General features: G+C 58.8%; 45 protein-coding genes and 1 other RNA gene. 34 read left to right on the top strand and 12 right to left on the bottom strand.

The annotated features are described in order from the left end of the window. Window positions 1-376: 376 nt before the first annotated feature. Both ACFQZG_RS24825 and ACFQZG_RS24820 read right to left on the bottom strand, forming a co-directional pair. A complete protein-coding gene (locus tag ACFQZG_RS24825; protein ID WP_378157449.1) occupies window positions 377-1,996 on the bottom strand; it encodes a response regulator transcription factor in 1,620 nt (539 codons plus the stop codon). Then, window positions 1,983-3,785 carry a sensor histidine kinase gene (locus ACFQZG_RS24820; RefSeq protein WP_378157448.1) on the bottom strand — a complete coding sequence of 601 codons (1,803 nt, stop codon included), beginning with the start codon at window positions 3,783-3,785 and terminating at the stop codon, window positions 1,983-1,985. Before ACFQZG_RS24820 ends, ACFQZG_RS24825 begins: the two co-directional genes overlap by 14 nt. A 183-nt stretch (window positions 3,786-3,968) precedes the next feature. Between ACFQZG_RS24820 and ACFQZG_RS24815 the strand changes: the two genes are divergently transcribed. The 6 genes from ACFQZG_RS24815 (at window position 3,969) to ACFQZG_RS24790 (ending at window position 11,585) form a co-directional block, all read left to right on the top strand. After that, window positions 3,969-5,327 carry an ABC transporter substrate-binding protein gene (locus ACFQZG_RS24815; RefSeq protein WP_378157447.1) on the top strand — a complete coding sequence of 453 codons (1,359 nt, stop codon included), beginning with the start codon at window positions 3,969-3,971 and terminating at the stop codon, window positions 5,325-5,327. Between the two features lie 27 nt (window positions 5,328-5,354). Then, the gene (locus tag ACFQZG_RS24810) at window positions 5,355-6,236 is read left to right on the top strand and encodes a carbohydrate ABC transporter permease (RefSeq protein WP_378157446.1); all 882 of its coding nucleotides are present in this window, start codon (window positions 5,355-5,357) and stop codon (window positions 6,234-6,236) included. A gap of 13 nt (window positions 6,237-6,249) precedes the next feature. Further along, on the top strand, window positions 6,250-7,071 hold the full coding sequence (locus ACFQZG_RS24805; RefSeq protein ID WP_378157445.1) for a carbohydrate ABC transporter permease: 822 nt from the start codon (window positions 6,250-6,252) through the stop codon (window positions 7,069-7,071). Continuing rightward, the gene (locus ACFQZG_RS24800; RefSeq protein ID WP_378157444.1) at window positions 7,068-8,789 is read left to right on the top strand and encodes a glycoside hydrolase family 66 protein; all 1,722 of its coding nucleotides are present in this window, start codon (window positions 7,068-7,070) and stop codon (window positions 8,787-8,789) included. Before ACFQZG_RS24805 ends, ACFQZG_RS24800 begins: the two co-directional genes overlap by 4 nt. Before the next feature lie 200 nt (window positions 8,790-8,989). Further along, window positions 8,990-9,691, top strand: coding sequence for a response regulator transcription factor (locus ACFQZG_RS24795; protein ID WP_378157443.1), 702 nt, complete (start codon window positions 8,990-8,992; stop codon window positions 9,689-9,691). Continuing rightward, a complete protein-coding gene (locus ACFQZG_RS24790; protein ID WP_378157442.1) occupies window positions 9,669-11,585 on the top strand; it encodes a sensor histidine kinase in 1,917 nt (638 codons plus the stop codon). The genes ACFQZG_RS24795 and ACFQZG_RS24790 overlap by 23 nt, the downstream gene beginning before the upstream one ends. Before the next feature lie 64 nt (window positions 11,586-11,649). On the opposite strand, the gene ACFQZG_RS24785 is transcribed toward ACFQZG_RS24790, so the two are convergent. Then, window positions 11,650-12,702, bottom strand: coding sequence for an LCP family protein (locus ACFQZG_RS24785; protein ID WP_378157441.1), 1,053 nt, complete (start codon window positions 12,700-12,702; stop codon window positions 11,650-11,652). 217 nt (window positions 12,703-12,919) lie between these two features. On the opposite strand from ACFQZG_RS24785, the gene ACFQZG_RS24780 reads away from it, so the two are divergent. The 9 genes from ACFQZG_RS24780 (at window position 12,920) to ACFQZG_RS24740 (ending at window position 24,704) form a co-directional block, all read left to right on the top strand. Continuing rightward, entirely contained in the window at window positions 12,920-13,684 is a 765-nt protein-coding gene (locus tag ACFQZG_RS24780; protein ID WP_378157440.1) for a sugar phosphate isomerase/epimerase family protein, read from the top strand. Between the two features lie 140 nt (window positions 13,685-13,824). Then, window positions 13,825-15,003 carry a GNAT family N-acetyltransferase gene (locus ACFQZG_RS24775; RefSeq protein WP_378157439.1) on the top strand — a complete coding sequence of 393 codons (1,179 nt, stop codon included), beginning with the start codon at window positions 13,825-13,827 and terminating at the stop codon, window positions 15,001-15,003. A gap of 128 nt (window positions 15,004-15,131) precedes the next feature. Further along, on the top strand, window positions 15,132-15,368 hold the full coding sequence (gene secG / locus ACFQZG_RS24770) for a preprotein translocase subunit SecG (RefSeq protein ID WP_378157438.1): 237 nt from the start codon (window positions 15,132-15,134) through the stop codon (window positions 15,366-15,368). Between the two features lie 235 nt (window positions 15,369-15,603). Then, window positions 15,604-18,630: a ribonuclease R gene (gene rnr / locus ACFQZG_RS24765; RefSeq protein ID WP_378157484.1), complete on the top strand. Its 3,027-nt coding sequence runs from the start codon at window positions 15,604-15,606 to the stop codon at window positions 18,628-18,630. A gap of 134 nt (window positions 18,631-18,764) precedes the next feature. Then, the gene (gene pyrB / locus ACFQZG_RS24760) at window positions 18,765-19,700 is read left to right on the top strand and encodes an aspartate carbamoyltransferase (RefSeq protein WP_378157437.1); all 936 of its coding nucleotides are present in this window, start codon (window positions 18,765-18,767) and stop codon (window positions 19,698-19,700) included. A gap of 97 nt (window positions 19,701-19,797) precedes the next feature. Then, complete coding sequence (smpB, locus tag ACFQZG_RS24755) at window positions 19,798-20,289, top strand: SsrA-binding protein SmpB (protein WP_378157436.1); 492 nt, start codon at window positions 19,798-19,800, stop codon at window positions 20,287-20,289. A gap of 182 nt (window positions 20,290-20,471) precedes the next feature. Next, window positions 20,472-20,836, top strand: a transfer-messenger RNA (tmRNA) gene (gene ssrA, locus ACFQZG_RS24750). Between the two features lie 1,698 nt (window positions 20,837-22,534). Next, window positions 22,535-23,320 carry a hypothetical protein gene (locus tag ACFQZG_RS24745; protein ID WP_378157435.1) on the top strand — a complete coding sequence of 262 codons (786 nt, stop codon included), beginning with the start codon at window positions 22,535-22,537 and terminating at the stop codon, window positions 23,318-23,320. 97 nt (window positions 23,321-23,417) lie between these two features. Beyond that, window positions 23,418-24,704: a LysM peptidoglycan-binding domain-containing protein gene (locus tag ACFQZG_RS24740; protein ID WP_378157434.1), complete on the top strand. Its 1,287-nt coding sequence runs from the start codon at window positions 23,418-23,420 to the stop codon at window positions 24,702-24,704. Window positions 24,705-24,777: 73 nt separating this feature from the next. Here the strand turns inward: ACFQZG_RS24740 and ACFQZG_RS24735 are convergent, their stop codons facing one another. Continuing rightward, window positions 24,778-25,407: a YfbR-like 5'-deoxynucleotidase gene (locus ACFQZG_RS24735; RefSeq protein ID WP_378157433.1), complete on the bottom strand. Its 630-nt coding sequence runs from the start codon at window positions 25,405-25,407 to the stop codon at window positions 24,778-24,780. Window positions 25,408-25,643: 236 nt separating this feature from the next. On the opposite strand from ACFQZG_RS24735, the gene ACFQZG_RS24730 reads away from it, so the two are divergent. The 8 genes from ACFQZG_RS24730 (at window position 25,644) to splB (ending at window position 35,333) form a co-directional block, all read left to right on the top strand. After that, window positions 25,644-27,395: a sensor histidine kinase gene (locus ACFQZG_RS24730; RefSeq protein WP_378157432.1), complete on the top strand. Its 1,752-nt coding sequence runs from the start codon at window positions 25,644-25,646 to the stop codon at window positions 27,393-27,395. Next, on the top strand, window positions 27,370-28,407 hold the full coding sequence (locus ACFQZG_RS24725; RefSeq protein WP_378157431.1) for a response regulator transcription factor: 1,038 nt from the start codon (window positions 27,370-27,372) through the stop codon (window positions 28,405-28,407). Before ACFQZG_RS24730 ends, ACFQZG_RS24725 begins: the two co-directional genes overlap by 26 nt. 239 nt (window positions 28,408-28,646) lie before the next feature. After that, window positions 28,647-30,326: an extracellular solute-binding protein gene (locus tag ACFQZG_RS24720; protein WP_378157430.1), complete on the top strand. Its 1,680-nt coding sequence runs from the start codon at window positions 28,647-28,649 to the stop codon at window positions 30,324-30,326. A 39-nt stretch (window positions 30,327-30,365) separates the two neighbouring features. Then, window positions 30,366-31,262, top strand: coding sequence for an ABC transporter permease (locus tag ACFQZG_RS24715; RefSeq protein WP_378157429.1), 897 nt, complete (start codon window positions 30,366-30,368; stop codon window positions 31,260-31,262). Between the two features lie 20 nt (window positions 31,263-31,282). Then, entirely contained in the window at window positions 31,283-32,164 is an 882-nt protein-coding gene (locus ACFQZG_RS24710) for a carbohydrate ABC transporter permease (protein WP_378157428.1), read from the top strand. 93 nt (window positions 32,165-32,257) lie between these two features. Continuing rightward, window positions 32,258-33,556, top strand: coding sequence for an alpha-glucosidase/alpha-galactosidase (melA, locus tag ACFQZG_RS24705; RefSeq protein WP_378157427.1), 1,299 nt, complete (start codon window positions 32,258-32,260; stop codon window positions 33,554-33,556). 420 nt (window positions 33,557-33,976) lie between these two features. Then, window positions 33,977-34,189, top strand: a complete 213-nt coding sequence (locus tag ACFQZG_RS24700) for a cold-shock protein (protein WP_378157426.1) — start codon at window positions 33,977-33,979, stop codon at window positions 34,187-34,189. A 79-nt stretch (window positions 34,190-34,268) separates the two neighbouring features. Next, window positions 34,269-35,333, top strand: coding sequence for a spore photoproduct lyase (gene splB, locus ACFQZG_RS24695; protein ID WP_378157425.1), 1,065 nt, complete (start codon window positions 34,269-34,271; stop codon window positions 35,331-35,333). Between the two features lie 40 nt (window positions 35,334-35,373). Here the strand turns inward: splB and ACFQZG_RS24690 are convergent, their stop codons facing one another. After that, window positions 35,374-35,778, bottom strand: a complete 405-nt coding sequence (locus tag ACFQZG_RS24690; RefSeq protein WP_378157424.1) for a type II toxin-antitoxin system death-on-curing family toxin — start codon at window positions 35,776-35,778, stop codon at window positions 35,374-35,376. Window position 35,779: 1 nt separating this feature from the next. Beyond that, window positions 35,780-36,043, bottom strand: a complete 264-nt coding sequence (locus ACFQZG_RS24685; protein ID WP_378157423.1) for an AbrB/MazE/SpoVT family DNA-binding domain-containing protein — start codon at window positions 36,041-36,043, stop codon at window positions 35,780-35,782. Window positions 36,044-36,157: 114 nt separating this feature from the next. Here ACFQZG_RS24685 and ACFQZG_RS24680 point away from each other — a divergent pair, with 114 nt between their 5' ends. The 4 genes from ACFQZG_RS24680 to ACFQZG_RS24665 all read left to right on the top strand — a co-directional run bounded on the left by ACFQZG_RS24680 (window position 36,158) and on the right by ACFQZG_RS24665 (window position 39,136). Then, complete coding sequence (locus tag ACFQZG_RS24680; protein WP_378157422.1) at window positions 36,158-36,748, top strand: Crp/Fnr family transcriptional regulator; 591 nt, start codon at window positions 36,158-36,160, stop codon at window positions 36,746-36,748. Window positions 36,749-36,805: 57 nt separating this feature from the next. Next, on the top strand, window positions 36,806-37,549 hold the full coding sequence (locus ACFQZG_RS24675) for an SDR family oxidoreductase (RefSeq protein ID WP_378157421.1): 744 nt from the start codon (window positions 36,806-36,808) through the stop codon (window positions 37,547-37,549). Between the two features lie 176 nt (window positions 37,550-37,725). After that, window positions 37,726-38,838 carry a fatty acid desaturase family protein gene (locus ACFQZG_RS24670; protein ID WP_378157420.1) on the top strand — a complete coding sequence of 371 codons (1,113 nt, stop codon included), beginning with the start codon at window positions 37,726-37,728 and terminating at the stop codon, window positions 38,836-38,838. Further along, complete coding sequence (locus ACFQZG_RS24665) at window positions 38,819-39,136, top strand: MocE family 2Fe-2S type ferredoxin (protein WP_378157419.1); 318 nt, start codon at window positions 38,819-38,821, stop codon at window positions 39,134-39,136. Before ACFQZG_RS24670 ends, ACFQZG_RS24665 begins: the two co-directional genes overlap by 20 nt. A gap of 5 nt (window positions 39,137-39,141) precedes the next feature. On the opposite strand, the gene ACFQZG_RS24660 is transcribed toward ACFQZG_RS24665, so the two are convergent. The 4 genes from ACFQZG_RS24660 to ACFQZG_RS24645 form a co-directional block, all read right to left on the bottom strand. Next, on the bottom strand, window positions 39,142-39,567 hold the full coding sequence (locus ACFQZG_RS24660; RefSeq protein ID WP_378157418.1) for a DUF1801 domain-containing protein: 426 nt from the start codon (window positions 39,565-39,567) through the stop codon (window positions 39,142-39,144). A 27-nt stretch (window positions 39,568-39,594) separates the two neighbouring features. After that, window positions 39,595-40,095: a GyrI-like domain-containing protein gene (locus ACFQZG_RS24655; protein ID WP_378157417.1), complete on the bottom strand. Its 501-nt coding sequence runs from the start codon at window positions 40,093-40,095 to the stop codon at window positions 39,595-39,597. A gap of 64 nt (window positions 40,096-40,159) precedes the next feature. Further along, window positions 40,160-41,116: a helix-turn-helix transcriptional regulator gene (locus tag ACFQZG_RS24650; protein WP_378157416.1), complete on the bottom strand. Its 957-nt coding sequence runs from the start codon at window positions 41,114-41,116 to the stop codon at window positions 40,160-40,162. A 63-nt stretch (window positions 41,117-41,179) separates the two neighbouring features. Next, a complete protein-coding gene (locus tag ACFQZG_RS24645; RefSeq protein ID WP_378157415.1) occupies window positions 41,180-42,049 on the bottom strand; it encodes a helix-turn-helix domain-containing protein in 870 nt (289 codons plus the stop codon). A gap of 132 nt (window positions 42,050-42,181) precedes the next feature. On the opposite strand from ACFQZG_RS24645, the gene ACFQZG_RS24640 reads away from it, so the two are divergent. From ACFQZG_RS24640 to ACFQZG_RS24630, 3 genes are all read left to right on the top strand, one after another. Next, window positions 42,182-43,162 (top strand): Gfo/Idh/MocA family protein, encoded by a 981-nt coding sequence (locus tag ACFQZG_RS24640; protein WP_378157414.1) that lies wholly within the window; start codon window positions 42,182-42,184, stop codon window positions 43,160-43,162. A 30-nt stretch (window positions 43,163-43,192) separates the two neighbouring features. Beyond that, window positions 43,193-44,179, top strand: coding sequence for a Gfo/Idh/MocA family protein (locus ACFQZG_RS24635; RefSeq protein WP_378157413.1), 987 nt, complete (start codon window positions 43,193-43,195; stop codon window positions 44,177-44,179). Window positions 44,180-44,322: 143 nt separating this feature from the next. Next, the gene (locus ACFQZG_RS24630; RefSeq protein WP_378157412.1) at window positions 44,323-46,134 is read left to right on the top strand and encodes a methyl-accepting chemotaxis protein; all 1,812 of its coding nucleotides are present in this window, start codon (window positions 44,323-44,325) and stop codon (window positions 46,132-46,134) included. A gap of 83 nt (window positions 46,135-46,217) precedes the next feature. Here the strand turns inward: ACFQZG_RS24630 and ACFQZG_RS24625 are convergent, their stop codons facing one another. After that, window positions 46,218-47,312 (bottom strand): M24 family metallopeptidase, encoded by a 1,095-nt coding sequence (locus tag ACFQZG_RS24625; RefSeq protein ID WP_378157411.1) that lies wholly within the window; start codon window positions 47,310-47,312, stop codon window positions 46,218-46,220. A 155-nt stretch (window positions 47,313-47,467) separates the two neighbouring features. Here ACFQZG_RS24625 and ACFQZG_RS24620 point away from each other — a divergent pair, with 155 nt between their 5' ends. Beyond that, window positions 47,468-48,445: a DUF4003 family protein gene (locus ACFQZG_RS24620; RefSeq protein ID WP_378157410.1), complete on the top strand. Its 978-nt coding sequence runs from the start codon at window positions 47,468-47,470 to the stop codon at window positions 48,443-48,445. A 74-nt stretch (window positions 48,446-48,519) separates the two neighbouring features. Here ACFQZG_RS24620 and ACFQZG_RS24615 read toward each other — a convergent pair whose 3' ends face one another. Further along, a complete protein-coding gene (locus tag ACFQZG_RS24615; RefSeq protein ID WP_378157409.1) occupies window positions 48,520-49,233 on the bottom strand; it encodes a response regulator transcription factor in 714 nt (237 codons plus the stop codon). A 142-nt stretch (window positions 49,234-49,375) separates the two neighbouring features. On the opposite strand from ACFQZG_RS24615, the gene ACFQZG_RS24610 reads away from it, so the two are divergent. The 3 genes from ACFQZG_RS24610 to ACFQZG_RS24600 all read left to right on the top strand — a co-directional run bounded on the left by ACFQZG_RS24610 (window position 49,376) and on the right by ACFQZG_RS24600 (window position 57,503). After that, window positions 49,376-51,445 (top strand): sensor histidine kinase, encoded by a 2,070-nt coding sequence (locus ACFQZG_RS24610; RefSeq protein ID WP_378157408.1) that lies wholly within the window; start codon window positions 49,376-49,378, stop codon window positions 51,443-51,445. A gap of 137 nt (window positions 51,446-51,582) precedes the next feature. After that, entirely contained in the window at window positions 51,583-54,060 is a 2,478-nt protein-coding gene (locus ACFQZG_RS24605; RefSeq protein WP_378157407.1) for an S-layer homology domain-containing protein, read from the top strand. Beyond that, a complete protein-coding gene (locus tag ACFQZG_RS24600; protein WP_378157406.1) occupies window positions 53,970-57,503 on the top strand; it encodes a hypothetical protein in 3,534 nt (1,177 codons plus the stop codon). Before ACFQZG_RS24605 ends, ACFQZG_RS24600 begins: the two co-directional genes overlap by 91 nt. The last annotated feature ends 168 nt before the right edge of the window (window positions 57,504-57,671 follow it).

The following is a 57,671-nucleotide window of genomic DNA, read 5'->3' as shown; positions in this document are numbered from 1 at the left end:
GAAGGACGGACCCTTGCGCTGTGCGCGGTCCGTCCTTTTTTACGTTGCGGTTGCCTAGGGGATGTATTCGAAATTTCATATTCGTAGTGTGGCCTAAAGGTGTTTTGGTCCGTTGTATATGATATTTCGAATAGATTTTGCGCTTGAGTTCGATAAACGGAAATTATATATGATAAATCAAATACATCGGTCTATAGCCGGCCAAAGAGCAAATATGAACATGAAAAACCGAATACATCGGCGAGAGCGAGAGGGTTAGCGGTGGCGCCTGCTCCCGAATTCCGAACCCCGATCCAGCACCCCGATCCAGCCCTAAACACACCGATCCAGCACACCGATCCAGCCCTAAACACACCGATCCCCCCGGCACCCTCGCCTACTCCGATGCCTTCTCCTGATACTCTCCCGGCGGAATGCCGTAATGCTGCTTGAACACGTAGGAGAAGTGCTTCACGCTGACGTAGCCGACCTTCTCGGCGACGTCGTACACCTTCTCCGGCGGCTTGATCCGCAGCAGCGCGGCGGCGTTCTCCATCCGGATTCTCGTAACGTACTTGATATAAGACTCTCCGGCGCTCTTGTGGAACAGGCTGCTCAAGTACCCCGGCGACATGCCGGTCGCCTCGGCGACGAGCGCCAGGCTGAGAGGTTCGCCGTAATGTTCGCCGATATATCGCTTCGCGCGAGCGACGATGTCGTGCTCTTCGTCCGGCGCGACGGCCGGCGAAGAGGCGGCCTGAACCCGCTGCAGCATGCGCCGCAAGGCGATGACGACGTCTTCCGGGGAGCGGATATCAGGGGCGTTGGCGGCGTCCCTAAGCGCGATCCACGCGCCACCGGCCCATGCTTCCGCCGATTCCTTGGAGAACGCGGCCAGCCGGTTCATCAAATAGGCGCCGAAGCGCGCGATCGTCCGATTATCGCCGATGCCGTTCCGCAGCGCGAACGTCTTCAATGCGGCGTACAGCTCGTCGTCTTGGCCGTTCGCGAATGCGGCATGAATGTCCAGCGCGTCCTTGTCGAGCCATCGGATCTTCTCCTTGTCCGCATCCGTCTGATCCTCGCCGAGCAGGCAAGCTTCTCCCCGGAACAGACGAAGCTGCAAGGACTGCCGCGCCTTGCGGTAGGAGGCGACCACTTGCAGGACGTCCATCTCGCTGGAACCCGCCGCGCCCCACAGGCCCATGCCGGTCATGCCGAAGATCGCCGAGGCCAGCTCGCGGTACAGCCTCTCGCACTTCGCCCGGACGTCCGCCGCGTCGTCGCCCGGGACGAGCACCGCCGTCCGCTGTTCCCGGTCGAAGAAGACGGTGCCGCCGATATCGCCGCCCGCGAGCTCCGTCGCCGTCTGGTGCAGGATGTACCGGAACAGCGTCGCCTCGCTCGGCGAAGCGGATCGCCCCAGCAGCTCGCCTTCGTCCAGCGCCAGCAGCAGAATCGCGCCCTCGGCTTCGATCAGGCTGAGCTTCAGCCGGAACAGAATCGGGTACAGCGCCTTCGTCTCCGCGTCGTTGTCCGCCGCCAGCGCGCTCAGGAACTGCCGCGCCACTTGCTCCCGCGACGTTTCGGAGAGGGCCAACAAGCTTGACCGGTATTGCCGGTCCGCCTTATCGGCGTCCAGCCGAAGCTTCGTCTTCTCGAGCGCGGCGATCAGCTCTTCCTTGACGACCGGCTTCAGCAAGTAGTCTTCGACCCCGTAGCGGATCGCTTCCTTGGCAAGCGCGAATTCGTCGTAACCGGAGAGGATGATCATCCTCGTGCGAATGCCTCTCTCCGAGACGCGCCGTACGAGCTCCAGGCCGTCCATGACCGGCATCTTGATGTCGGTAACGATCAAGTCGAACGTCTCCCCGCGATCGAGCGCGTCCAGAGCGTCCTGCCCGTCCTCCGCTTCCCCGGCGCATTCCCACTCCGGATGAAGCGATGTTACGTTGTTGCGGATATACGCGCGCACGAACGGTTCGTCGTCCACGATCAACAGTCTATACATGGTCATCCCTCGTCTCCTGCGCCGCGGGCATCGTTACGGTTACCGTCGTTCCGCTCCCCGGGGCGCTCTCGATGCTCAGCCCGAACGCCTCGCCGTATCTGGCCTTCAGCCGCTTGTTGACGTTCGCGAGCCCGATGCCGGTATGCGCCGGATTCGCTCCGTCCTCGCCCGGCAATCCGTCGACCTTATCGCGCAGGGCGACCAGCGTCTTCTCGTCCATGCCCGGGCCGTCGTCGCTTACCGAGATCGCGATCCGGTCCGCTTCAGCGCGGCCGATTATCGCAATCGTCGTCTTGCCCTTGCGCCGTTCGCAGCCGTGCACGACCGCGTTCTCGACGAGAGGCTGCAAGAGCAACGCGGGAACGTCGATACCGAGCAGCGACGAAGGGATGTCGATCTCGTAGCAGAGCCGCCCTTCGTAGCGGCTGCTCTGGATGCCCAAGTACGCGTGCAGCAGCTCGAGTTCCTTGCCGAGCGCGATCTCCTTGTCCCATTGGGACATGCTCCGGAGAATGCTGCTCAACCGGTTGATATGAGAGATCGCCTTCTCTTGCTCGCCGGACTGCATCGTCAGGCTGATCAGGTTCAGCGTGTTGAACAGGAAGTGAGGCCGAATCTGGCTGAACAGCGCGTGGATCTGCGCCTCCTGCTGCAGCAGCTTCGATTCGTACACTTCCTTGACCAGCTTCGTGTTCTCGCTCAGCATGCCGGCGATTTTGCCGACAAGCCGGTTGAACGCCGAGCCGAGATAGCCCATCTCGTCCTGCCGATCGCCGCGGAAGACGACGTCCAGGCGTCCGTGCTCGACTTCCTTCATCAGTTTCACCACGGACAGGAGCGGCGCTAGGAACTTGCGGATCAGGTATACGAGCACCGCGATTCCGAACAGGGCGCAGCCGACGGCGAACAGGAACGCGGTGTTGCGGGTCTGGATCGCGCCTTGCTTCATCTCCGCGACCGAGTTGACGGAGACGATGCTCCAGCCGATCCGGGAGATCGTCGCCCGGTTCAGCAAGTAGTCGCCGTGCGTATCTTCGCCGGCGGCTATCGCCGACAGCACCGTCTCTTGGAAATCGTCGTCGGAAGAGTAGATGAAGTGGTTCTTGTCGTCAAGGATGAACAGGCCTCCGTCTTGCCCCATCTGCACGCGGCCGGCGATGTCCGCGATGCCGTTGTAATTGGCGTCGGCCTTGATGACGCCGATGATCGTCTGCGTATTGCTAATGCTGCGGAGTTGCTTGACAATCGAGAAGACGGGCACGTTGCCTTCTCCGGAAGGTTGCGCGCTCGACGGCACGAAGATATATTCCTGGGAAGACAACGCCTTCTTGTACCAGTCGTACGATTCGACGTCCTCATCGGGCACGAGGCTGGTCGGCAAGCGGGCGCTCGAGTAGATCCGGTCGGTCATGATCGAGACGCGCAGAATGTCCTTGCGGGGATAGATAAGCGACTCGTCGAGGAAGCCTTCGATGAGCCTTCTTTTCTCCAACTGCCCAAGCTCCGAGCGGTCGCCCTCTTCCTCGAGCGCCTTCATGATCGCGGCGTTGCGATAAGGGAACAGCGTCAGCCTGTACAAGTCGTCGAGGTAGGTGTCGATGTTCAGCGCCACTTGCTCGATGATCTGCTGGACCTTGTCCGACGATTGCCGCTCGAGGTCTCTCGTGTACTGGGTATAGGACAAGTACGATTCAAGGAACACCGAGCCGAGCAGCAGCAAGCCGGTCATCGTCAACAGCTTCCGTTTGATGCTCCATTCGCGATAGCTTTTGACCCGCAACGAGCGGACGTTCATCGGACAACCCCTCTTTCGGCAACGCGTTCGTCCCTCTATTTTATATATAGGTCACCTGCGAGCGTATGTAAATCGGATTCGAAAAAACCGCACCTTCATCGTCGTTTTCAGGTATTTAATCCGGCTCGGCCGGTCCCGTATGCTGAAGATGCAAAGCCACTATACCTAAGGGGAGATCAGGCAATGGTACGCAAAAGCGGGTTCACGTTATTGATCCTGGCATTGACGGCGGCGCTGATAAGCGCATGCGGTTCGAACGACAACGGCAACGGAAACGCAGAGCCTTCGGCAAGCGCCCCGGCTTCCGTCAAGCCGAGCGAGTCAGCCGAACCGAGCAAAGAGACGCAGGAGAAAGTTACGCTGAAATTTTTCACCGGTAAAGTAGAGACGGTCGAGCTCATCAACGACATGATCGCGAAGTTCGAGGACGAGAACCCGAACATCAAGGTCGAGCAAGAGTACCAGAAGGACGCGAGCAGCGTCATCAAGGTGAAGTTCGCGTCCGGCGACGTGCCGGACATCACGACGGTCGTCTCGCAGGACTACGTCGACCAAGGCAAGTACCTGGACCTGTCCGGCGAAGCGTTCTGGTCCCGGGTGCTTCCGGCGATCAAGGACCTCAGCACGGACATCAAGACCGGCAAGCAGTTCAAGGTCGCCACGAACGTCACGATGGCCGGTATTTTCTACAATAAGACGCTGTTCGAAGAGCTCGGCTTGAAGGAAGCCCATACGTGGGCGGAGTTCCAAAGCAATCTGCAGGCGATCAAGGACAAGAAGCCGGACGTTACGCCGATGTTCGTCGCGGGCAAGGAATCGTGGACGCTCGGCCACCTGATCGAATTCATGGCGCACGGCGTCATCAAGCAGCAGTACGGCGTCAACGACGCGCGCAAGGCATTCATCGGCAACGAGTCCGACAAGCTGCGATTCGACGCCGCGGGCGGCGCGATCGACGCGTTCGCGGGCCGGCTGCTGGCGCTGAAGGAAGCGGGCCTCATCAACAAGGACGCCCTGACGGCGACGTACGACAACCAGAAGGAAGCGTTCGCGGGCGGTCAAGCCGGGCTCATCAGCCAAGGCATGTGGGTGCTCGGCGACTTGCTGAAGCTCAATCCGGACGTCGCGGCCAGCATCGGCTTCTCCCCGTTCCCGCCAGTCGTCGACGGCACGAAACCGGTTACGCTGTCCGCGGAAGACTCCGTGTACGCGATCACGTCCGAATCGAAGCATCCGGAGGAAGCGAAGAAGTTCCTCGAGTTCCTCTTCAAGCCGGAGAACCTGAAGGCGTACAGCGAGTTCCTGAAGTCGCCTCCGGCGTTCACCGACGTCTCCGCGGACTGGGGTCCTCTCAAGGACCAAGCGGCAGCGGCGCTCCAATCCGGCGTCAACATCTCGTTCACCGACACGCCGTCCGGCTTCTCCGGCGACGATGCCGGCCGCATGGTGCAAGAGCTGCTCGCGGGCAAGTACGATTCCCTGCAGTTCGCGAAGGCGTACAACGAAGCTTGGAACAAGGCATGGAGCGCGACGAACAAGTAAGTTCCGTGCGAGAGGAGGGAATCGTCCATGGCCATCCTTCGTAAAATCAACGCCAACCTGCACCTGTACATGGCGCTTCCCGCCATCGCGCTGTTCGGCCTGTTCTTCATCTATCCGCTCGCGCAAGGGATCGGCATCAGCCTGACCGATTCGAACGGCGTGACGGCGCCGAACTTCGTCGGCTTGCGGAACTTCGCGGACTTCTTCCAAGACGACCGCGCCCGTACCGACGTGACGAACACCGTGCTGTTCGCGCTCGGAAGCGCCCCGCTGCTCAATCTGTTCGGTCTTCTGTACGCGCTGCTGCTCGATCGGAAAATGGCCGGCAGAGGGTTCGCGAGAGCGGCCGTCTATCTGCCGGCCGTCATCAGCCCGCTCATCATGGGCTATATCTGGTACTTCATCCTGCAGCCCGGCCGGGGGTACTTGTCCCACGCCCTCGGCGAGCTCGGGCTCGGCTTCCTGGACGGCAATTGGTTAGGGGAGAGCTCTTCCGCGCTCGTCGTCCTCATCGTCGTCAACGTGTGGCAATACGTCGGCATGACGATGATCGTCTATCTGGCGGGTCTGCAGAACATTCCGGCCGATCTGTACGAGGCGGGCGCCATCGACGGCGCGGGACGGCTCGCTTCCCTGCGGTATATCACGCTGCCGCTGCTGTACCCGGCGATCAAGATCAACGTCGTCACGAACATCATCGGCTCGCTGTCGGTGTTCGAGATCATCGTGGCGCTGACGGACGGCGGTCCGGGATACGCGACCGAATCGCTCAGCATCTATATCATGCGCATGCTGTACGGCAGCTTCACCGGCTATTCGACCGCGGTCGCGCTCATCTTGTTCGCGATCATCATCGTACCGGTGCTCGTCTTCCTGCGGCTGACGAGAAAATCCGAGTACGAGCTGTGAGGGGGCGAGCGACATGACAAGCATCCGATCCGTCCCTAAGTACGCGGCAGCGGCGTTCATCGTTCTGCTCGCCATCGTCCCGTTCTACGTGCTCGTCTACTTGGCGCTGAGCAAGCCGTCCGTCAACGTGTTCGGAGGCGTGCTGCTCATACCGGACTTCGACTTCGGCAACTTCGCCGAGGCGTGGCGGGTTTCCCGCATGGGCAAGGCGATGGTCAACTCCTTGATCATCACGGCCGGCGGCATCGCGCTCGTCGTCTTGGCCGCGAGCGCCGCTGGCTACTCGATCGCAAGGTTCAGGCATAAGGTGAACGCGGCGATCTTCAATGCGTTGCTCGTCTGCCTGATGATCCCGGGGATCATCATTACCGTACCGCTGTACACGCTCATGAAGGAGATCGGGGGCATCAACACGCAATGGGCGATGGTGCTGCTGACCGCTTCGAACGCGCTGCCATTGGCGGTGTTCCTGTACGCGAGCTTCATCCGCGCGCTTCCGAAGGAAGTCGAGGAGTCGGCGGTCATCGACGGCTGCACGTACTTCACGGCGTTCTGGCGGGTGACGTTCCACTTCCTGCGGCCGGTCACGTCGGCGGTCGTCATTCTGATCGGCCTCGGCATCTGGAACAATTACGGACAGGCGGTGTTCTTCCTGCAGAGCCAGGATGCGCGAACCGTTCCGCTCGCCGTGTCGATGTTCTTCCAGACGTACGGCGCGAAGTGGAACCTGATGGCCGCGGCCGCGCTCATCGGCATGGCGCCGGCGGTGACGGCGTTCCTGCTGTTCCAGCGTTACTTCATCAAGGGCATTATGACGGGAGCCATGAAAGGATGATCGCACAGATGATAGAGAGCGGAATCCGCATCGTCGATTGTTATCCGCTGAAAGCCCAGTACGCGAGCGGGGAGATCGTCGAGCTGGCGATCGAAATCGCGAACGGTTCGGACTTCGCGAGAACGGTCGGCGTACGCTGCGCGATCCGCGAGCTGGACCGCGTGACCGAAAGCCGCGAGCACGCGGCGGTCGTGGCGCCGGGAGGGACGGAGACGATCCGGCTGCGCTTCGGCCCTTACGAGACGGCGTTCTCCGGATACGGCGCGGACGTGGAATTGCTGAGGGGAGAGGAGACGGTCGATCGGCTGTCCACCGCCTTCGACGTCGTCGACGATTGGCGGCGCGCGACGCGTTACGGCTTCCTGAGCGACTTCGGCGCCGCGGAGGCGGGAGACGAGGAAGACGTGAAGTGGATGGCGAAGCTGCACCTCAACCTCGTCCAGTTCTACGATTGGATGTACCGGCATGACGAACTCGTCGGCGAAGAGGCTGAATATACCGATCTGATGGGGCGAGTCGTCAACCGCGGCGTCGTAGAGGAGAAGATCCGCGCCTGTCATGCGCTCGGCATGAAGGCGATCGCGTACGGCGCCGTCTACGCGGCGAGCCGCGCGTTCGCGGACGCTCGTCCGGACTGGCGGCTATACACGAGCGCGGGGACGCCGTATGACTTCATCGGCATCTTCGCGATCATGAACACGGCGCCGGACAGTCCGTGGCACGCGCATATCATCGACCAGTATCGGCAGGCGGTCGAGCGCATGGACTTCGACGGCATTCACCTGGATACGTACGGGTTCCCGAAAACCGGCTGGTCGCGCTTGAACGGCGAACGTCGGCTGGAGAGGTTGGAGGAGCATTTTCCGGTGCTGATCGACGGGACGCGCAAGGTGCTCTCGGAAGCGAAGGAAGACGCATGCCTCATCTTCAACAACGTCGGCAACTGGCCGGTCGATACGGTCGCGAGGGCGGAGCAGGACGCGATCTACGTCGAGGTGTGGAAGCCGTACGAGCGGTATTCGCAATTGCGCGATATCATCGGATGGGCGAAGCATCTGAGCGACGGGAAGAACATCATTCTCGCCGCGTACCTGAAGCCGTTCCGGATTCCCGGGCCGCATGGGGCCGACGGCGCGATGAACGCGTTCCGGCTGCTGAACGCCGTCGTCGCGGCGCACGGAGCCTACCACTTGCTGCATGGCGAAAACGGGGGCGTGCTGACCCAAGGGTATTACGTGGACCATTCGCTCTTGGCGCCTGATCAGCTGAGGGTCGTGAGAGACTACTGCGACTTCGGCGTACGCTACGGTCACGTCACGCACGACCGCGGGCTGCGGGACGTCTCGATGACGCATGCGGACGGGGACAATCTTGAATACGAGTTCACGAGATTCGATTACAGCACATACGGCGAAGCGGGCAAAGTATGGACGGTCATCATGGAAGGCGGCGGCCGCAAGCTCGTTCACTTCATTAACTTCTCGGGCTTGGCAGACGATTATTGGAACGAGGACAAGGCGGCGCCGACTACGGTGGCGGGTCGGACCGTATACGTCGCGATCGACCGGGAGGTCGAATTCGTACTGCTGGCGAGCCCAGACCGAGACGGCGGGCGTCCGACGCGGCTGGATTGCCGGGTCGAGCGGCATGAGCGCGGGCTTCGGGCGGTCGTGGAGCTGCCGGAGCTGGCGTATTGGGATTTGTTGATTATCGAATAGAGGGATGCGAGAGAGCCCGAACCATTGCCGCGGCAACGGTTCGGGCTCTTTGCGTTCGGCGGACAAGTTGCCCATTGCGAGGCGGACTGCATCCTATTCGATCGCATCTTCATAAATTCGAAAGAAATCGGATTGTTGTTTTGTCAAAAATAAGCTTTATCCTAGGTATAGGCAAGATCGAACGGGAAGAAGGCGATTCAGTGACCAAGTTCCATGTACTCGTCGTTGACGATGATGCGGACATACGAGATGCGATCGAAATTTACTTATGCAGCGAAGGGATGGACGTCACCAAGGCCGCGGACGGAAGTGAAGCGCTCCGGCAGTTGGAGGAGAACGAGATTCACCTGGTTATCCTCGACGTCATGATGCCGCAGATGGACGGTATTCAAGCGACGTTCAAGATCAGACAAGCCCGCAACGTTCCGATTCTCATGTTATCCGCCAAGTCGGAAGATCAGGACAAGATCCTAGGTCTGAACGTCGGCGCGGACGATTACCTCACGAAGCCGTTCAATCCGCTGGAGCTGATCGCGCGGGTGAAATCGCAGCTGCGCCGATACACGAATCTCGGTCGGTTCGAATCCGAGGAGAACGGCGGAGAAGTGCTGCAAGTTCGGGGCCTCGCCATGGATCGGTCGACGAAGACGGTCACGGTCGACGGGGAAGAAGTGCGGACGACGCCGACGGAGTTCAAGATCCTCGAGCTGCTGATGTCGAACAAGGGGCGCGTGTTCTCCATCGACGAGATCTACGAGAAGGTGTGGAAGGACCCCGCGCATAACGCGGACAACATCGTAGCGGTGCACGTGCGGCGAATTCGCGAGAAGATCGAGATTAACCCGAAGGATCCGAAATATTTGAAGGTGGTGTGGGGCGTTGGCTATAAAATGGACAAGTAAAGGAATCTCCTTGCTGCTGCTCGCCTGCGCTCATGTGCTGTGGGCGTTGACGCTCGTATCCGCGGCGGATATCTTGAATAATCGCAAAGATCTCGGCGAACGCGACTATTTCAAGAGCCATGTCTTTCAATCGGAGATGCAAGAGCTGCTCACGATGATCATCTATCGGCACAATGGAGGACCTCCTCCCGGAGCGGAGCGTTATTGGGATATCCGAGAGCCGAACACGGTTCAATACGCGATCAAGGATGAGCGCAGCGGCAAGTCTTATACCAATATGGATCCGATTCCGAACAATTGGCCGAAGACGGGGGCGAAGGTGCTGCGGCAGGTCGAGATCGTGCCTAGAGATATGGTCGACAGCGACGCATCGGCATTGCATTACATCGTGAACGACTGGAACGGTACGGTGCTATTCTTGAGCACGACGCCGAGCAATAATGTCATTCAAGCGCAATCCGAGCAATTCGCGACCGAGCATGAGCTCGTCAAGGAACGACTGCGGAAGCAGATCATATTCTTGGCCGTTTACTTAATTGCCGCAAGTTTGCTGACGTACTACTTGGCGCGCCACCGCTTCGGACACCTCTCGCTGAGCGGTCTGCGAGCTTGGTACGCGCGGAAGTTCCCGCTCGACGTTCGCGCGGGAGCGGTGATCGTCGTGAGTATCGCATGGCTGATATCGGTCCAAATGATCGACCGCGTCTATGTCCCGTTCGCGGTGTTCGACGATTCCCTGGCCATTTTGATGATGACGCTGATGAACGGATTCCTATTTTACAACGCATTAGGCGCGCTTACCTTGATCAACAACGGAGAAGAGCTCGGGCGGCAATGGCAGGACAGCGTACTCATGCAGCTTAAGGAATGCATGGAGAGACGCGGGCTCCTATTCAAGTTCCTCGTCTTCGTCGGAATCGCGGTCGCGCTCGGATGCATTCCGCTTACGGCGCTCGCCGCGGAAGGCGATGACGAAGGGTTCGTAGGAGGAGCGGTATTCCTCTATTACCTGTTCCTCTTCTTGATCGTGATTCCTTACCTGGTCCGCAAGCTCGTATACCTGAGCAAGATCGTCCGGGGCGTCTCGGCGCAAGCGTCCGGAGATGTCGCGAGCATTCCGGTCAAGGGAAATGGCCAGCTGGCGCAGCTCGCCGCGAGCATTAACAATCTGAAGCATGGGCTGCAGAAGTCGCTCGAGAAGCAGGCGGTGAACGATCGGCTGAAGACGGAGCTCATTACGAACGTCTCGCACGATTTGAAGACTCCGCTGACGTCCATTATTAATTACGTTGATCTGCTGAAAAAAGAAGGTTTGACGCCCGAGCAGACGACGCAATACGTCGAGGTGCTCGATCGCAAGGCGCAGCGCTTGAAAGCGTTGATCGACGATCTGTTCGAAGCATCCAAGATGGCTAGCGGGTCGGTGGAGCTGCAGCTGGAGCGAGTAGATCTGGTGTCGTTATGGAATCAGGCAATGGCGGAATTCAGCGACAGAATCGAGCAAGCGAATCTCTCGTTCCGGGTCAACGTTCAACAGCCGCATTTGTATGCGCGGCTGGACGGCAGGAAGACGTGGCGAGTCTTCGAGAATCTGATCTCGAACGCGGTGAAATACGCGTTGCCCGGGACGCGAGTATTCGTGAACTTGACGGAGACGGAAGCCGGAGCGGTCATGACGATGCAGAATATGTCCGCCTATGAGCTGAACTTCGACGCGGATGAACTGTTCGAGCGGTTCAAGCGGGGCGACCAGTCACGGCATACCGAAGGCTCGGGGCTCGGACTCGCGATCGCGAAGAGCATCGTCGAGCTTCAAGGCGGCCGGCTAACGATCGCGATCGACGGCGATCAGTTCAAGGTTACGATCGTATTCGCTCGCGCCGCAGCAGAATGAATGAACAATCGCCGGCGAACCGTCGCCTATAGAGGCGCGGGTTCGCGGGCGATGTTCGTTGCTTTTATAACGCCAACTGCTCCTGTACGTAGCTCTTGATCTTCTCTTGGTCGATCGTAAGCACCGCCATGCCGTCGATGTTCGCGTCCTGGAACGCGCCGGTCTGCGGCAGTTGGATGCTGGCGATGTCGGACGTGTCGAGCTTCATGCCGAGACGGGCCAGCTTAAGCAGATCGCCCGGAGGAATGTCGGTCTCGATATACGGCGCGATGCTGCTGAGCACCTGAGGCAGACGGATAAGCGAAGTCGTCTTCTTCATCTCGTCGGCGATCGCGGACAGGAACTTGCGTTGGCGGTCGGAGCGGCCGTAGTCGGACTGGATGTCGCTGCGGAACCGGACGTATTGGAGCGCCGTCAAGCCGTCCATATGCTGCATGCCGGCTTCAAGGTCGATGTTGTATCGCGGGTCGTCTCGCTTATCCACGCGGTGCATCGCCTTGTCGACTTCGAAGTCGATGCCGCCGAGCGCGTCGATGAGCGAGATGAACCCTTCGAAGTCGGTGTAGACGTAATAGTGGATCGGCAAGCCGACGAGGTCGCCTACCGTGCTCATCGCGAGGCGCGGTCCGCCGAACGTGATCGCCGAGTTCACGCGATTCGAGCCGTGGTGGGCGATCGGCACGTAAGAGTCGCGCAGCAGGGAGAACAGGTGGACGTCCTTGGCGACCGGATCGATGGACGCGATCATCATCGTGTCGGAGCGCGGATGCGCGTCGCTCTTCACGCCTCTCGAGTCGCCGCCGAGCAGCAGCACGTTGACGCGTTCGGTGCCTTCCCACTCGGGAGGCGCCGGAATCGGGACGGGCTCCCCGCCGCCGATCGGAGCGGTGTCCATCGTCGGGATGTCCTTGGAATTAGCGTAGATGTCGCCGGCGAAAGAGTAGAACGAATGAATATAATAAGCGACGGTCAGCCCGATGGCGAGCACGACGCTCAGGCTCGTATACAGGATGATTCTACGCGACTTCGGCGACATGCGCTTGCGGGCGCGCGAGGGCGCGCGAGGGGGAATCGGCGTCGATAGTTCGCCGGTAGACGTCGGTTGCTCCGGGTTCACGAGACCCATCCTTTCCGATTTGGAGTGTTCAGCTAAATATACGACGCAAAGCGGCAGAAAGTTTTTCCTCTTGGGAATAAATGTCGTCAAGCTCGTCCGTCATCTTCCAAAATGCCATATAAAAAAAGCAAAAATGCTCGTTCGTGGCGGCGCATGCATTCGCCTATAATGAAGAAGAGTAAGGACGCGATCACATTCCATTAGGATGGTGTACACAATGAGTAAACCGCAAGTAGGCATTCAGCTGTATTCTTTGCGCGACCGCAGCGAGAAGGACTTCCTCGGCACGATTCGGGAAGTCGCAGACATCGGATATAAGAACGTAGAACTCGCTGGCTACTACGGCCACTCCGCGGCTGAAGTACGCAAGACGCTGGCGGACGCGGGCCTGAACGCGCCATCGGCTCACATCGGCTTGTCCGTAGGCGACGCGGCGATCTGGGACAACCTGAAGAAGCAGATCGAATTCGCGCAAGAGCTCGGTCTGAAGAAGTTCGTCGTGCCGTACTATCCGCTCGGCGACAACCCGACGATCGACGACGTGGCGAAGTTCGCGGACACGATCGGACAAGCGGCGAGCATCGTGACGGAAGCGGGCCTCGGGTTCGGCTACCATAACCATGCGTTCGAGTTCAAGCCGGTCGACGGCAAGCTCGTCATCGACCACCTGTTCGAGCGCGTTCCGGCGAACTTGCTGTTCGCGGAATTCGACCTCGGCTGGGTGAAGGTCGCGGGCCAAGATCCTGCGGAATACGTGAAGAAGTACGCGGGCAGACTGCCGCTCGTACACGCGAAGGACTTCAAAGCGGACGGAACGGATACGGAAATCGGCAAAGGCTCCGTCGATTGGGATTCGGCTCTGGCCGCGTGCGAAGAAGTCGGCGTAGAGTACGTCATCATCGAGCAAGAGCGGTACGACGTATCCTCGCTCGAGAGCGCGAAGCTGAACTTCCAATGGTTCAAAGCTCGCGGCTGGGTGTAATAGACGGAAGAGATACGGAGAGAAGCTCTTCAAGGAAGCCCGGCGCTGCCGGGCTTCTTCGCGTTCTCCGGACGCGTTAGCGCAAACCGGGACGTTAATGTTACGATAGCGTTAACGATGTACATAAGGAGAGATGCGGCATGACGATCAGACGGTTAAACGGAGAGGACTTCGAGGAACGGATGGCGTTGTCCGAATTCGCGTTCCAGTTCCGATTCGGCGAGAATGACTTAGAGTCGATAAGGAAGAAGTGGAAGCCGGAGCACGATTGGGGTTACTTCGACGATGACGGAAGACTGCTGTCGGCGGCGACCGTCATTCCGTTCGAGACGTGGGCGCAAGGCCGGAAGCTCGCGATGGGCGGCGTAGCCGGTGTTGCGACGTGGCCGGACGCGAGACGGCAAGGGTGCGTACGCCAGCTTCTTCTCCACTCGCTGGAGCAGATGAGGAAAGACGGCCAATCGGTTAGCTTGCTGCATCCGTTCGCGTTCGCCTTCTACCGCAAATTCGGGTGGGAGATGACGGTCGAGCGCAAGCAGTACACGCTGTCGGCCGCCCAACTGCCGAAGCGGGAAGACGCGCCGGGGTCGGTGAAGCGGGTAGCGAAGCCGGACGTCGCGATGCTGAACCGCGTCTACGAAGCGTTCGCTTCGCGGTATAGCGGCACGCTCGTCCGGACGGACGAATGGTGGGCGGACAAGTGGCTGTCCAAGAAGGGCACCTGGGCGGTGTACGAGAACGATAGCGGAGAGCCCGAAGGCTACTTGCTGTACGAGGTCATGAACCGCAAGCTGACGGTGCTCGATTGGGCGAGCACGACCGAAGCGGCACGGGTCTCGTTGTGGACGTACGTCTCCAACCACGACTCGATGGTCGACGAGGTGACGCTGACCGTCCCGGTCGACGATCCGCAGACGTTCCTGCTGGCCGATCCGAGAATCAAGCAGGAGGTCATCCCTTACTTCATGTCCCGGATCGTCGACGCGGAGGCTTTCGTGCGGCATTACGCGTGGGCGCCGGGCGGCGCCGAAGGCGAGACGCTGACGCTGAGGCTGTCCGACGCGCACGCGCAGTGGAACGAAGGGGCGTTCCAATTGTCTTGGAGCGCGGATGGGCAAGGGAAACTGGAACGGGGCGAAGCGACAGGAGCGGGGCCGACGCTGACGACCGATATCCAAGGACTGACGGCATTGTTGCTCGGCAACCGGCGTCCTGCGTTCTTGGCTCAGGTCGGGCGAGTCGGCGCGGATGCGGAGGCGATCGCGCTGCTCGAGCGCCGGATCCCGGCAAGGACGACGCATTTGGCGGATTTCTTCTGACGGCGCCGATGGGTCGGCAGCCAACATTGTCCATAATGGATACTGGTTGTCAATAAGACTGGCAGTATGTTAAAATGAGAATACTGTTTTTGTATAGGTACCCGTAGAGGTGCCAAGGGGGTGTAAGCGTGGACGTATTTTTCAAAATTCTCCTGATCGTGTTTTCCTTGGGTCTGATCGCCGTCGTTCTGCTGCAACGCGGTAAGAGCGCAGGTCTCTCCGGCGCCATCTCCGGCGGTGCGGAGCACTTGTTCGGCAAGCAGAAAGCCCGCGGCCTCGATCTGTTCCTGCAACGCGTAACGGTCGGTCTGGCTGTCGGATTCTTCGTTCTTTCCTTGGTAGTTGCTTACGTGGTCAACAATTAATATCGAATACGCGGTCGCGCGAACGAGTGGGGAGCCTAGGCTTCCCGCTTTTTTTGCGCTCGCCGATAGTGGTATCTTTGCAGGATTTTCGAGCGAATCCGCCATAAATTTCCTTGCCATCTTGTGGAATCCGATTCAAAACGTTTATTCTTAATGAAAGGACAGGGGCGTTCATCCGATTGCCGACGTCGCTAGCTGTGTATACTATATGAAGGACGAGGTGATACGGATGCCAATGTGTACGGAGCAGGAACTGCTGGACTTCATGCGCGAGACCGCGTATAAGCCGATGACGTACCAAGAGCTGGAGAAACATTATGGCATATCGGACGCAGTGGAATTCAAGAGTTTCCTGCGAATGCTGACCGATATGGAGCAAGAAGGCAAAGTGATTATGACGCGGACGGACCGCTACGGCGTGCCGGAACGCATGAATTTATTGCGAGGACGGATTCAGGCGCATCCGAAAGGATTCGCGTTCCTCATTCCCGACGAGAAGGACCACCCGGATCTGTACATTCACGCGAACGACATGAAGGGGACGATGAACGGCGATATCGTACTGGCGCGAGTCGGCGGCACGAACGCGGCCGGCAAGCTGGAAGGCGAGATCGTTCGCATCGTGAAGCGCGCGGTGACGCAGGTCGTCGGCGTGTTCAACCATCATGAGAGCTTCGGGTTCGTCGTGCCCGACGACAAGCGGATCCAGAAGGATATTTTCGTGAAGGCGGAGAACTTCAAGGGCGCGGTAACGGGACAGAAGGTCGTCGCGAACATTATCCGCTATCCGGAGGGACGCTCGCAGGCCGAAGGCGAGATCATCGAGATTCTCGGCCATAAGGACGATCCGGGCGTCGACATTCTAAGCATTATCCGCAAGCATGGCTTGCCGGAGAGCTTCCCCGAGGAGACGATGGCCGAAGCGGAAGCCGCTCCGGACGCGATCACGGATGAAGAGATCGCCCGGCAGGGGCGTCGCGACTTGCGCGGCAAGACGATCGTTACGATCGACGGCGAAGACGCGAAGGATCTGGACGACGCGGTGAACGTGGAACTGTTGGATAACGGCAACTACCTGCTCGGCGTGCATATCGCGGACGTGAGCTATTACGTGCGCGAGAAGTCGAAGCTAGACGAGGAAGCCTACAACCGCGGGTGCAGCGTGTACTTGGTCGACCGCGTCATTCCAATGCTGCCGCACAGGCTGTCCAACGGCATCTGCTCGCTCAATCCGCAAGTGGACCGGTTGACGATGTCGTGCGAGATGGAATTCGATCCGAAGACGATGCGCCGGGTGCGCCACGACGTGTTCACGAGCGTCATCAAGACGAAGGAACGAATGACGTATACGAACGTGCGGAAAATCTTGAACGAAGAGGATCCGGAAGTTACGGAGCGTTATGCGGACTTGGTCGATACGTTCAAGCTCATGCAAGAACTTGCGATGAAGCTGCGCGGCCAGCGGATGCAACGCGGCGCGATCGACTTCGACTTCCAGGAGTCGAAGGTCATCGTCGACGAAGTCGGCAAGCCGGTCGACATCGTGAAGCGGGAGCGCTCGATCGCCGAGCAGATCATCGAGGAATTCATGCTGGCGGCGAACGAGACGGTGGCGGAGCACTTCCACTGGCTGAAGGTGCCGTTCATCTATCGGATTCACGAGGATCCGGACGGCGACAAGCTGATGCACTTCATGCAGTTCGCGGGCAACTTCGGTTACGCGGTGAAGGGCAAGGGCAATTCCGTGCATCCTCGAGCGCTGCAGACGTTATTGGAAGAAATCCGCGGCACGAAGGAAGAGACGGTCATCAGCACGATGATGCTGCGGTCGATGAAGCAGGCGAAGTACGATCCGGAGAGCCTAGGGCACTTCGGACTCGCGGCCGAGTTCTATACGCACTTCACGTCGCCGATTCGGCGCTATCCGGACTTAATCGTTCACCGCGTCATGCGCGAGGTGCTCGAGAGCGGCGGCACGCTGCCCGAAGGGCGCTTCGAGACGCTGGCGGCACGGATGTCCGACATCGCGACGCAATCTTCGGAGCGCGAGCGCGTGGCCGTCGAGGCGGAGCGGGACACGGAGAAGTTGAAGAAGGCCGAGTTCATGCTCGATAAGGTCGGCGAAGAGTTCGTCGGCATCATCAGCGGCGTGACGAGCTTCGGCATGTTCATCGAGCTCGAGAACACGGTGGAAGGACTCATCCGTCTGAGCGATCTGACGGACGATTACTATCACTTCCACGAGCTGCATATGGCGTTGATCGGCGAGCGCACGTCGAAGGTGTACCGTATCGGCGACGAGGTGAAAATCCGCGTCGGCCGCGTAAATATGGACGACCATACGATCGACTTCGAGATGGTCGACATGAAGTCGCGCAGCGGCAACCGCGTAAGCTTGGTGGACGCGAAGGGGCAGAAGGGCTTCGGCGGCGGCTTCAAGAAGAAGAAGCGCGGTGGCGGCGGCTTCGGAGCTGCGGGACTCGGCGGACGCGGAGGCAATGATCGCGGCGAGCGAAGCGGCGATGACCGCGGCGGGCGCGGCAGAGGCGGACAGCGCGGCGGAGGCGGCAAGCCTGCGTTCGGCGGCGGTAAGCCTGCGCCGGGCGGCAAGAGCGTCGCTAGCGGCGCTAAGCCGGCGTTCGATGCAAGGCCGGCTACTGGCGGCAAGCCTGCGACCGGCGGCAACGGCGGCGAGGGTCAACCGCCGCGCGAATTCGCCGGCAGAGGCAAGCGTCGCGGCAAAGGCGGCAAGGGCCACGACAACGGCAACGGCAACGCGGAGGCGGCGGGTAACCGCGACGTTCTCGGCGGGCAAGGCGGCGGCAAGTTCTGGAGCGAAGACGGCCCGGTCGAGACGAAGGCGGTGCAAGGGCGCGGAGGCCAAGAGGAGCGGCTTCGCCGTAATCCTGCCGCGGCCGCGGCGGCCGTAGTCGCGCCGGAAGCGCAGTTGGCTAAGCGCAAGGGCGGCAAGAAAATCGACATGTGGGGACTTCCCGTGTCGGGGCTCTATGCGCGCACCGGCGATGACGGCGGCGAAGGCGGAGACGGCGGTAAGCCGCAGCGCGATCGCCGGGGCGGCGGACGCGACCGCAAGCCGGGCGTCGGAGGCGGCCAAGGTCGCAGGGGCGGCCCGGGTGCGGGTGCCGGCAAGAACGGCGGCAACAAGGGCAAGCCGTCCGGCGGTGAACAAGCGGCGCCGCAGGCGGCCGAAGGATCGGCTTCGCCGAAGCCGAAACGGCGGAAGAAACCGCCTGCCGAATAAGCGATGGGGAACCACCTGGCACGTTCGTTGCCGGGTGGTTTCTTGCGAGCGGGGAAGGCGCCGGACCCATTAGACAAAAGTCGACGTATCTTATAGGATAGAGAATAGTGTGTGTACGGGGAGGCGGATAAGGAATGGCAGAGCTGTATCATGTATTGGGAGCGAAGCAATTCACGAGGGACGAGCTGGAGCAGCTGTTCGACTCTGCGCAGGAGATGGAGAAGGTCGTCGCGGGCGGCGGAGATCGCCGCTACGAAGGCAAGATCATGACGACGTTGTTCTTCGAGGCGAGCACGCGTACGCGGCTAAGCTTCGAGTCGGCGATGCACCGGCTCGGCGGCGGCGTCATCGGCACCGAGAACGCGGCGCAGTTCTCTTCCGCCATCAAGGGCGAGACGCTGGAGGACACGATCCGCATCGTCAGCGGCTACAGCGACGTCATCGTCATGCGCCATACGGACATCGGCGCAGCGAAGCGGGCGGCGAAGGTATCTAACATTCCGGTCATTAACGCCGGCGACGGCGCGGGCGAGCATCCGACGCAGGCGCTGCTCGACGCGTATACGATCCGCAAGGAATTCGGCAAGATCGACGGTCTGAAGATCGCGATGGTGGGCGACCTCGCCTACGGACGCACCGTTCACTCGCTGAGCTACATGCTCGCGAACTATCAGGACGTCATGATCTACTATATCTCGCCGGATAACGTACGCATTCCGGACAACGTGAAGAAGTATATGGACGAGAAGGGTATCCGCTACGTAGAGACGACCGATCTCGATTCGGTCGCGGGCTCGATCGACGTGCTGTACCAGACGCGAATCCAGAAGGAACGGTTCCCTTCGGTCGAAGAATACGAGAAGGCGTCCGGCCAATATATCGTCGACCGCGAGCTCATGAGCCTCTTGAAGCCGGAAGCGATCGTGCTGCATCCGCTGCCTCGCGCGGGCGAGATCACGGAGGAAGTCGACGACGATCCGCGGGCCGCATACTTCCGCCAGGCGGTTAACGGACTGTACATTCGGATGGCGATCATCGACCGGTGTTTCGGCGGTGGGAGCCAAGGGTAATATTTTGCGCGGAGCGCGCGGGCGGGGCGATTGAAAGCGATCTTCGGCGCGTGATATAATGAATGTCCGGTCAAGTAGGCGGAGGAGGTGAAGGAACGTGGCGAAGAAGAAGGATTTTTTCGATAAGCCGTTAGCTCAGAACAAGAAGGCGTCCCACGATTACTTCATCGAGGAAGCCATCGAGGCGGGCATGGTACTCACGGGCACGGAGATCAAGTCGCTCCGCAATGGGCGTTCCAACATGAGCGACGCGTTCGCGACGATCCGCAACGGGGAAGCGTTCATCCATAACTTCCACATCAGTCCGTTCGAGCAGGGCAACCGGCACAATCCGGACGACCCCACTCGCGCGCGCAAGCTCCTGCTGCACAAGTCGCAGATCAAGAAGCTGCTCGGCACCGTGAAGCAGGAAGGGTATACGCTCGTGCCTCTCAAGGTGTACATCAAGAACGGCTACGCGAAGCTTCTCATCGGCGTCGGCCGAGGGAAGAAGCAGTACGACAAGCGCGAGACCGCGGCGAAACGGGACGTGCAGCGCGATATCCAGCGCATTCTTCGGGAGAAGCAGAAGGTCAGCTTCCCGAAGTAAGCGGTTATGGATATGGCACCGATGGTACGTAACGGTATCGTTGGCAGTAAGACTTCGAGCAATACCGCTTCAAGCGTGCTATAATGAACAAGTAACGAATCGCAAGTCGCTTTACGGTTACCTTGACGGGTAACCTTAACAGGAAGTCCCATCGCTGAGACGATGCGGGCGTTCCGCTATCCGGGGCCGTTTATGGATTCGACGGGGATAGTTCGAGCACGGTAAGCGGGTAGCAGGGCTGTGGCTGCTTCAACAACGCGGAAAGCCTATTAAACGGCAAACAACAACAACCTCTGGCTTTGGCCGCCTAAGAAACGGTCTCCAGGCTTCTACTCTCCATCGCCCATGTGGCGGGATAGGGGCTCAACTTTAGTGGGATACGCCGTCTAGTCTCCGCCTGGGGCTAGCTGAAGAAGACAATCAGGCTGACCCAACGAGAAGCCGGTTCCGGGGCGTCTCTCGGGTGACATCAAATCCGTAGCTACACCCGTAGAAAGCTGTGTGTCGTTGTCTTCGGACAGGGGTTCGACTCCCCTCGGCTCCACCATAAAAACTCTGACCGCATGAGGTCAGAGTTTTTTTGTTATGGTGGAATTGCCGAGGGGCGTCGATAGACCCCGAATCCGAAAGAGGACATTGGGTTCGATCGCGCGGAAGACTGCGACGCAGTCTGAGCACGCAATTCTATTCTACCTCTAAGCAAGTCATCGTCGAGTAATCTTCGGAGCCACTTCAATCAAGAATGGAATACTCCCACGGCGGCGCCACCATAGAACAGCGACACAAGCACCGCCATGAAATGAGGCGGTGCGTTTGGGGAGCAAATGTGGAGCAAAAAGGGGGTCGCCCCGATCCGAAGGAGGATAGGGGGTTCGATCGCGCGGAAGACTGCAACGCAGTCTGAGCACGCAATTCTATTCTACCGCTAAGCAAGTCATCGTCGAGTAATCTTCGTCAGCCACTTCAATCAAGAATGGAATACTCCCCCGGCGGCGCCACCATAGAACAGCGACACAAGCACCGCCATGAAATGAGGCGGTGCGTTTGGGGAGCAAATGTGGAGCAAAAATGGTGAGTCGCCCCGATCCGACCGCGCACAGGGAGCGAAGCGGACGAGCACGGCATCTAATTCTACCGCTAAGGTTGTCATCGTCGAATTATCTTCGAAAGCAAGTTAATAAGGAATTGGCATAAAGAGGACATTGGGTTCGATCGCGCGGAAGACTGCAACGCAGTCTGAGCACGCAATTCTATTCTACCGCTAAGCAAGTCATCGTCGAGTAATCTTCGTTAGCCACTTCAATCAAGAATGGAATACTCCCCCGGCGGCGCCACCATAGGACAGCGACACAAGCACCGCCATGAAATGAGGCGGTGCGTTTGGGGAGCAAATGGTTTTGTTCCGCCCCCCAACGCACTCCGAGCAAGCAATCCCATCTTGCTCAGAACAAAGACTAATCCTCGTCATCCTCGCCGCTATTCCTATAAATATAAATCTTCGTGCGATACATATCGCCGCAAGTCACTACACGTTCCGCCTCCCACCCCGGCATCGCGAAGCATATGCTCATTACCATAGCCCCGGGCGGCAACTGGTTGCGCAATATCCCGCTTAAACGCTTCATCGCGCCGGGATACAAATAACAGACGACGAGGTCCGCTTTCCGATAATCATATAAGTATAAGCTTCTGCGGACATAGCTTATCCGACCTCTGGCAAGAAGCCTTGCCGCGAGTAAGGGAACCGGCGAATTCTCGATACCGATGACTCGCTTTTCGGGGAATCGCCCGAGAATGGCCTGACATAGCGTTCCCCAGCCGGAGCCGGCGTCCACGATCGTTTGCGCTTCCGGATTACGGCTCAACTCTTGAACGACGGCTCGCCGCACCGCAGCCGAGGTAGGCATCGGCGATATTCCGTTACGCCAGCTGGCATAGACGATCGAGATCATGGCTACCGAAACCAGTCCGATCGTGCATAGGGTGAAATAGGTTGCGTAGGGGATAGGCCGAATCCTCCTTCTGCGATCTGAGAGACATGATTCATTATACACTCTGTTCGATGTAAAGCCGACAATCGCATGTCTTCGACGAAAACTTTAAGATATAAGTCTCTATACATTCGCCGTTTAATGTGTTAAATTATACCTAATATTAACGATCGGACACGGAAGCACCGTGCGCGCGAAGTAATCTTCGCATGCACGGTGCTTTTTATTGTCCGCTAAACCGCGGGAGGCTAATTATGTATCCAAAAGTAGGAAGTCCTAAGAAGGTCACGATGAAGTGGTTGGACAAGGCATTCGCGCCGCTGAGGGACTATTTGCACGAGCATCATCCGGATAGCGAGAAGGAGATCATGAGTTGGATGACGTACAAAGGGAACTTTGACGATCTATACCTCTACGAGAACAGATTGACTCAAGGATTAATTGAATTCGATCGTACGGGGAAAGTCGTTCATTGCGACGCCAATGTCATGGACTATGAATACGAGCTCGGCTACGAGCGGATTCCGGTGGAAACGGACTTTATTCATCCCAACGTGGATCAATGGATCAGCCGTAAGGTGAGCGCGAAGAAGGCGGATATTTTCCGCGAAGAGTTGAGGTTGTTTCTGCAGCACGTGTGGGGACCGATGGCGAATTTCGATTTCCGCGACTTGAAGGTGGGCTATCCGCTTCAAGGCAGAGGATCGAGCTATTGCTTATATGTGTACCCGTCAAAATTCAACAAGATGATCGCCTTTCAATTCGTCGGAGACGAGATCGTAGAGAAAAATTGCAGTCTGCGGGAGTATCAAAAATATGAGAGAAGCGAACGGGAATTCATGTATCAAGGCTGGCATCTAGCCACGCTCATTCGCGAGCATTTGGCGTTCGAGCCGGATCTAACCACTACGCGGGAAGTGCTCAAAAAGGGAATGGAGTGGGCCGACTTGCGAATCGATGAGGACACGGAATTTGTCCTTACAGCGGAAGCGATCCGAATGATAGAGCAGCTAGAGAAAGAAGAGTCGGAGAAAGTTTAGAATCGTTACTTAGATGGCGCTGTTCTAACGCCCACCCTATCGAATACGCATGAAGAGATGCCATTCTCAAGATGTATCGATAAGGTGGGAGACCGTTATGCAAATTCATACCATACAATCCGGCCAATCGCTGTACCAGCTGTCGCAGACGTATGGAGTTCCCGTCGAAACCATAGCGGAAGCGAATGAAATTTCGCCGTCGAAGTCGCTGGTCGTGGGGCAAACGTTAGTGATTCCGATCGTCGGCTCGTATTATTGGGTACGTCCCGGAGATACGTTAACCGGCATTGCCAGTACACAGGGCACGACCGCGCAACGGCTGGCGGAAGTCAATCGAATCCCGATCGGCGGGGCTTTGACTCCGGGGACAAGATTGTACATTCCGCCGCGAGAGCGACGGCCGGCGGAGATTAACGCGTACGTCGAGCCGCGGGGGAACAGCGTGGCGCCGGCGCTGCTCGAGGCGTCTCGCGAGGCGGCGCCGAGCTTGACGTATCTCGCTCCGTTCAGCTTCCAGATCAATCGGGACGGGACGCTGAAGCCCCCGCCGATCGGCGGTCTTGGTGAGATTGCGCGTCAGCATGGAGCGGTGCTGATGATGGTCGTCACGAACCTGGAGAACGGCCAGTTCAGCGCGGAGCTCGGGCAAGTCGTCCTGAACGACGAGCAGGTGCAGAATCGGCTGCTGGACACGGTCATTCGGACGGCGAAGGAATCGGGATTCCGCGATATTCATTTCGACATCGAGCATCTTCGTCCGGCGGATCGCGAGGCTTACAACCGCTTTCTCCGCAAAGCCGCCGATCGCATCCACGGGGAAGGGCTGTTGATCTCGACGGCGCTCGCACCGAAGACGAGCGCGACGCAGGCAGGGGAATGGTACACGGCGCACGATTATCATAAGCACGGACAGATCGTGGACTTCGTCGTCATCATGACGTACGAATGGGGCTACAGCGGAGGGCCCCCCATGCCGGTATCCCCGATCGGGCCCGTGCGACAGGTGCTCGAGTATGCGCTGACGGAGATGCCGGGATCGAAAATCATGATGGGCCAGAATCTATACGGTTACGATTGGACGCTTCCGTTCGTGCAGGGTGGCGCGTACGCCAAGGCAGTCAGTCCGCAGCAGGCGATCGATATCGCTCGCGAACATAACGCCGAGATTCTCTACGATGCGAAGGCGCAGGCGCCGCATTACAACTATTGGGACGATAAAGGCAAGGAGCATGTCGTCTGGTTCGAGGACGCGCGCTCGATTCAAGCGAAGTTCGATCTGTTGAAGGAGCTGGGATTGCGAGGCATCAGCTATTGGAAGCTGGGGCTCAGCTTCCCGCAGAACTGGCTGCTCATCGACGAGAATTTTCGCGTGGTCAAGAAGTAGCGACTTGGACGGCCATCCGTGGGCGTTCTCGGCCGCATGAATGCGCAAAGGCACTTCCTATTCGGGAAGTGCCTTAGGAGGCCAACGCTTCGTTCGTAATCTTCTCGATATCGATGGGAGACCGAGAGCCTTCGCTTACTAAGTCCGGCAAGATATTATCCAGAAAATACGCCACGCAATGAAGCTTGATTTGCTTGATTTTGATCAGGGCGTTGCGGTACATGACGATAAATTCCTTTTCCGTATTTCCTCGTTGGAGCTCCGCGAAGGCCTCGTAAATTTGGTCCATTTTATCGGCGACTTCCAAGATTTGTCCTTCCACCGAGTCGTCTTTGCCTTCGCGTAGCTGTCTGCGGAAAATGCGCTTGAATTCCTCGGGAATATGCTCGTCGATGAAGTGTTCGACCATGCCTTCTTCTACTTTTTGCAGCATGGCCCGGAGCTCCAGCGAATAGTGCTTCACGGGCGTCTTGATATCCCCGATGAAGATTTCGCCGTAATCATGGCTGCTCGTGATTCCGTACAGCTTCTTCCAATCCACGACGACTCCGTTGCTCTCTTCGATATCGGCCAAAGTCTTCGCGTATTGGACGACCTTCCATGAATGGGCCGATACGCTGTGCTCCTGAAACTTGAATTTACCCGGGCAGCGAATGATTCGTTCTAGATCGGTCAGCGATTGAAAATACGTATGGATGCCCATTTCGCGGATTCCTTTCTGTGATGAAGGATGGGATGGTTGCTACGTATAGTATAGATTCGTTTTGTTAATGGACGATTAACTCGGCAGAGGAAATCGGTCCCTGCCCCGCCTGCAACACTCTGGCCGCTTAAGGTTTAGAGTTTTTTATTTTGAAGTCGGATTGCCTTTTTCCACGGAAATCATATACCCTATTAACAAATACCGCCGAACGATTGCGACAAGGAGGCATGGGCAACATGAGGTTACGCTATCGGGCCCCGTCGCCGAGATCGCTCAAGGGAAGGCTTGCGTTGATTCTGACAATCGCGACCGTCGTTCCCCTGTTGCTGACGGGCTATGTCTCCTATCGCTGGATTTACATCGTTCAAACGGAGAAAATCCAACAGGACTGGGAGGACAGAACGCGACTCGAGCGGGACGAACTCGACCGCAAGCTGGACGAGCTGGCTAGAGTGTCGCAATTGCTCGACGTCGAGGGAGGCATCGGCCGCGACGTCGTCCAGTTCATCGGAAGCGGAACGCCTTACGAACGTTCGGTGTTGTATCGGAACATCACGCAATCGATGGCGAACGTCAATTTCTCGAACCCGAATCTCGGGGTTCTGTTATTCTATGCGCCGGAGTTGGAGGAGAAGGTGCTCTTCCCGAACACCGGCGCCAAATTCGATTTTCGGCCGGAGACGATGAACGCGTTCTACAAGCAGAAGTCGTTCGTCTACTTCGGGCCGTTGCCGTCCTTGGACGGCAAGGAACTCGTATTCGCGCTGTTGCGCAAGCTGGAATACGGCAACGGAACGCCGCTGTACGCCTACATCGAGACGAAGACGGTCGGTCTTGACGCAATGTTCGCCGACGCGGGCGAGCGCGGTAACGGTTCCAAGGACTCCGTCTACCATGTGCTGACGAATCCGGACGGAACGGTGGCCTTCAGCAATCTCGCGGGAATGGCACCGGGAACGGCCTATAAGATCCCGGCCGGAGCCTACAAGTCCTTCGAAGCGACGGGAGACCACGGCTGGACGATCCGGCAACTCATTCCGATCGCCGACTACGACCGCGAGATGAACAAGTGGCTGGTTCAATTCGTTCTGCTTGCTTCTTTGTCCTTGGCCGTCGGCATCGGACTTGCTTGGCTGATCTGGCGAATGGTGTATCGGCCGATCCGCATCATCAACCGGGAGATTACGAGGTTCGCCCACCAACGTCCGATATCCGCCGCGCCTTCGACGGGACTGACGGAGTTCGACAGGATTCTGGGCAACTTCGGAGAGATGAGCCTGCGAATATCGGAGCTGATCACGGACGTCGAGGAGAACGAGAAGCGCAGGGGACAGCTCGAGGTGGAGAAACTGCTCGTGCAGATCAACCCGCATTTTTTGCACAATACGTTGAACACGATCCAGTGGCTTGCCCGCATGCAGGGCCAGGCGAACATCGCGAAGCTGGTCTCGATTTTCACCCGGGTGCTGCATTATAATCTCGGGAAGAAGAATATTATCGTCACCGTCAGGGAGGAAGTCGATACGGTGCGCGATTATATCGAGCTGCAGAACATCCGGTACGATCATTCCTTTAACGTGTCCTTGCAGGCGGATCCGGATACGCTGGACGTTCCCATTCCGCGCTTCATTCTCCAGCCTCTTGTCGAGAACGCGCTGTATCACGGCTTCGAAGACGACGAGAAGGGGTTCATCGAAGTATCGATTAGACGCGAGAAGGACGGAATATCGCTTCGCGTTCGGGATAACGGACGAGGGATGCCGGAAGAGAAGCTGCGGGAGCTGTTCGAAGAGGACGCGGAACGTCCGCGGGGGTCCGGTCTTGGCATCGGGCTCAGATACGTGAATAAAATGCTGGCGGTACATTACCGGGAGAAAGCGGAGCTGAGCGTGCAGAGCGAGTCCGGACGGGGCACGACGATCTCGATCAGGCTTCCGGACGTCTTGGAAGGAGCGGACAACGATGATCAAGGCGCTGATCGTGGATGACGAAAGCTTGGTGCGCAAAGGGTTAAGGCTCCTGTTCCCGTGGGACAAGCACGGGATCGAGATCGTCGGGGAGACGGCGACCGGAGAGAAGGCGATGCAATTCATCCGCGCCCAACCGGTTCAACTTCTCATGACCGATATTACGATGCCGGGCATGTCCGGCATCGAGCTCGTGCGTCAAGCGCTCGATTACGACCCGTCGATGAAGGCCGTCATCCTGACCTGCCATCAGGACTTCGATTACGTGCAAGAGGCGCTAAGGCTCGGAGCGATCGACTATATCGTGAAGACGCAGTTGGAAGAGCTCGATCTCGACCGGACGCTGGAGCGCATCGTTCGGGCGGTCCGGCGGGACGAAGCCGGTCGGCAAGATCTGAGGAAGAACCAGTCTTCCGACCCTTCGATCGTCGGAGAAGCGGCCGCCGGTATTTCTTGGCTAGCGGACGATGCCCGTTATGCGGTGCTGGCCGAGGCGGTATCGGCTTGCGGGGAGGGCGGCGCGGCGGATGGGTTGGATGCCGTTCTCCGGAAGGCGCTGAAGAGCTGGACGAGAAGCTTGCCCGCATTCGATTGGGCGGCGATCGGCGATCCGCCGTCCGGGGCGGGAGCGGCGGATCGCTGGCTGCAAGGCATACGCGAAGCCGCGGGCGTCTGGCTGCGGCGCCCGGGCTATTCCGAGGACGTGCTTGCGGCGATCCTGCGGGCGGCGGACCGGATCGCGGAACGTCCCGGCGGCGCGCAGAAGCAGGAGGAGATCAGCGCGGCGGTCAACTTGAGCAAGAGCTACTTCAGCAAGAGCTTCCGCGATATTACGCGGATGACGTTCGTCCATTACCAGCAAGCGATGAGCGTCTATACGGCGCGCGATCTGCTGGAGACGACGAACCATCCCGTCTATTGGATCGCGGAGCAGTGCGGATTTATCGATCAGAGGCACTTCAGCAAGCTGTTCAAGGAGCAAACCGGCCTGCTGCCGAGCGATTACAGACAGCGGCATTTGGGACGCGAATGAGAAGAAGCGCGGGCGATTATCGCGCAGGGAAGACCGTCGGGACATCGTTCTTGGCGGTTTTTTTGCGTTAGAGGTGGGTTTTGGTCTCCGTTAAGGAGATAGAGATGACCGGGGAAGCGATAGCGGAAGATAATAGGCGCAGCATCTCGCGATGGCTCTCGCTCACGATCGGGCGACCGGGCTTGTTATACTGGACTTGCATCGGAATCGACACTGAAGATAAGGGGTTGTTCGGCACGATGAAACAGAAAAAAGGAATGGCAATCTTGCTGTCTTCCATCATGGTAATGACATTGGCGGCATGCTCGGGGAATAACGGAGACAACGGCAACAACGTTAGCCAGCCGACCGGTTCGGCCGGAGCAAGCGGCGGCGCGAGCGCTTCCGCGGAAGCGCCCGCCGATCCTCTCGGCGCGTACGCGCCGCCGATCGAAGTGACGGCGGTCCGGCCGATCACGGAGGGAACGAAGTTCGCCGAAGGAGACGCCATCGACAACAACGTCTGGTCTCGCGCTTACGAGAGCGAGCTGGGCATTAAAGTGAAATACGACTGGACGACGCCGGCCGGGCAGTACGACCAGAAGCTGAACATTTCCATCGCCTCCAACGATCTGCCCGACATCACTCCCGTCAACGCTGCGCAATTGAAGCGGCTCATCGAAGACGACCAGGTCGAGGACTTGACGTCGCTGTACGACCAATACGGATCGGAGCTTACGAAGAAGATCCTGTCCGAAGACGGAGGCAACGCGCTCAAGTCCGCGACGTTCGGCGGGAAGCTGTACGGCTTGCCGGGCATGAGCTCCGGTCTTGGTCAAACCCACGTGCTGTGGGTGAGGACGGACTGGCTGAAGAAGCTCGGCCTGTCCGAGCCGAAGACGATCGACGAAGTCGCGAACACGGCAAAAGCGTTCGTGACGGGCGATCCGGACGGCAACGGCAAGCCGGATACGTACGGGCTCGGCATCAGCAAAGATATCTTCGGCTTCTACGCCGGGATGGACGGATTCTTCAACGGCTTCCATGCTTATCCGAACGCTTGGGTGAAGGACGCCTCCGGCAAGCTGGCCTACGGAAGCATTCAACCGGAGGCGAAGAGCGCGTTGCAGAAGCTGCAGGAGATGTACAAGGACGGGCTGCTCGACAAGGAATTCGGCACGAAGGACGCGTCCAAAGTGAACGAATCCGCCAATGCCGGCAAGCTGGGCCTGTTCTACGGCTACTTCTGGAACGTCGGTTGGCTGCAGGACGGCAAGAACGCGAACCCGGACATGGAATGGAAACCGATCGCGTTGCCGTCCGTCGACGCGACTCCGGCCAAAGCGCAAGTTCCGTTCGCGATCAGCACGTACTATGTCGTGAAGAAGGGCGCGAAGAATCCGGAAGCGGCGATCAAGCTGTTGAACTTCGACCTCGAGAAGATGTGGGGAGCGACGGCAGAGCCCGAAGTCTATAACGTCAACAAGGAAGGCATCGCCACATTCGGTTATGCGCTGCTCTACGGGGAAGCGCCTCGCAAGAACCTCGATGCTTATCTCGACGTAACGAACGCGTTGGCATCGAACGACGCATCCGCGCTGAATCCGGAAGAGAAAGGCTACTACGACAACATCGTCGCCTACCGGGCTGGAGACAACAAGCTCTGGGGCAACGAGTTGATGTACGGTCCGGAAGGTTCCCTGTCCGTGATCGACGGCTACTCGAAGGGCGGCAACCTCGTGAACGACGCCTACTTCGGAGCTCCGACGCAAGGCATGACGGACAACAACGCGACGTTGCAGAAGCTGCAGCTCGAGACGTTCACCCGCATCATCATGGGCGGCTCGATCGAAGATTTCGATAAGTTCGCGAAGCAGTGGAACGATCTCGGCGGCAAGATCATTTCGGACGAAGTGAACGAATGGCAGGCGGCCCAATAAGGGAATCGCGCTTGTTCGCAAGGAAAAGGCGGTGTTGACATGAAGCGCAGAACGATAAGGGAACTGCCTTTCCACTTGATGATCCTGCCCGGTTTTCTGCTCGTGCTCGTCTATAGCTACGTTCCGATGGCGGGAATCGTCATGGCATTCGAGAAGCTGTCGCCGACCAAGGGGATGTTCCTGTCTCCTTGGGTCGGCTGGCAGAACTTCGAGTACATGCTCCGTCTTCCCGGCATCGGGCGCGTCCTGTGGAATACCTTGTTCATCGCGGGAATGAAAATGACGATGGGCATCGTCGTGCCGGTAACCTTCGCGCTGCTGCTCAACGAAGCCCGTAATCGGTATTTCAAGCGCAGCGTGCAGACGATTATCTATTTCCCGCACTTCTTGTCTTGGATCATTCTAAGCGGCATTCTGATCGATATCTTATCTCCGTCCACGGGCATCGTGAACGAGGCGCTCGGCGCGCTCGGCATACCGCCGACATACTTCCTGGGCGACTCCCGCTGGTTCCCGTTCACGCTTGTTATATCGGATACCTGGAAGGAGTTCGGGTACGGCACGATCGTCTATTTGGCGGCATTGGCCGGCATCAATCCCGCTCTCTACGAAGCCGCCGCGATGGATGGAGCGGGTAGGCTCCGCCAGACGTGGAACGTGACGCTCCCGAGCTTGCTTCCGATGATTATGCTGATGTCGATCTTAAGCTTGGGCAACGTGCTGAACGCCGGGTTCGACCAAGTGTTCAACCTGTACAGCGCGCAAGTGTACAGCACGGGAGACATCATCGACACGCTAGTCTATCGCATCGGGGTAGAGAACGCGAATTACGGCGTCGCGACGGCGGTCGGACTGTTCAAGTCGGTCGTATCTTTCGTCATGGTCAGCGTATCGTACCTGCTGGCTTACCGGCTGACGAACTACCGGATTTTCTAGCGGAAAGCGGGGTGGCTATCATGAATTACGCAACCGGAGGCAGACGGATCTTCGTCGCTTGCAACTACTTGTTCCTCGCCGTCGTCGCCGCGGCCTGCTTGTTCCCGCTGATTAACGTGCTGGCGATCTCGTTTAGCTCCAGCTCGGCGGTCGGAGCGGGCATGGTCAAGCTGTGGCCGGTCGAATTCACGCTGAAGTCCTACGAGTTCGTCATCGGGAAGCCGGAATTCTCCAGAGCTTTTCTCGTCTCCCTCGAACGGGTCGCGGTCGGCGTTCCGCTGAACATGCTGCTCACGATTCTCGTCGCTTATCCGTTGTCGAGAGACCGCAAGGACTTTCGGTTTCGCAACGCGTACGCCTGGTACTTCGTCGTGACGATTCTGTTCAGCGGAGGCTTGATCCCCTGGTTCATGACGATCAAGGCAACCGGCATCATCGATACGTTCTGGGCGCTCATCCTGCCGGGAGCCGTTCCGGTGTTCAACGTGATCCTTCTGCTTAACTTCTTCAAGTCGCTGCCGGAAGAGATCGAAGAAGCCGCCTTGATCGACGGAGCCGGCCGATGGCAAGCGTTATGGAGAATCGCGGTTCCGCTGTCGGCTCCGGCCGTCGCGACGCTGACGCTGTTCTGCATCGTTACCCATTGGAACTCTTGGTTCGAGGGGCTCATGCTTATGAACAGTCCGGAACATTATCCGCTGCAGAGCTATCTTCAGACCGTCATCGTCAATCGCGATATGACGCTGATGACGGCCGCGGACGTGGCGCGATGGTCGGAGATCAACGATCGGACGTCCAAAGCGGCCCAAGTGTTCGTGGCGATGGTTCCCGTCCTGTTGGTGTATCCGTTCCTGCAGAAGTATTTTGCCGAGGGGATCGTCATGGGAAGCGTCAAAGGATAGGCGGGCGATACCGCGCAGCGCGTAAGGCGCGAACCATCGGTTCTCATTCTAATCATCTTGAATAACGCATTTCCGAAGGAGCAGTGAACCACGATGTTGAAAATCGCATTCATAGGCGCCGGAAGCACGATCTTCGCCAAGAACGTGCTCGGCGACTGCATGATGACCCCGGCGCTTGCCGAAGCCCATATCGCCTTGCACGATATCGACCTGAAGCGCCTCGGCGAATCCGAGAAAATGCTGCAGACGCTCAACAAGAACAACGGCGGCAAAGCGACGATCAAAGCGTACGCGGACCGGAGAGAGGCGCTGCGGGGAGCGACTTACGTCGTGAACGCGATCACGGCCGGCGCTTTCGAGCCTTGGATTCGGCAGGACCATGAGCTTCCCCGCAAATACGGGATCAAGCAGACTTACGCGGATACGCTCGGCGTCGGCGGCCTGTTCCGGGGGCTGAGAACGGTAGGGGCCATGTTCGATTTCGCCAAGGACATCGAGGAGCTGTGCCCGGACGCTTGGTTCCTGAATTATACGAATCCGATGGCGATTCTGACGGGAGCAATGCTGCGGGGAACCGGCGTGAAGACGGTCGGCTTATGCCACAGCGTGCAGGTGTGCGCGAAGGAGCTGCTCGAAGGGCTCGGCATGAGCGCTGATGATGTTCGTTGGAAAATCGCCGGCATCAACCATCAGGCATGGCTGCTCGAGATCACCCGCCGCGGCGTCGATCTGTATCCGGAGATCAAACGGCGCGCGGCGGCTCGTCCCGTCCCGCACGACGATATGGTCCGCTACGAGATCATGAATACGTTCGGCCATTACGTGACCGAATCGAGCATGCACGGCGCGGAGTACGTCCCGTACTTCCTCAAGAACGCTTATCCGGAGCTGCTTACGCAGTATAACATCCCGACGGAGAATTATAAGGGATGGGGCAACAGCAACGACGAATATTGGGGTAAGGTCATGAACGAGCTGGTGAACAACGAGAGCTTGACCCACGTCCGGACGCACGAGTACGCTTCGTACATTATGGAAGCGATGGAGACGAACGTGCCGTACAAGATCGCGGGCAACGTGCTCAATACGGGCGGACTCATCTCCAACCTGCCGGAGGAAGCGTGCGTGGAAGTCAGCTGCGTCGTCGACGCGGAAGGCGTGACGCCGACCAGGTTCGGAGCGTTGCCTGAGCAATTGGCCGGCTTGAACCGGACGAACATCAACATGCAGCTGCTCGCCGTGGAAGCGGCGCTGACGCGCAAGAAGGAACCGATCTATTACGCGGCGCTGCTCGATCCGCACACGTCCGCGGAGCTGCCGATCGATCGGATCAAGGCGCTCGTCGACGACATGTTCGAAGCCAACGCGGAGTGGTTGAAGGATTACAAGTAACGGAATGCAACCGGACACGGAAACACCGTGCGCGCGAAGCGAACTTCGCATGCACGGTGTTTTTGGTCGTCCGCTGTAGTACCGAAACGAAAGCTCGGTCGGACTTCGGAAGATGCCGTAGTTCGCATCCGTTTGGCCCCATTGGCATTAGCTATTGAAGACGAGGTGTGATACAATGAGTTTATCGGGATCGTGACTGAATTCACATAGCGTAGAGGGTTATTCTTTCAGCGAGTAACCTTGTACGATATGTGAATTTTTTATTTCTCGTCGAATAAGAACGTCATGTAAGACGGCTAAGTGACCCCAGGCCGAGAATGTCGTGATACTGTAAACAACAACTTAAAGCTCCGAACGATACATCGTTTGGGGCATTTTTTATCGCTTCAACTATTTTAAGGAGAGAAGAGGGATGCTCGATTGTATTATTCTCGAAAAAGACCGCAGGAAGATCTCCCCCAAGAGTTAACCGCCATATGGTCATGCGCGCAAGAAGGCTGTGTCGGATGGATGAGAGATAATTTCGTTTTCTCCATCGTTCCCGTATGCTCCCAATGCCAATCCGAAATGGTCAAAGGCGAAAGAATGCTGGCTGTGGTTATCAATACTAGCCCTCTCCAGATTAAGCATTAATTCGAAATTCCCGCTAACGCAAAAAACGAATAGCCCTCCCCGTCCCGCGGCACCCTAAGCGCAAAGGAGTGCCGCCCTCATGACAACTACAGTTATGTCTTCCGTTCCCACAAAATCCAGAGGGGAGTTCGTTCCGGAATTAGCTTACTTCGAACCGGACGCGCTTCATTACCCTAAGGGCGAACGCATCTTCGAATGGGTGAAGAGCCAGGGCATCCCATATCGGATGACGACGTCCCACAACCGAATTACGAATCTGCCGGGCGATTCCGAGCTGGAGCAATACAAGATCGCGAAGCGAACGCTCGTCGTCGGCATCCGGAAGACGCTGAAGTTCGACACGTCGAAGCCGTCCGCGGAATATGCCATCCCTCTGGCCACGGGATGCATGGGACATTGCCATTATTGTTATCTCCAAACGACGTTAGGGGCCAAGCCTTATATCCGAGTCTACGTGAACACCGACGATATTCTCGAGCAAGCGAAGAAGTATATCGAAGAACGGGCTCCCGAAATTACGCGCTTCGAGGCCGCTTGTACGTCGGATCCCGTAGGAATCGAACACATCTCCGGCACGTTGAAGGAATATATCGAATTCATGGGCAGGGAACCCCTCGGCCGTCTCCGGTTCGTGACCAAGTTCCATCATGTGGACTCGCTGTTGGACGCGAAGCATAACGGACATACCCGGTTCCGGTTCAGCGTGAACGCCGATTACGTCATCAAGAACTTCGAGCCCGCTACCTCCAGCTTCGCCGACCGGATCGAAGCGGCGGGCAAAGTAGCGAAGGCAGGATACCCGCTCGGGTTTATCGTCGCTCCGATTATTTGGTACGACGGTTGGGAGCAAGGGTACGGCGAGCTGTTCGATAAGCTTGCCGACACGCTTCCGTCGGAGGCAACCCGGGATTTGACGTTCGAGCTTATTCAACATCGGTTCACGAAGACGGCGAAGACGATTATCGAGCGAAGATATCCGAAGTCGAAGCTGGAGATGGACGAAGCGAAGCGTCAATATAAGTGGGGGCGCTGGGGGCAAGGGAAGTACGTCTACCCTAAGGATCAGGCGGAGACGCTGAGGGAGTATATCACGGAGCGGATATTCGAGAAGTTTCCCGAGGCGAAGATCGAATATTTTACGTAGCTAAAAACCACTACCGAACGGGGGTAGTGGTTTTTGACGTTTATTGCGTGGTTGTCCTGCAATGCTGTTCGATCTTCGTCGCAAGTTCCTTGAAGGAATAAACATGGTTCACCATATCCACGGTAAAATCTTCAGCGGCTTTCGAATCCATGATGAAGTCATAACCGTTATACTTTAGAAAGACGACTAGCGAGACGAATGCCGTCCGTTTGTTCGCATTTTGAAACGGATGATTCTGTCCGAGCGATTCGAACAGCGCAACGGCTTTCTCGAATAACGAGGGATAGGCATCTTCCGCAAAGGCGGATGATTGGGGGCGATTGACGGCCGATTCAAGCATTCCCCCGTCTTTGACGCCAATGATTTCGCCGGGACTGTATTTCTGAATGAGAGCGACGTTAATCGCAATAACCTCTTGAACGGTGAGGTGCCGAATGAGTGGCATGTTAGCGATCCTTCAGTCCCTTAATCGTCTCATCGTACTGCTCGATGACTTGCGAGAGAGTATCCATGAAATCATGGCTGATTCCCGAAGGCAAAGTCACTTTCTTCGCCTTCTTAATGACGATTTCGTCATTATTGCCCCTTACGTCGATGGTGACGATGTCGCCTGCATCGAGTCCAATCTGTCGCAATGCTTCAGACATGGTGAGACCAAGACTGTTTCCGAATTTGGTTACTTTGCGTTCCATCTCATTCACCTTGTTCATAGGAATTCACTCCTTACCATCGTATTCAACTGTTATAACAATTATACAAGAAAATAGAAGCGGAGGAAATCGAATGACAGATCGCGATTACTCCGTCTGGGAGCGTGACCACGCATGACGAACTTACGCGAAGAGACCGAACTCTTATTATCCATATTCGATAGACTCGTCGAGATCCCGCCGGCGGAGCGGGAATACTTCCGAACGTTGGTCGATAGAAGAAGCGTGCCGGCACAGAGCCACTTCGCCCGCGCCGGGGAACCGACGGCGGATATCGGCTTCTGCTTGAGCGGGCTTTTCCGCCTTTACTATACGACGCCCGACGGCACCGATTATAACAAAAACTTCTGCGGGCAGAACGAATTCGTGGCCTCGTACAGCTCCTTGCTCATGGGGGAGCCTTCGTACTTCTCGATCCAGGCGCTTATGGACAGCGAACTGCTCGTCGTCCGGTTTCGGGATTTCGAGGCGCTGTTCGACCGGCACGCCTGCTGGGGGAAGCTCGGACGCTTAATCGCCCAGCATATGTTCGTCAGTAAGGAAAGGCGCGAACGGGAGCTGCTAATGTTGTCCGCGGAGGAACGGTACCGGCAATTCCTCGGGAGATACAAGCACCTCGAGAACAAGGTCCCTCAGTACCATATCGCTTCGTATCTCGGAATTACGCCCGTCGCGCTGAGCCGAATTCGAGGCAGATTAACCTAGGTTAATGATAATCTCCTCCAGTCGTTCTAGAGTAGAAGGACGAAGGGGGAGATGGTCATGAGACCGACGGGACATAAGGTGCTCATTACGGGGGGCGCCGCGGGAATTGGACTGGCGTTGACGGAACGGTTCGTTCGCGAGGGTAATCAGGTGATCGTCGTAGGGCGAGATCAGAATAAGTTGGATGCGGCGAGAGCGAAATTCCCTGGCATCGCCGCATACGTCTGCGACTTGCGTTCGGAAGAGGAGACGGATCGGCTTGCGTCCAAGCTTAGCGAAGAGCATCCTGACCTAAGCGTGATCGTCAACAACGCGGGCATGCAATACTTGGACTCTTTCCTCGATCAGCGGGACGAGAAGATCGGCGAGCGGATCTCCGAAGAGATCGGCCTCAATCTGATGTCGCCGATCCGGTTGACGGCTAAGCTTCTGCCCTTGCTCGCGACTCGGGAGGAAGCCGCCATCGTTAACGTAACGTCCGGGCTCGCCATCTCGCCGAAGAAGAGCGCGCCTGTATATTGCGCGACGAAGGGGGGACTTCGAATTTTCACGCAAGCGTTGAGATACCAGTTGGAAGAGACGAACGTGCGAGTATTCGAGATCGTTCCTCCGCTCGTGGACACCGACATGACGCGGGGAAGAGGCAACGGGAGGAAGACTTCGCCCGGCGAGCTCGCGGACGAGTTCTGGCAGGCGTACAAGCGGGATAAGTTCGAGGCGGCGATCGGCAAGGTCAAGCTGCTGAAAATCTTGAAACGTCTCGTCCCCTCCGTGGCTGACGGGATACTGAAGAACGGGTGAAACCAAGCAGGCAACGCCGGAAGAACGCCGACCGATCGAGGTTGGCGTTCTTTCATTGGGAGCGCGATATTGGATACCAGATTGTCGATCCCGTCTACATACACCTCGAGCGCCCGTGCTTATAATGTGAGCTATAGTATAGCCTGATCATTATAATCGTCGAGGAGAATCGTGCGATGGGGGCGTCTGAAGCGAAGAAGAGGGATTATCGGCTCTCGGGGCCGGAGAACGTCAGGGCGCAGGAGCGCGGATTGGCGTCCGCCGAATGGTACGCGAGTCCGATCCCGCGCAAGCGCATGAAAGAGCTGATGAAGCGGAAGAACGGTCCCGCCATTCGCGACACGGCGATCTGGCTCGTCCTGCTCGCGGCTTCCGGTTATGCGGCATACTTGTCGTGGGGCACGTGGTGGGCGATTCCCGCTTTTTTCGTATACGGCATACTGTACTGCTCCCCCGGGGATTCTCGATGGCATGAATGCGGGCACGGCACGGCCTTCAAGACGCCGTGGATGAACGAAGCCGTCTATCAATTCGCTTCCTTCCTGGTGCTGCGACCCGCAACGCCATGGCGATGGAGCCACGCCCGCCACCATACCGACACGTATATCGTCGGCCGCGACCCGGAGATTTCGCAGCCGAGGCCGCCCGTGTGGCGCAAAATCTTAATGGAAATCTTCCATCTGTACGCCGGACCGAGGGACATCAAGCGAATGCTCATGCACGCGGTCGGCATCATACACAAAGAAGAGAGAGACTATATTCCGCCATCCGAGTACCGCAAGACGTTCTGGGAATCCCGCGTCTACGTATTGATCTTCGCTTCGGTCATCGCGGCCTGCGTCTATACGTCAAGTATCTTGCCCGCGATGTTCGTCGTGCTGCCTTCGTTCTACGGAGCCGTGCTCATGCTGACGTTCGGGCTGTGCCAGCACCTCGGCCTGCACGAGGACGTCGTCGATCACCGGCTGAACGCGAGAACGATCTACATGAACCCGGTGTTCCGGTTCCTCTACTGGAACATGAACTATCATATCGAACACCATATGTTCCCGATGGTTCCCTATCACGCGCTTCCTCAGTTGCACAAGGAGATGCAAGGGGACTGCCCGGCGCCAAGCCCGAGTACGTGGTCGGCCGTCAAGGACGTCGTCCGGGCACTGCTCAAACAGAAGCACGATCCGACTTACGTGATCGACAGACAATTACCGCCGACCGCGCAACCCTATCGGTACAAACCGGAACCTATGACCCCGACCGGAGGAACGGAATATGCAGCAGCGATGGATTGAAGTATGCGGAGCGGACGAGATCGAAGAAGAGGACGTCATTCGGTTCGACCACGGCGAGCTTTCTCTCGCGGTCTATCGTTCGGCAGACGGAGAATACTATGCGACGGACGGCTTCTGCACGCACGAGAGGGTCCATCTGTCCGGCGGTCTCGTCATGGGGAATCTCATCGAATGCCCGAAGCATAACGGGCGGTTCGACTATACGACGGGCGAAGCGAAGAAGCGGCCGGCATGCAATGCGCTTCAGACGTACTCCGTCAAAGTAGAGAACGGGATGATATACGTTACAATCGGGTAACTCCGTTACAAGCCCAACATCGGAAGATGCTTGCGGCTATGGTAAGCAAGCGACGACGAGATGCACTGACGCAGCTCGTCTACCGGAATGTCTTCGTTCTCGGCGAATACGATTGCCCGATTGCCTTCATAGCTGAACGTATCGCCGTACCGTTCCTTAAAGGTTTCGACGAGCTTCGTTTTGCAGTTGAAGTACATGGCGAACTGACTTGGGTTTGATTGTTTCCAAGCGATTCGGATCGTGCTTCCGCGTGCGGAGACGTAGCTGGGTTCACCCCATTTGAGCGTCTCCTCCGGGGGAGGCATGCAGCCCATCTCCGAAGCGGTGTCCAGAATCAATCGGCGTAGGAATAATAGCTTATTACGAATAGGTGCCGGGGACCTTTGGAACACAGCCGCCACTTTGTCGTCGATCGTATTTACTTCGCTCATTCCTTTCCTTGAGCCGGATTCGGACGCTTAGCGAATCGCGATATAGATTTCCGCTTGGCCGTCGTTCGGATCGATATCCGGGCCGTAATATTCGAAATCGCCCGTGAACGCCCGATCGTTGCCGGGCAGTCGCGACCATTGCCATATATCGGCCCAAGCGCGTTGCACCTTCTCGATAACCGGTCCGCGCTCCGTGACGAATACCGCGTATTTAGCGGCGGGGACGGTGAACGCCGAGACGGAGTCGGGATATCGATCTCGCGCGGCTTCCCTCACGCGCAAGCCGACCAATACTTCGTAATGCCCGGCATCGCCTCGCTCATAGTTGTAATAACAATTGTATTGGCCGTCCTGCTGGCGATGGTCGGCGAGAAGATCTCCGATTCCGCGGGCGAAAAATTGTTCGAACAGCGTAACGATGCGGCCATTGCCGCTTAGTTCGGCAGCATTCGTCGTAACGGCGCTCAGTCCGGCCAGGGTGAAGGAAGGGAGCACCTCGATGCGTGCCGGTTCGATGCGTAGGTTCATCACTAATCATTCTCCTTGTCGTTGAATGAGCTTAGCGTAGCGCATCTAACTTGACAACTCTCTGTCAGGTTGCGGGAACATTACGATATAAATTCGCGACTTGTTCCGCGCGACTCGCGATGATCTCGCGCAGACGGGGAGGCTCGAGCACCTCCGCGTGGTGGCCCAAGCCGAGAATGAACCGGTATAACCATTCATCTTCGGGGTATGTCTTCCTCACCAGCCAACTGCCGTCATCCTGGGGAATAAGCTCCTCGATGCCGACCCATTCCTCGGCGATATGGCGGGCCGGAGCATGAAAGCGAAGTGCGAACGCGATCATCTTGGACGAATCGGAATCGGAGGCGCTCTGCTTATCGGCAGGCTCATGCGGGGGGAGCTCTCTGCGAAGGAATCGCCCGTCCGAGATGTTCACTTCCTTCATTCTCTTGAGCTTGAAGAGCCGGAATTGTTTTTTCGCTAGACAATAGGCTTGCAAGTACCATTGTTTTCCCTTGAGAATGAGCATGTGAGGCTCAACGGTTCGATTCGATACGATGCCTTCCGCATTGGAGTAGACGAACTCCGCTATGCGGCAGCGATCTATCGCTTCCTTCAAATGCCCCAGCTTAGGTCTTAACCGCTCATTACCGTCCCAAGGCGACAAGTCGATCAGGACGCGATTGGCCATATCTTGGAACTGTTCGGCGTATTCGGGCGGAACTACGCTGTTGATTTTCTCCAATAGCCGCGAATTCGGCTCGGAGCCATAGGAGGTCGAGATGCTGCGCAAAGCGGTGGCGATGGCGGCGAGCTCCTCGCTCGTCATCACGTTGCGATCCAAGCGATAGCCTTCCGTCAGCCCGATGCCTCCGTTCGTTCCCTGATAGGTGACGATGGGAATTCCCGCGACGTTAATGGCGTCGATATCCCGGTATATCGTCCGCACGGACACCTCGAAGTGTTCCGCGAGCTCCTTGGCCTGCATCCTTCGGCGGTTCAGCAGCAGAATAATGATGGATAATAGCCGCTCCAGCTTCATCGTATGTCCCCCCTCCCTCATTCGAATTCACATCGGCTTGGCTCATTTCCACGCTTACCGTCCTCACCGCCCCAGCAGCTTCCTCGCGTATTGCTTCGGCGTGCAGCCCGTATACCGCTTGAACAGCTCGTAGAAGTGGGCCATGTTCTCGATGCCGACCTCGGCGGCGATGTCGGTAATGACATCCGTCTTCGTGATCAGCAGCTGCTCGGCTCTGCGGATGCGCTGCCGGTTGACGTAGGAGGTGAACGATACGCCGACGCACTTCTTGAAGTACTTGGAGAAGTAGGAGTAGCTCATGCCGGCGATGCGGCTTGCTTGCTCCATATCGAGACGCTGCAGATGGCTGCCGACGTAATCCAATACCGGCTGGATCGCCGCGGCGTCCACGAATTCGTACGGCTGGAGCAGCTCGCGATCGTCGTTCCGAAGAAGCGTCAGCAATAGACGCTTCATATGCATGCTGATGGCGATCTCGTAGCCCTTCGGCTTGTTCATCATCTCGCGGTGCGCGTCGACGATGACTTGTCCGATCTCCCGTCTGACCTCCGCGTTGTCGATCAACATATAGTTTAATTCTTCGAGGGGGCTTACGATCTCCGAGAAGTGCCTGGCGTACATCATCGTCGCGTCGTCGAAGTAAGGCTTCAAATCCACGTGCAGCACGATGTAGACGAGCGGTTCGGCATCGACCTTGTTGCTGAGATGCAACTGCGAGGATCCGATCAGCACGACGTCGCCCGGGGAGAGGACGTAAGCGTTGTTAGGGGTGCGGATGTCGAGCCGGCCCTCTAGCACGACGATCAACTCGACTTCCGGATGAAAGTGCCAGCGTCGCGTGGGCGGATAGACCGTCCTGTCGTCCGCGAATTGCCACACCTTCATGCATAGACGATCGTTCTGATAATGAATCGGCTCTTGAAAAGTGTCCATCGGATCGATCACCTGTCAGCCCGCAAAGGCGAATATGGATACAAATAAGTTAAAACTCGTCATTCCGGCAGTCGAACCGTATCGGTACGATAGCCATATCAAGTATACAATACCGGAAAGGGCGAGTGAGTGATGAAAGTGGCGGTAGTCGGCTGCGGAGGAATGGGGCAGTGGCATGCGATGAGCTACGCGAGGATGCCGGGCGTGACCTTGGTCGGCGTATGCGATTCGGAATTCGAATTGGCGAAGGAAGCCGCGGGCAAAACGAATACGACGGCATACCGTTCGTTCGAGGAGATGGCGGCATCGGTGCCGTTCGACGTCGTCAGCATCGCGGTGCCTTCGTATCTGCATCGGGAGCTTGTCGCGCAAGCGGCCGCGGCGGGGAAGCATGTCATCTGCGAGAAGCCGATCGCGCTTCGGCAAGAGGATGCCGAAGCGATGATCCGTTGCTGCGAGGATAACGGCGTGCGTCTGTTCGTCGGGCATGTCGTACGCTTCTTCCCCGAATTCGCGCAGATCAAGCGGCAGATCGACGAAGGGGTCATCGGCAAGGTCGGCGTAGCCCACGCGAGACGCGTGGGCGGCCATCCCGGAGACGTGAAGCCATGGTTCAAGGAGGCGGACAGAAGCGGCGGCGTTATCGTCGACCTGATGGTGCACGATATCGACTTCATGCGGTGGGCGCTCGGCGAGGTGAAGACGGTATATGCGATGGGCCGAACCGACGATCGCATGGATTACGCGCTCGCGACGCTCGTATTCGAGAGCGGAGCGGTCGCGAACTTGGAGGCGTTCTGGGGTTATCCGGGCTCGTTCCGCTATTCGGCGGAGTTCGCGGGATCCAAAGGGCTGGTCAGCACGGACAGCATGAAGGCGCAGTCGTTGCAAATTCGCCGGACGGCGGAAGCGGACAGCGGCGGCAAAGTCGTCGAAATCCCGCAAAGCCCGGGCTTCGCCGATCCGTACGAGCTCGAGCTGGCGCACTTCCTAAGCTGCATCGCGAGCGGCGCCGAGCCGATCGTAACGGCTCGCGACGCGTGCAAGGCGCTCGAGATCGCCGAAGCCGCGCGCGAATCGATTCGGACGGGCCAAGTCGTCGCGCTGCAATAGCGCGAATTACGATCGGAGGAGGCAGCACCCATGACAACGTTGAAGGTAGGCATGATCAGCTTCGCGCATGGACATGCGTATAGCTATTTCGAAAGCTTGAACCGAATGCCGGAAGTGAGCGTCGTCGGCATCGCCGACGAAGAGGCGGGGCGCGTCCGCGACCTCGCGGAACGACATGGCATTCCTTATTACGCGGATTACGCGGAGCTGCTCGCCCAAGACGTGGACGCGGTCGTCGTCTGCTCGGAGAACGCGCATCACGCTCGGCTCGTCATCGATGCGGCTCGGGCGAAGAAGCACGTCCTGTGCGAGAAGCCGCTAGGAATATCGGTAGACGAGATGGAGCGCATGATCGCGGCATGCAGGGAGAACGGCGTTCAGCTCATGACGGCATTCCCTTGCCGTTACCTGGCCGCCGTCGTTCGCGCCAAAGAAGCGATCGACCGGGGCGAGATCGGCGACATCGTCGCGATCAAGGGAACGAATCACGGAAGCAACCCGGGCGGCTGGTTCGTCGATCCGGCCTTGTCGGGCGGCGGGGCGCTGCTCGATCATACGGTGCACGTGATGGATCTGATGCATTGGATCGTGCAAGCGAACGTCTCGGAAGTGTATGCGTACGCGGCAACTCTGTTCAAGGAAGAGCTCGCCGTCGACGACGCCGGCATGCTGCACGTGAAGTTCGACAACGGCGTCTTCGCCGTTCTGGATACGAGCTGGTCGCGTCCGCGCTCCTATCCGACATGGGGCGACGTGACGATGGAGATCGTGGGCACGCGAGGCGTCATCTCCGTCGACGGCTTCGCGCAGAAGAACGAGCTGTATAGCGACGATACGGGCAAAGGCGTGCATTCCTTCTGGGGCGACGACATGGATCGCTACTTGATTCGGGATTTCGTGACCGCGCTGCTGCAAGGCAAGGCGGTGCCGATTACCGGGGAAGACGGCTTGCGCGCGGCGCAGGTGGCGCTCGTCGCCTACGAATCGAACAAGCTGGGGCAGCCTGTTAGCTTATAGAGAATCCGTTTGACAACGCCGACCGCGAGGTCGGTGTTTTTTTGTCGACGTTTACAGTCCGCTTACACAAATCCGCATGGAAAATAATACCCGCGTAATAAACTGGGAATCAAACAGGCCTAAACGAGTTAGGGGATGTCACAATGCGGGATAAGATCGTGCATCTTACGATGAAATGGAAGTTAATCTTAAGCTTCGCGGCCGTCGCGCTGCTATTCGCGGGAACGGCTATTTACCAAGCGAATAAAACGCAGCATGTGGAAGTCGCTATGGAGTCGCAGAAGATCGAGATGGAGAATCGGATCGCGGTCGCCCAAGTGACCCAATTGCTGCAGCAGTTGAACGCGTTGGAGTCCGCGGTGGCCAAAACAAGCGATTTGGAGTCCGTCGACTTGTTCGGGGAGACGCAAAAGCAGCTGTTCGAAGTGATGGCATCGATCTCTTTTTCGGATTTGGATGCCTATCAAAAACTGCAAATCTCGCAAAGGCTGCAAGTTTTGCAAACCAAGGCAAAGGCGTACGTCGCGAACTTCGACGAATTGGTCGTCACGATGAACGACGCGGAAATGGATCCGATGGCGGTATTGGAGAAGATCGACGAGCTGCATTACAAGGCGCTCGATTCGATTCAAGCGATGCTGACGCTTAACGAGCAATTGTATAAGGCTGCTTCCGACAACGCCGACCAAGCGCAGAGCCGTTCGTTCGCGTTGTTGAACCAAGCGACTTCGTTTTCCGCGTATGCCGCGGTGTTCGTCTTTATTTTCACGATCGTGATCGCGGTATTGCTCATTCGCTCCTTCTTGATTCCGGTGGGCAGGCTGCAATCGGCGCTGCGGACGATCGCGGACGGCGATCTCAGGCACCAGATCAACTCGTCTTCGAACGACGAGCTTGGCCGCCTTAGTGACCACTTCGACCATATGGTCGTCCGCGTGCGGGACATGCTCCAGCAGACGCACGCCGTCGCTTCGTCGCTCGCGTCGTACTCGCATTCGTTCCGGCAATCGTCTTCGATTACCGCCCATGCGAATCAAGACATCGTCCATACGATACAGGAGATTTCCGTCGGCACGGAGCAGCAAGCCGGCCAGACGGAACGGAGCGCCAGCCTCATTCAGGATCTGCATCGGGAGATCGACGATATTACGGCCTACGCCGGCGCGATGCTGACGACGAGCGAAGACGCGAACCGGAACGCGCGGAGAGGGACCGCGGCCGTTACCGAGCTGCAGCAGGCTTCCGAGTTCTCCCGCGACTCTATCGGCAAAGTGTACGAGGCCTTAAGCAGGCTGACCGAGCTGTCGGAGAAGATCTCCCGGATTACGAACTCGATTACGGTCGTATCGAATCAGACGAACGTGCTCGCGCTCAACGCGGCGATCGAAGCGGCTCGGGCGGGCGTCCACGGCAAAGGCTTCGCGGTTATCGCCGAGGAAGTCAGGCTGTTGTCGGTGCAGACGAAGGAGTCGTCGGTGCATATCGGCGTCATGATCGACGAATTGAGTACGGGAATGGAGAACTTCCGCACGCATATGCTGGAGACGAGAGGGAGCTTGGAGGCGCAGGACCATAAGGTGTCCGAGACGCTGCGCTCCTTCACCGCGATCGACAGGTCGATCCAGGACATCAGCGAGCAGATCGGACGAATCCACGACAAGGTCGACGCGACTCAAGCGAAGAACGCCTCGCTTGCCGTCATCGTCCAGAACGTGGCGGCGATCGCCGAAGAGACCGCGGCCGGCGTACAGGAAGTGAACGCGACGAGCCAGCAGCAGGATAACGCCATTCGCGAGATCGCTCGGCAAGCGGCCGACATTAACGAGCTGTCGCAGAAGCTGTACCAGGGCATCAGCGCGTTCAAATTCGAGGACGAGATCGACAAGGACGACGAGGTCGCGGAATCGGTCGACGAAGAAGAGGCGAAGATAGAGGCGGACGAGAAGGTCGCGTAAAGAACCGCGCATCGTCGCGGACGTAAAAAAGACCGAACGAAGGCGGGAAGCCATTCGTTCGGTCTTGTCATTATGACGGCATGTCAGCCGATAACCGTCAGCTCTTTCGGGAACGACGTCAGCACGTCGACGCCGTCCTCGGTCGCCACGACGTCGTCCTCGATGCGGACGCCGCCGACGCCGGGAACGTAGACGCCCGGCTCGACGGTGAACGCCATGCCGGCGCGGACCTTGTCTTCGTTAAGGCCGTGCACGGAAGGATATTCGTGAATGTCCATGCCGAGCCCGTGGCCGAGCCGGTGCATGAAGTACGGTCCGTAACCGGCGGCTTCGATCGCCTCGCGCGCGGCGCGGTCGAGGCTGCCCAAGGTCGCGCCGGGACGGATCGCTTCGATCGCGCGCCGGTTGGCGTCCAGCACCGCGGCGTATATGCGCTTGGCCTCGTCCGGGACTTCCCCGACCGCGAACGTGCGGGTAATATCGGAAGCATAGCCGTCCGCGAAGACGCCGAGATCGAACAGCAGCAGATCGCCCTCCCGGATCGCCGTCGCGTCCGGTTTGCCGTGCGGAAGAGCGGATTTGGCGCCGGTCAGCACCATCGTGTCGAACGAAGGGCATTGCGCGCCGAGCTTCTTCATTTGGTATTCGAGCTCGGCGACGAGCTCGATCTCTGTCGTTCCGGGCTTCGCGCGGGAGACGCCTTCGCGCAAAACGTCTTCGACGAGACGCGCCGCACGTCTCATGCGGGCGACTTCGTCCGCGCTCTTCACCGCGCGCATGTCGCGAAGCGGGCTTCCGACGTCGACGTACGCTTCCGCGCCGATCGCCTCCGCGAGCTTCTCGAACGTCGCGACGCTGAGGTGCTCCTTCTCTACCCCTAGCGACCGCACGTTAGCCGGCATCAGCTTGCGCAGCACGTCGTGCGCGTTCTCCGTGTCCGAGTGCGTATGGATGCGCGCCATTCCCGTCGCGGCCGCGGCCGCCTCGTAGTCGAGCGCCGGCAAGAGCAGAGTCGGATATTCGCCGCGCGCGAGCAGCAGCCCGAGGAACCTCTCGTGGGGATCCGTCGCGAAGCCGGTCAAGTAATAGACGTGCTTAGGCGACGTAATCAACATCGCGTCGATCTTGTTATGGTCCAAATGCGCGTATAGATTGTCCAATCGGGAATTCGAATGCATCGTTCTCGACCGCCTTTCTCGTTGTATTATACCGCATTCGCCCGGTTATCCGCCCGCCGCTTGCGTTCCCGGATATTAGCGGCGCGGGAATTGCGGCGATCGCTCCGGAGGGGTTATGCTGAGAAGAAGAGATCTCGACAAGGAGGAGAAGAGACATGGAAGATCAAGCGAGACTGGCGTTGTTCGCGGATAACGCGAGAGCGGCCAAGAAAGCTTTCGCCTGGCGCAATGCCTCGGTTAACCGGCTGGCTGCGCTGCTGTATGCCGCGGAGGGGCGCGAGATCGATATCGAAGCCGTCCGGGACAATCTCGAGAGGGTGAAGCGGAGCACGGGCATGTTCTCGATGTTCAGGGGCGATTCGGCGATCAGCCTGGCGGCGCAGCTCTCGCTGTCCGGCGATCCCGAGGCGCGGCTGGCGGACGCTCTCGCCGTGTACGAATTGCTGAAGGACGCGAAGTTCAGGGCTTCTCCTTATCTGCCGATCGCGGCGTACCAGATCGCCGCGAATGCTTCGCCGGACCGGTTCGGTTCCACGGTCGCCAGGGCGCAGTCGTTCTATGCGGCCATGAAGGCGAATCACCGGTTCCTGACCGGTCAGGACGACTACATCTACGCCGCCATGCTCGCGCTGTCCGACGTCGAGGTCGAAGCGGGAACGGAGCGGATGGAGTGGCTGTACGCCGCGTTGAAGCCGGAGCTGCGGGCCGGCAATGCGCTTCAGGCGTTGACGCAGGTGTTGGTGCTCGGAGACGAGGGCGGCCGACCGGAGGAACGCGTGCTTGCCTTGAAGGGCGCCTTCCGAGAGAGAGGCTTTCCGATGGACCGGTCGTATACGCTCCCCTCACTAGGCGTGCTAGCCTTGCTCCCTCGCGAGAATCGCGACATCGTCGAAGAGACGGCGCTCTCGTTCGAATGGCTGCGCGAGCAGAAGGGCTTCGGCGCATGGTCCGTGGATAAGCAGGAGCTGCTGCTGCACGCGGCGGCGCTGGTCGCCTACCGGAGCATGGCGGACGGCGTCGTGCCGCTTTCTGCGCTCGCCACGAGCCTGACGAACCTGATCGTCGCGCAGCAAGCGGCTATCGCGGCGGCGGCCGCGACCGCAGCGGCGGCGAGCTCCTCCTCTTCGTCGTAATCCATCGGATCGACAAGAAGGCATCATCCTCCGCGCGAGGATGATGCCTCTTTTATCGTTATGGGTTAGCGACATTACTCCGAAGCTGCCGTGCCATAAGGGTTGAACTTGTAGCCCAGCCGATCGACCGTAACGATAAATCTCGGATTCGCCGGCGTCGGCTCGATTTTCCGTCTTAGGTTGGAGATGTGGGCCTTCACCGTGTCCTTGGAATAATTCGATTCGTCGTCCCAGACTTGGCGGTACAGCTGCAGCGGATGGAGCACTTGGTTAGGCTTCTTGGCCAACTCGACCAGCAGTTGGTATTCCTTCGCCAACAGCGGTACGGGCCGATGGTTCACCGATACCGTCATCCGTTCCAGATCGATGGACAGCCCGGGAAATTCCAGCCGATTGCCCGCATCGGGCGTCCGGTCGATCAGGCCGCTCCAACGCAAGTTCGCCTTCACCCGCAAGACGAGCTCTTCGGGATCGAAGGGCTTGTCGATGTAATCGTCTCCGCCGGACTTGAAGGACAGCGTCTTCAGTTCCGGTCGCATGGCGCCGGATACGAATAGAATCGGCCGGCGGTATTGTTTCCGAATGTTATCGCAGAGCGTAATCCCGTCCATGTCCGGCATCTGGATATCCATGATGATGAGGTCCGGCTCTTCGATCGCAAGCCATTCCAGCGCCGTGGAAGCGTTCAGCGCATTGCGGACGATATATCCTTCGTGAGTCAGGAAGGCGGTCACGAGCTGCTGGATATCCGGGTCGTCGTCGATGACGACGATAATGGCTGGCTTCATCTTCGCGGGCACCTCTTTATCGAATAATAGCGAAATCGGTCTATTGGTAGATTAACATTTTTAGGATGGCAGTGGTACTATGGAGGGAGCGAATATCGATACGGCTAAGGTAATAACTCCAGTCGCGGTGAGGGGGCGTCGCATGAGAAAGACGCTTGCGGAGCATAATCGGCTGTTCTACCTCATGGTAGGACTATTCGTCGCGGGCGTCGCGCTCGTCTGGATCCTGTTCATGCCGAAGGAAGGCGCGCCGGCGACGGCGGTCGAGCCCGGCGCGGCCGTTCGGTTGACCGAAGGGTTGGACAAGCTGAGCTTGAACGACGGCATGCAGGTGCTCCCCGATCCGGGCGGAGCGCTCTCCTTCGAGCAAGCGCAGGCATCTCCGGCGAAGGAACGGTTCGTGCCCGCGGACGGAGTCACGGCGTTCGGTCTCGACGGAGATACGTATTGGATACGGGCGACGATCGCGAACGAGACGGCCGAAGAGCGTTGGGTGCTGCGCTTATCGAATGCGGTCGTCGATACGGTGGCGGCTTACGCGGACGGGCAGCGGCTGCAAGGCAAGGAGATTGCCGGCGTCGGCAAGCAGCTGGACGATCACTATTGGGCTTACGAGCTCGTATTGCCCGCCGATCGCGCCGTCACGGTCCATCTTCGGGCGACGACGGGCGGATCGATGATCCTTCCGCTCGAACTGATGCGTTCCTCCGCCTATCACTTCCACCTGCGCGCGGAATACTTGTTATTCGGTCTATACTACGGGTTCGTGTTATTGATGGCGGCGTACTTCGTGTCGATGTACGTATTCTTAAGAAATACGGCCAATCTCTATTACTCGATCTACATCGCGTTCTTCGCGGTGTCCCAGTTGTTCTGGAACGGGCTGCCGCAAGAGTTGCTCGGAGAGAACAACGCGGTCATCCGGCTTCTGCTCCGCACGTTCGACTCCTACGAAGGCATCTTCTTGTTCTTCTTCATCATGTGCCTCTGGTTCGTGTTGTTCTTCCTGGATAAAATGCTTCAATTGCGCATCTACGCCCCGAGGCTGCGTTACGCGACGACGGCGGTGAAGTGGGCGTCGCCGCTCGTCGTATCGGGGCTGCTCTTCCACTGGCCGGGCTTCACGACGATCGCCATCTGGTACGAGTTCGGCGTCATGCTGGTTCTCGTCACGTCGATACTCGTCAGCGTGTTCCGGGGCAATATCGCCGCGAGGTATATCGTGCTCGGCATGATCGCGATTCTCGGCATCGCCGTCCCTTCCATCCTGTACACGTTCAGCCTCGCCGAATATAACGTGCTGACTCATTACGGGTATCAGCTCGGCTCCGTCGCGGAGTTCGTCGTATTCGCCTTCGCTCTCTCGTATCAGACTCGGCAGCTCGAGCTGGATAAGGACAACGCGCGGCAGCTTGTGATCGCCAAGCAAGAGGAATTGGTCCGCACGCTCGAGCGATGGAACGAGGAATTGGAGCACACGGTTCGCGAGCGGACGGAGAGTCTCGTGCAAGCGCAGCGGCGGCGCAACGAGCTGCTGCAGAACATCTCGCACGACGTCAGGTCCCCGTTGACCGTCGTGCAGGGCGGCATCCGGGCGATGATGCTCGGCATTCAAGTACAGCCGGGGGAGCAGGAGAAGCACTTGGAGAACCTGTACGGCAAAGTCCGGTACGTGACGCGGTTCATCGACGACTTGTTCAAGCTCAGCCTGGCGGAGCAGGAAGCCGCCGCTTCTTACGATGAGGCCGAAGAGCTGAGGATGAAGCCGTGGGTCGAGCAGGAATTCGTCTTTCTGGAGGAGTTCGTCCGAATCGCCGGCTTGCGGTGCGAGTCGACGATTCGCGCGGACGGCGATCCGGTCATGACGATCGATCCGCACGGCATGCGAAGAGCGTTGTCGAACCTCGTGCACAACGCCTGCAAGTTCTCGCCGGCGGACAAGCTTATCCGGCTCGAGGCTTCGATCGATCCGGACGGCGTTCGGATTGCCGTCGAAGACGAGGGTCAGGGGATCGGCGAGGACGACCTGAACCGCATCTTCGAGCGGAACAACCGCGGCTCGCAAGCCGACCCGTCGACGGGAAGCGGCCTCGGCTTGGCGATCGCCAAGGAGATCGTCGAGGCGCACGGCGGCACGATCTCGGCAGAGAGCGTGCTCGGCAGGGGGAGCCGGTTCGTCGTCCATATTCCCGCGAATCGCGGTTACGATTAAGAGACCGATCCGGTCTCTTTTTTTGTCCGATTTCGGGTTCGGTTTACCTAGATTTTACCGATAGGCGCTATCGTGGAGAGAGGCATGTCGATTCTTGCGGGAATCGGCCGAACTCGATCGCGAAAGGCGGAAAGGTTATGGGAGGAAGAAGAGTCGGACGGTGGAAGAAGTTCGTCGTCTGTTGGTTGATCGTCGCGATGCTGGCGCAGCTTGCGCCGAATCTCGGCTATTCGGACGCGGCGGCGAAGGCGGCTTTGGCGGACATGATCGCGGCAGCGGAACCGGCGGCGGGCAAGTCGGAGTCGAGAGAGATGGCCGACATCTCCGGCCACTGGGCGGAGACGGAGATCCGGGCATGGTTGCGGGAGGGGCTCGTCAAGGGACTGCCGACCGGGGAGTTCCGTCCGGACGGCAAGGTCGCCCGCGCCGAACTCGCGGCGATGATCAACCGGGCGTTCGGCTATACGGAAGAGGCTGCGGGATCGTTCCCCGACGTTCCGCGGGCAAAGTGGTACGCTGCGGACGCGGCGCGCGCCAAGGCGGCAGGGTATATGCAGGGCGACAAGGACGGCAAGTTCCGCCCGGAGGCTTCGGTTACGAGGGGCGAGGCGGCGGTCATCGCCGCCCGGCTGCTGAAGCTGAATGCCGGAGGCGGAGAGTCGGCTGCCGGCAAGTTCGCGGACGCGAAGGATATTCCGACATGGAGCCGCGATGCCGTCGGGGCCGTCTTCGTCGCGGGCTTGATGAAGGGGCAGGACGGCAATCGGTTCTCGGCGGGCGGGCAGCTGACGCGCGCCGAAGCGGTCGTACTGCTGGACCGCGCGAGCAAGCTGGCCGGAGCGGACGCTGTCGAAGGCGAGATTCCTTCGTCCATCGGCAAGACGGGGACGTACGGTCCGGCGTCCGGCACGGTCGTTCATGAAGGCGATCTGGCGATCAACGTACCGGACGTCGTGCTGCGGAACGTGAAGATTACGGGCAGTCTGTTGCTGGGCGAAGGCATCGGAGAAGGCGACGTTACGCTCGACCGGGTCGTCGTCGACGGGGCGACGACGATTAAGGGCGGCGGCCGCAACAGCGTGCACGTGCTCGATTCGACGCTGACCCGCGTGTTCATTACGAAGGTGGACGGACAAGTCCGTGTCGTCATCGAGGGCTCGACGGCCGTCGATCAGGTGACGGTTCAATCCGGCGCGACGTTGCAGGTCGCGAGCGGCAGCGGCGCCAGCTACGGCACCGTGACCGTATCGACGACGGGCGACGTGACGCTGGACGGCGACTTCCCGAACGTCGTCCTCGTCGCCGCGGCTCAACTGACCGTCGCGAGCGGCAAGGTCGACAACATGACGCTGACGAATCAGGCGGCGGGCGCCAACGTCACGCTGAACAAGAACGTTCAGGTAACCACGGTGAACGCGGACGCTTCCGCTTCGATCAAGGGAGACGGCGCGATCGGGACGGCTTCGGTCACGGCGACCGGCGTGACGATCGCGCAGAAGCCGACGCAGACAATCGTCGCGGACGGCGTATCCGCGAACGTCGGAGGCACGGTTACGACGGGGGCCGGATCCGGCCCGGGATCAGGGTCTGGTTCAGGGCCGGGGTCAGGCGGTTCGTCCGGCGTCGTTCGCGTCTCGGCAGCGATCGGCAGCGTTACGGCAGCCGGCTTCGAGCTGAGGCTTGCGCCGGCCGTGCCGAATCTGACGATCGCGGACATCGTCATGGTCAACGGCGACGGAATGCCCGCGCTCGTCTCCCGGGTCAGCAGCGTCGACGGCGGATCGACCTATCGGGCGACCGGGTTCTTGACCGGCGGGGCAACGTACTCGCTGTCGTTGGCGAAGCCCGGCTACGCGTTCGGCGCCGGATTAAGCGTCGTCGTGCCGGATGTTCCCGTCGTCACGGGCGCTCTGGTCGCGCCCGATCCGATGAAGCTAGTGCTCCTGTTCAATAAGCAACTGGCGGCGCTTCCCGACGCTCCGGCCGGCTTCTCCGTTACGTACGGGGGCGGAGCCGTTGAGATCGCGTCGGCGACGTTGACGGCGTCCGGATCGCGTATCGAGCTCGCGCTCCGCTCCGCGGTCGCTCCGGCAACGCTGGAGCTGCGCTATACGCCTGGAACGATCCGTTCCGTAGACGGCAAGGCGCTGCCGGCGCTCGTTCAAGGTGCGTTCGCCGGCGGCAGCACGCCGAGCGGCAGAGCCGCCTACGACAAGATGCTGGGCATGACCGCCGCGCAAGCGGCGACGGATCTGAAGGACAACGTGGGCGTTAGCGCCCCGGATGCTTCGAAGGCGCTGATCGAGGGCGGCTACAATACGAACGCGCTCGTGAAGGCGTTGAACACCGTGTACGGAATCAGCAACGAAAACATGCCGAATATGCTGCTGCCTAATGGGATCAGCGTCTATCATCTGTTGATCGGCATGAAGGAAGCTGGCATTCTGAACGTCGCTAATCTAGGCAAGAACTTCAGCACCTTGAACGGCGCGTCCGATGATTGGGTTAGGGCGCGCTCAAGCAGGTGGGGTATACCGATGCGGAGGTCGTGCAGTACGGCTGGTTCTACCCCAACGCGAAGCTGGCGGCTTCGATGCGGACGTACTACGGCATGACGAACGAGCGCGCCGCCAAGATCCTGCGAATATCCGCCGGTTCCAGCTATAGCGCGGATGTCGGACAGGTGTTGAAGGACGTGTACGGGAACGACGAACGGCAAGCCGCGGCTGCGATGAAGGCCGCCGCGATCGACGCGAGACGCGCCGGGCAGACGTTGCGGGACGTCTACGGGGCGACCGCGGGCCAAGCGGCCGAGCTGCTGAAGGAGTCCGGGTATACAGCGGAGAACGTCGGTGCGATGCTGGCGCTCGATTACGGCGCGAACGGGCCGGAGACGGCGAAGGCGCTGCGCGACGCGGGCTATGCGATCGGCGAGGCGTGGTTCGGTCTCGGTTACGCGAGCAACCACGGAGAAGCGATTAGAAGCGCGTACTCGGCGATGGAGACGTACGACTTCTTATGGGATTCGGACGGGCGGTTCGATTCGGCCGTGTCGTACATGAAGTCGGCCGGCTTCACGGCAGCCGAGACGGCAGCCGGTTTGCTGAAGCACCCGGTCGTCCGGACGAAGGCGGATTTATTGGCGCAGTTGATGCAGACGTATCCGGAATCCATGGCGACTTATCGCTACAGTCTGGCCGAAGCGATCGGCGCGGCGCGCCTCAGATTCGGCGGCGACATCTCGGAGTACGCGGCCATGCTCTCCCAACACGGCATGACGACGATCACGACGATGCAGCCCGGACAAGCTACGGTCGCCTCCGGTCTCGGCACGGCCGGATACAATCTGCAAGAGATCGCGGCGTGGCTCGCGCCGTCCAACTCGCTTACGCAGGCGCAGGCGAGCAACGTGCTGTTCGAATTACGCAATATGGGGTACAGGCTATCGGGCATGGGACCGTTATTGACCTCGCTGGCCAGGAAAGTGTATAGCGACACGTCCAACCAGAGCCTCGTCCGGCTGCTGGCGACGAGCGGGACCAACACGGCGACGGGCGCGACGATTCCGGGGTATTCGGCATTGGAGATCGCGCAGTTCTTGATCGCCGCGGGGCGCGCGAACAATTACAATCTCGGTCCCGATCTCACGGTCGCGTTCGCCAAGCTGGACGCGGTTAGCGCCATGAAGGAAGCGAGCGGCGCCACGCTGATCGATATGCTGCGCGCCCTGAGCGACTCCCGGCTGTTCACGGGGGCGGTCGATTACCTGTTCTTGGGCCAAGTGCTCCGGGACGTCTACGGCGCCGATCCCGTGGAAGCCGTGCTCGCGATGAAGGGATCGTCGATTCCGACCCTGTACGAGATGTATCCGATCACGGAGATCTTGAAGACGGCGTATGGGCACACGGATACGACGACGCTCATCCTCGACTTGTCGTCAGCGGGCTTCAATATGTACCAGATCGGCGACGCGCTAATGCTTAGCGGCGCATCCTTCAAGGCAGCCGGTTACGACGCAACGTCGGTCGCTCAGTTCATCTACCGCAAGCGGGGCGTGCAACTGGACGTCATGGTGCCGGCGCTGAAAAATCTCGGCTACGATCTGTACGAAGTGACGACCGCGCTTCGCGGTCTGTACGGCGGAGGTTCGTCGTCATCGATCGTCTCCCAGGTGACGGACATGCTGGACGATTCCGTCTACGGCTATCCGGCGGCGGAAGTAATGGAAGCGGTCGCGACCGTATTCGGCGTCGACCCGTTCGCGGTTCTGGCCCGGAACATGAAGGAGCGGAACTATCCGGCGACGCAGACGGCCGCTACGCTCAAGGCGCTGTACGAGGATATGGGCGCGATCGATATGGCGAGAGGGCTCGCGACCGCCGGGTATGATCAGGACGGCGTGTTGAAGGCGATCTTCCAGGTCTACTGCAACGGATATATTTACTCGCCGGGCGCGGCGACGACGATGGACGAAGTGATCACTTCCGTCTATCCGGCGGAGACGAACCGGTGGGACGCCACGTTGCGCGCCTCCGACGTTCGCACCGCCAAGTACGCGATCCAAGTGATGCGCTCGCTGGAGAAGCCGCTGAGCGACACGGTGGGCGTGCTGCAACGCGTATACGCGTTGAACGCGCTCGATGCGCTCCGTACGCTGCTGGAGATGTCCGCTTGGACGAAGGAGTTGCTGAACGCCGTCGGCGCCGCTTACGGAGAGAATCCCGTCGAGCTCTACTTGCGGCTCATGAAGGCGAAAGGCACGCATGCGAACGAAGCGCTGATCGTTCTGCAGCAGACCTTCGATTACGACGATAGCGTCGAGATAGGCAAGCTGATGTTCGGCGTCGGCTATACACGGACCGAAATTCTTAACGCGATCGACCGCTATTACGGGGGCGACGTTCCGAACGCGATCGCGCTCACGATGGTTGAACTGTTCGGCGAGAACGACATTCTGGCCGTCGGCAAGGAGCTTCGCGATCGGGGGTACGCTGCGCCGCTTATCTATAGCGCGCTGATGGAGGCGTTCCCGAACAGCTCGCAAGGCGACGTTCTCGTCGCGCTAAGAGACGTCGGCGTCGGAAGCTTGATCTCGACGTTGACGAGCATCCAGAGCGGCGACGCGACGGCGGTCGCGCAATTGCGGAATCTCGGCTTGCGGGCGGAGGAAGCGGGGAATTTCCTTGGCCGTTGGCAGTACAGCCTGCAAGACGGCATTCGGAACTTGATCGCGCTCGGTTATACGCTTCAGCAGGTCGGACGCGGCGTGGAATCCGGCTACGACGTCTTACCCGAACAGGCGATTCGGGCGATGCGCGCCATGAATTACCCGCTGGAGCGGATCGTCAAGATCGCATACGCGTTGGACGAGCGTCCGGCTCTTCTGTTGATCTACCTGTACAAGGAGGGATACACCGATATCGTCGACTTGATCAAGGCGCTCGGGATCGTGAACGAGGATCCGCTCCGATACGTCTACGACCTGTGGTCGACCAAGCTCTATGTCGAGAGCTATGTACAACAGAATCAAGGAGGAATTCGCCAGTGGACCGGGAAGACGCTGGCTATCGCGCTTGCGCAGCATTCCGATCTTACGCTCGCCGAGTTGGGACGCTCGTTCGTCCAGTCGAACTCCTTCACGAACAAGGATATCTACTATGCGCTCAAAGAAGTCGCGGAGATCGGCGTCAGCTTCATTCAAAGCGATCTGGACGCCGCCATCAGCGCGATGCTGACCGAGCTGTCGGAAGGAATCCCGTTCGCGATCATGAACGAAGCCGGCGTCTCTTCCAACGATGCCGCGAGGGTCATGAAGCAGCTCGGCTGGGATTGGATCCCGGCGTGCATCCAATTGGTACAGGCCGGCTACGGCGCAAGCGACACTTGGGACGCGCTATGGGACGTCTATCATAACGAGCTCGGCTTCCAGATTCTCAACATCATGTCCGCGGTCGCGCCTCTTGCGTCGCTGGGACTGGCCCAGAATCTATCGACGTTCGAGTCCGTCTTGAAAGGCGCGATGCAGAAGGCGATGATGAGCTACTTCACGAGGCGTTAACGAACGATCAGGAGGGGCATGCCGCGCAGGCATGCCTCTTCTTATGTGTGCCACGCATGACGATTAACTCGGCGGTGAAAGTCCGCTGTGGGGGCTTGTAGTTGCCAACCACTAGCCAAGAGCAAGGGTGTCCATCGCGAGGTGGAATCTGAAGGAAGCTGGAGGCAA

Source organism: Cohnella sp. GCM10027633 (genome assembly GCF_042675445.1).
Classification (GTDB): Bacteria; Bacillota; Bacilli; order Paenibacillales; family Paenibacillaceae; genus Cohnella.
This window is presented reverse-complemented; position numbering and strand designations above follow the sequence as displayed.

Bases quoted from the DNA above. Each gene is read 5' to 3' on its own strand.
- ACFQZG_RS24825 (WP_378157449.1), bottom strand. From the start codon at position 1,996: ATGACCATGTATAGACTGTTGATCGTGGACGACGAACCGTTCGTGCGC.
- ACFQZG_RS24820 (WP_378157448.1), bottom strand. From the start codon at position 3,785: ATGAACGTCCGCTCGTTGCGGGTCAAAAGCTATCGCGAATGGAGCATC.
- ACFQZG_RS24815 (WP_378157447.1), top strand. From the start codon at position 3,969: ATGGTACGCAAAAGCGGGTTCACGTTATTGATCCTGGCATTGACGGCG.
- ACFQZG_RS24810 (WP_378157446.1), top strand. From the start codon at position 5,355: ATGGCCATCCTTCGTAAAATCAACGCCAACCTGCACCTGTACATGGCG.
- ACFQZG_RS24805 (WP_378157445.1), top strand. From the start codon at position 6,250: ATGACAAGCATCCGATCCGTCCCTAAGTACGCGGCAGCGGCGTTCATC.
- ACFQZG_RS24800 (WP_378157444.1), top strand. From the start codon at position 7,068: ATGATCGCACAGATGATAGAGAGCGGAATCCGCATCGTCGATTGTTAT.
- ACFQZG_RS24780 (WP_378157440.1), top strand. From the start codon at position 12,920: ATGAGTAAACCGCAAGTAGGCATTCAGCTGTATTCTTTGCGCGACCGC.
- ACFQZG_RS24775 (WP_378157439.1), top strand. From the start codon at position 13,825: ATGACGATCAGACGGTTAAACGGAGAGGACTTCGAGGAACGGATGGCG.
- rnr (WP_378157484.1), top strand. From the start codon at position 15,604: ATGTGTACGGAGCAGGAACTGCTGGACTTCATGCGCGAGACCGCGTAT.
- pyrB (WP_378157437.1), top strand. From the start codon at position 18,765: ATGGCAGAGCTGTATCATGTATTGGGAGCGAAGCAATTCACGAGGGAC.
- ACFQZG_RS24745 (WP_378157435.1), top strand. From the start codon at position 22,535: ATGTATCCAAAAGTAGGAAGTCCTAAGAAGGTCACGATGAAGTGGTTG.
- ACFQZG_RS24740 (WP_378157434.1), top strand. From the start codon at position 23,418: ATGCAAATTCATACCATACAATCCGGCCAATCGCTGTACCAGCTGTCG.
- ACFQZG_RS24735 (WP_378157433.1), bottom strand. From the start codon at position 25,407: ATGGGCATCCATACGTATTTTCAATCGCTGACCGATCTAGAACGAATC.
- ACFQZG_RS24730 (WP_378157432.1), top strand. From the start codon at position 25,644: ATGAGGTTACGCTATCGGGCCCCGTCGCCGAGATCGCTCAAGGGAAGG.
- ACFQZG_RS24725 (WP_378157431.1), top strand. From the start codon at position 27,370: ATGATCAAGGCGCTGATCGTGGATGACGAAAGCTTGGTGCGCAAAGGG.
- ACFQZG_RS24720 (WP_378157430.1), top strand. From the start codon at position 28,647: ATGAAACAGAAAAAAGGAATGGCAATCTTGCTGTCTTCCATCATGGTA.
- ACFQZG_RS24715 (WP_378157429.1), top strand. From the start codon at position 30,366: ATGAAGCGCAGAACGATAAGGGAACTGCCTTTCCACTTGATGATCCTG.
- ACFQZG_RS24710 (WP_378157428.1), top strand. From the start codon at position 31,283: ATGAATTACGCAACCGGAGGCAGACGGATCTTCGTCGCTTGCAACTAC.
- melA (WP_378157427.1), top strand. From the start codon at position 32,258: ATGTTGAAAATCGCATTCATAGGCGCCGGAAGCACGATCTTCGCCAAG.
- splB (WP_378157425.1), top strand. From the start codon at position 34,269: ATGACAACTACAGTTATGTCTTCCGTTCCCACAAAATCCAGAGGGGAG.
- ACFQZG_RS24690 (WP_378157424.1), bottom strand. From the start codon at position 35,778: ATGCCACTCATTCGGCACCTCACCGTTCAAGAGGTTATTGCGATTAAC.
- ACFQZG_RS24685 (WP_378157423.1), bottom strand. From the start codon at position 36,043: ATGAACAAGGTGAATGAGATGGAACGCAAAGTAACCAAATTCGGAAAC.
- ACFQZG_RS24680 (WP_378157422.1), top strand. From the start codon at position 36,158: ATGACGAACTTACGCGAAGAGACCGAACTCTTATTATCCATATTCGAT.
- ACFQZG_RS24675 (WP_378157421.1), top strand. From the start codon at position 36,806: ATGAGACCGACGGGACATAAGGTGCTCATTACGGGGGGCGCCGCGGGA.
- ACFQZG_RS24670 (WP_378157420.1), top strand. From the start codon at position 37,726: ATGGGGGCGTCTGAAGCGAAGAAGAGGGATTATCGGCTCTCGGGGCCG.
- ACFQZG_RS24665 (WP_378157419.1), top strand. From the start codon at position 38,819: ATGCAGCAGCGATGGATTGAAGTATGCGGAGCGGACGAGATCGAAGAA.
- ACFQZG_RS24660 (WP_378157418.1), bottom strand. From the start codon at position 39,567: ATGAGCGAAGTAAATACGATCGACGACAAAGTGGCGGCTGTGTTCCAA.
- ACFQZG_RS24655 (WP_378157417.1), bottom strand. From the start codon at position 40,095: ATGAACCTACGCATCGAACCGGCACGCATCGAGGTGCTCCCTTCCTTC.
- ACFQZG_RS24650 (WP_378157416.1), bottom strand. From the start codon at position 41,116: ATGAAGCTGGAGCGGCTATTATCCATCATTATTCTGCTGCTGAACCGC.
- ACFQZG_RS24645 (WP_378157415.1), bottom strand. From the start codon at position 42,049: ATGGACACTTTTCAAGAGCCGATTCATTATCAGAACGATCGTCTATGC.
- ACFQZG_RS24640 (WP_378157414.1), top strand. From the start codon at position 42,182: ATGAAAGTGGCGGTAGTCGGCTGCGGAGGAATGGGGCAGTGGCATGCG.
- ACFQZG_RS24635 (WP_378157413.1), top strand. From the start codon at position 43,193: ATGACAACGTTGAAGGTAGGCATGATCAGCTTCGCGCATGGACATGCG.
- ACFQZG_RS24630 (WP_378157412.1), top strand. From the start codon at position 44,323: ATGCGGGATAAGATCGTGCATCTTACGATGAAATGGAAGTTAATCTTA.
- ACFQZG_RS24625 (WP_378157411.1), bottom strand. From the start codon at position 47,312: ATGCATTCGAATTCCCGATTGGACAATCTATACGCGCATTTGGACCAT.
- ACFQZG_RS24620 (WP_378157410.1), top strand. From the start codon at position 47,468: ATGGAAGATCAAGCGAGACTGGCGTTGTTCGCGGATAACGCGAGAGCG.
- ACFQZG_RS24615 (WP_378157409.1), bottom strand. From the start codon at position 49,233: ATGAAGCCAGCCATTATCGTCGTCATCGACGACGACCCGGATATCCAG.
- ACFQZG_RS24610 (WP_378157408.1), top strand. From the start codon at position 49,376: ATGAGAAAGACGCTTGCGGAGCATAATCGGCTGTTCTACCTCATGGTA.
- ACFQZG_RS24605 (WP_378157407.1), top strand. From the start codon at position 51,583: ATGGGAGGAAGAAGAGTCGGACGGTGGAAGAAGTTCGTCGTCTGTTGG.